Here is a 57,671-nt window from a genome sequence, read left to right on the forward strand (position 1 = left end):
CGCAGGTAGGCGGGGCTGATGTTCAGCTTGCGGTCGGCGAGGAACACCTCCATCACCTGGTACGAGTCCACGCCGAGCGCCTGGCAGACGGCGCCCAGCTCGTTCGCGAAGCCGATCTTGAGGCCGTGGAAGGCGTTGTCCGCGTACTTGATCGCCTCCGCCGTCGGGATCTGCACCCGGAACACCTCGCCGGGCAGGCCGTCGTACAGCTCCGCCACGGTGTCGCCGCTTGCCGGGTCGAGTTCGCCGATGACGGTCTTGGGCGGGTCGTAGAAGTCCCGCACGCTCGTGCCCTCGCGCAGGAACTCCGGGTTGACCGCGACCCCGAAGTCCACCCCGGCGGTGCCGCCGACGTACTTCTCCAGGATCGGCACCAGCAGGTTCAGGCAGGTGCCCGGGAGCATCGTGCTGCGGAACACGACGGTGTGCCGCCCGCCGCGCCCGCGCCGCTCGGCGAGCGCGGCGCCGACCTGCTCGGTGACCCGCTCCAGATACGTGGTGCACAGGCTGCCGTTGGGCTCCGACGGCGTGCCCACGCAGACCAGCGACACCTCGCTTTCCATGATCGCCTCGCGGACGTCGCCGGTGGCGCGCAGCGCTCCGGCCCGTACGACCTCGGCGGTGAGGTCACCGATCCGCTCCTCGACCACCGGGGCCCTGCCGGCGTTGACCAGGTCGACCTTCGCCTGGTTCACGTCCACCCCGATCACCTCGTGACCCCGGCCGGCCAGGCACGCGGCCGACACACAGCCCACATAGCCGAGCCCCAGGACGCTGAGTCTCATGACCCGTTCCCCTCCCCCGGCAGGCCGCGGCGGCCTGCGGTCCGTACGACCGGACGACGAGCCCCGCGCATCAGTAGGCCCCCTGCCCCTGCAGCACCGCGCGCAGTGTCTTCCACAAGATCACCGTGTCCAGTGCGAGCGACCAGTCCTCCACGTACCGCAGGTCCAGCCGGACCGCCTCCTCCCAGGGCAGGTCGCTGCGCCCGCTGATCTGCCACAGGCCGGTGAGGCCGGGCTTGACCAACAGCCGCCGCCGGAGGTCCGGGCCGTACGCGGCGGACTCCTCCGGCAGCCCCGGCCGGGGACCGACGAGCGACATCGACCCGGTGAGCACGTTGAAGAGCTGCGGGAGTTCGTCGATCGAGTAGCGGCGCAGCACCGCACCCGTCCGGGTCACCCGCGGATCCCGGCGGAGCTTGAACAGCAGCCCGGCGCCCTCGTTGCGGTCGGCCAGCCCGGCCCGCGCGCCGTCGGCGCCGGCGACCATGGAGCGGAACTTGACGAGGGTGAACTCGCGGCCGTCCTTGCCGACCCTGCGCTGGCGGTAGAACACCCCGCCCCGGCTGTCCAGCAGCACGAGCAGCCCGACGAGCACCATGAGCGGCGCGAACAGCGCCAGCAGGACCAGCGCGCCCAGCCGGTCGCCGACCTCCTTGACCGCCCGGCGGCCGCCGGTGAAGGCCGGCATGCTGACCCGCAGCAGCGGGATCCCGAGCACCGCGTCGACGTGCAGCCGCGGGCCTGCCACCTCCATGAGCACCGGGGCCACGACCATCTCGGCGTCGCTGCCTTCGAGGTTCCAGGCCAGCCGCTGCAGCCGGTCCGGTGTCCAGTACGCGTCCGGGGTGACGGCGACGACGCGGTAGCCGCCGCGGCGCACGTGCCCGGCGACGTCGTCCAGCCGGCCGACGACGGGCACGCCGTCCACGTGGTCACCGTCGAACCGGGGACCGTCCGGCGTGCACACCGCGTCCACCCGCCAGCCGAGGTGCGGGAACCTGCGGACACGGGAGATCAGGTCGCGCACGGTGGCCGGGCTCCCGGCGGCCAGCACCGGCCGCAGGCAGTGGCCTTCCCTGCGCTGTCGGTGCAGCCACAGCCGCAGCAGATACCGCTCCGTCAGGGTGGTGAGCGCGATCGCCGGGATCGCGACGAAGATCCAGAGCTTGATGTTGCGCGAGGTGAGCGCGATCCCGCCGAGTGCCAGGACGACGACGGCGGTGGACAGCGAACGCCCGAGCCGGCGGAACTCCTCGGCGCCCTGCCCGAGCACCCCCGGAGCCCACGCCCGCCCCACCGCCAGCGCGGCCAGCACCAACAGCTCGGTGCCGAAGGCGAGTACCACCCACTTGTCGTGCCAGTCGGCCGCGTCCCGGACCCCGAACAAGCCGCCGATGGCCGCCACCACGAGGGCGGTCGCCACGGTGTCGCCGGTGATCACGGTACGGCGGTAGCGCTGTTCCCAGCCGGCCGCGGCCCGGCCTGCCGGGCCGCGGGGCACCCTGTCCGCCGGACGCCCGCGCGCCGGGGGAAACGGGCTCACCGAATCGACCCGCTGACCGGATCCGCGCAGATCGGCAGCAGGTTCCACGTGTTCGTTCAACACTGATTACCCCCCCGGGGAGGCTTCTCAGCCGCCCGCGATGGTTCTCCCCTCGGGAGGCCTTCGCTCCCCACGAAGGACACATCCCGGTATTTCAGTGTTACTTGAACAATTCACCCGGGCGGCGGACGCACACGTCCCACCGGACTCCCGGGGTTGGGTGTTGACGGAACCCGTCGCAGCCCCGGCGCTCCCCACGCCGAAGGCCCCTCCCGGGCCCTGAGCATCGATCACCTCCACGTCTGGTATCCCCAAACAGGTGAAGCATGGTCAATCTAGACTATGGGGGCCGGTATGGAGAGAGGTTGTATGAAATATGTGCTCAGACTTTGAGTACGCGTGCGGGCCCCGCTCCCGGCCCAGGCCGGCGGTTCCGGGCCTGAGGGCCCGTTCCGCCAGGTAGCGGCCTGTCAACCGGTGAGCGGGACCCTGCGCGCCGTCCGTCCGCTCAGTGACCGCGAACGCGCGTGCGAGCGCGGCGGAAGACGAGGAGGAGCAACGCCAGCCCCACGCCTCCGAAGACGGTCGCGGTCGGCACCGGGCGCTTCTTGCCCGTACGGGCCGCACGCCCGGCCGCGTGGCCGGCACGCCCCGCGGCGTGGCGCACCCCCTCCGGGGTCTTGTCGTCGACGACCCGCTTGACGTCCGCGGCCGTCTTCCGGGTCCGTTGCTTCAGATCCGCCTTGGCGGCCAACTCCCCCGCGGCTTCGCCCAGTCGGCCGCGGACCGTCTCCGCCTGCTCGCGCAGCTTGTCCTGTGTGCTTGCCATGGTGAAACGTCCTCTCCCTGATCTGTTCGACGCCGGCGGGCACGGCTATTCGTAGTAGCGATGGCGCTCCTCGACGACCGCTTCCGTGGGGGGTGCGACACCGCGACGGCGGCGCTGCACGCTGGAGATGACGACGAGGCCGACGAAGCCCGCGAGCATCATGATCCAGCCCATCACCTGGACATCCAGGCCGTTGACATGCCAGTCGGTGGCGAAGGCGAGGATGCCGCCCGCGGCCATCAGGAGAATGCTCCCGCCAAGTCCCATGAGGCTGACCTCCGTTCATGGCGATGAGTGCGTTGCTGCCGCGTCCGGGTACCCCCGCGGGAGCGGACCATGCACCTTCGCCGCACCGCCCGCACCGCGGGTCACGGCGGGGACACCGGGGCGGGTGCCCGCGCCGCCCGGCCACCGGCCCCCGCAGGGGCTGCGGTGGCCGGGTGGCGGGCCGGCGCCGGTGCGTCAGGCCGCGGCCGGCGCGGTACCGGCACGCTCGGCGTCGTACAACTGGCGTACCAGCGTGGTGCGGGCCCGGTTGACGCGGGAGCGCACGGTGCCCACGGGGCAGTCGCTGATCAGCGCGGCCTCGGCGTACGGCAGGCCGACCAGTTGCGTGAGCACGAACGCCTGCCGCCGCTCGGCCGGCAGCAGGGCCAGCAACTCGGCCAGGGCGACCGCCTCGTCGTGCCCCGGAAGACCGCTCGGCTGGGCCCGCTCCGCGGCGGAGAGCCAGTCGTCGGTGTCCGCGGGACGCGGGCGGGCGGAGGCCCGGCGCAGGCTGTCGACCACCGCGCGGCGGGCGATGGTCAGGAGCCAGGTACGGGCCGAGGACCGGCCTTCGAAGCGGTGCAGGCTGCCCAGGGCCCGCAGGAACGTCTCCTGGGTGACGTCCTCGGCGGACTGCGGATCGACTCCCAGGTAGATCACGTAACGGCGGACGTCGCGGTGCAGGGCACGGACGACTTGGTCGAGCGCGTCGCTGTCCCCGCCGCGAGCCGCGAGCGCCCACGTCGTGATCGATTCGTCGGACAGGACGGGCATGGCATGTGTGGTCATGCGTATTCCTTCTCGGATTCCGTGGTCCGGACCGGCGCACGGGGCGGCGGGGTCCGGTGAAGGGGGCGGCCGCGGGCACACGCGTGCCCGCAGCCGGCACCCGGGGCACGGGAGCACCACGGCTCCTGCGGCAGCCCCGGGTGACCGGCTGTCGTCAGATGACAGCGGCCCCGCGGGGCGGTCCCCGAGAAGTGATGGAGTGGACGAGCAGACGTGCCGGCGCGCCCTCCGCACGCGCCGGGGGGAAGCGGAACTCCGGGACGACCGGCGGCACAGGCGCGGCCAGCGGGGCCCGCAGCGGTGCCACCGCCCATCCGGCCAGCACGCGCAGCGCGCGCAGCACGCGAACGACACGGAAAGCCGCCCGTTCGCCGTGGGCCAGCCAGAGCCCGCAGAGCAGGGCGACCAGCAGGTGCGCGCCGAGCATCCCCAGGGAGGACATCTCGCCCCCGCCGTGCCCCATGTGATCCATCGCCCGGACGTGTTCGGCGGACTCGCCGGCGCCGGCCGACCCCCGTGCGGGTGCGGCGCCCATGGCGTGGCCGGCGCCGTGCTCCATGCCGTGGTGGGTCGCGGGCAGGTGATGCGCCGTGGCGCGCTCCATGGCCGCCGCGGCGCCGTCGGCCCCCGCCCCGGCGCGTACACCGCCCTCCGGCGGCGCGCACAGGACGTACCGCACCCATCTCCCGGCGAGGCTCACGCCGCCGCCCGGCGGCTGCGCCGCGGCCTGGGCGAGCGAGAACGCCGCGTGCAGCACCGCCTGGGCCACCACCGCCGCGGACGTGACCGCGGCCAGGCCGCGCTCCCGGCCCGCCAGGCACCAGGCGGCCGGCCCCGTCGTGACCGCGGCGGTGACAAGTACCCACCAGGGCACCGGAGTTCCCGACATCGTGACGTGGCCGACGGCGGCGAGCACGACACACAGGGCCGCGAACGTTGCGGCCCTGATGGTGCGCATGTACCACCCTGCAGTCATGGCGGGCTTATTCTCGCGCAATCGGGCGCGTTCTGACCGGGTCGGGCATCCCCGGACGCCACATCCGCGTGATGCGGACCACGCGAACCTGCGGGGATCCGGCGGCGCTCCCGCGATCCGGCCCGGCCACGGCGGTGCACGTGTGGACGGCCGGTCGGCTCAGCGACGGCCGCCGGGCAGGACGACGATGGCCTCGGTCTCGACGCGCCCGCTGTCCTCGAAGTGCAGGGTGAACGGCACCGTGTCGCCCGGCTCCCAGCCGTCCGGCGCGGTCAGCAGCACCGTCACGCCGTGCACGTCCATCTCCAGGCTGCCGCGCGCGGGGACGACGGCCGAGCCGACGACCTCCTTGAACGCCGCCCCTCCCCCGGCCGTCGCCCGGTGCCGGGCGAGCGTGGCCCCGCGGTCGCCCGCGGCCGGACTCGTGACCGCGATCAGCCGGTCGTCGACGTCGCCGGCGTTGGAGACCACGAACATGGCGGAGGTGTGGCGCAGTTCGCCGTACGGCAGATACACGCTGCCGGCGACGACGTCGATACGGGCCGGGACCCCGGCGTTGCCCGAGGCGACCCAGGCGGACAGGCCCGCCAGCGCGACGGCGCTCGCCACCACGGGGGCGGCGACGGCCCGCAGCGCCTCGCCGAGCCGCCGCCCGTCCGGTGCGCTCACGCCGTTCCTCCCGCAACGCGCGGTCCGCCCGCGGGCGTGCGGCGCCGCCGCGCCGTGCCCGGCAGCCGGGTGGTGCGCAGCCGCAGGCTGTTGCCCACCACCAGCAGCGAACTGGCCGACATCGCCGCGGCGGCCGGCATCGGCGAGAGCAGGCCGACGGCGGCGAGCGGCACGGTGACCGCGTTGTATCCGAAGGCCCAGAGCAGGTTGGCGCGGATCGTGGCCCGCGTGCGCCGCGCCAGGTGCACCGCGTCCGCCAGCGCGTCGACGTCGCGGCGTACCAGCGTCACGTCGGCCGCCCCGGCCGCCACATCGGTGCCGCTGCCGACGGCGATGCCCAGATCGGCGCCCGCCAGGGCCGCCGCGTCGTTCACCCCGTCGCCGACCACGGCGACCCGGCGGCCCTCCGCCTGCAACCTCCGGACGAGTGCCGCCTTGTCCTCGGGCGTGCAGCGGGCGTGTACCTCCGCGATCCGCAGTTCGGCGGCGACGGCGCGGGCGGGTGCCTCGCGGTCGCCGGTCGCCAGCACCGGACGTACCCCGAGGCGGCGCAGCCGGTCGACGGCGCGGTAGCCGCCGGGGCGCAGCACGTCGCCCACCTCGATCACCGCCTCGGTCCGGCCGTCCACCGCCACCTCCACGGCGGTCCGCCCGGCGGCCTCCGCCGCGGCGAGCGCGCGTGCCAGGGGCTCGGGCAGCGTCTCCCCGGGGGTACGGACCTCCACCGCCCGGCCGTCGGCGCAGCCGCTGACGCCCCGGCCCGCGGTGGCGCGGAAGTCGCGCACCTCCGGAAGTCCCCGCCCGGGCACCGTGCGCCGCGCGTACTCCGCGACGGCCCGGCCCACCGGGTGCTCCGAGCCCTGCTCCACCCCGCCCGCCAGCCGCAGCACGGCCGGCTCGCCGAGACCCTCAGGCAGCGCGGTGACGCGGACCACGTGCATCCGGCCGGCGGTCAGCGTGCCGGTCTTGTCGAGCACGACGGTGTCGACGTGGCGGAGGGTCTCCAGGGCCCGGGCGCCGCGGACCAGGACGCCGGCCTCGGCGCCGCGTCCGGTGGCGGCCATCAGGGCGGTGGGGGTGGCGAGGCCGAGCGCGCACGGGCAGGCCACGACCAGGATGGCGATGCCGGCGGTGACGGCGGCCTGCGGGTCGGCGCCCGCGCCGGTCCAGAATCCGAGCACGACGGCGGCGAGCGCGAGGACCGTCGGGACGAACACCCCGGCCGCGGTGTCGGCGAGCCGCTGGGCGCGCGCCTTGCCCGCCTGCGCCTCGGCGACCATGCGCGCGATACGGGCCAGGCGCGTGCCGGCCCCGACGGCCGTGGCCCGTACGACCAGCAGCCCGCCGGAGTTGACCGCGCCGCCCGGCACCTCCGCGTCCGGTCCCACCTCCACGGGCTCGCTCTCGCCGGTGACCGGCGAGAGGTCGACGGCGGAGCCGCCCTCCACCACGACGCCGTCGGTGGCGACGCGCTCGCCGGGGCGGACGAGGAAGTGCTGCCCGACCCGCAGGTCCTCGACGGCGATACGGCGTTCCGCGCCGTCCTCCCGTACGGCCACGTCCTTGACCCGCAGCCGGGCGAGACCCCGCAGCGCCGTACCGGTCGCGCGCCGGCCGCGCGCCTCCAGGAACCGGCCGGCCAGGACGAACAGCGGCACCCCGACCGCCGCCTCCAGGTAGACGTGGGCGGGGCCGTGCCCGGCGTCGGGCATCAGGGAGAAGGCCATCCGCATGCCGGGCTCGCCCGCGCCGCCGAAGAAGAGGGCGTAGGCCGACCAGGAGAAAGAGGCCGCCACGCCCAGCGAGACCAGTGTGTCCATGGTGGCCGCCGCATGCCGCAGCCCGCGCAGCGCGCGGCTGTGGAACGGCCACGACGACCAGACCGCCACGGGGGCCGCGAGGGCGAAGCACAGCCACTGCCAGTTGCGGAACTGCAGGGCCGGGACCATCGACAGCACCAGCACGGGCACCGCGAGCAGCGCCGTGACCACCAGCCGGTCACGCTCGCGTCGTACGGCATCGTCCGCGTCGCCGCCGGCCCGCGCGGGGCGCTCCTGCTCGGGCAGCGCCGCGGTGTATCCGGCCTGCCGCACCGCGTCGATCAGTTCGCCGGCGGGCATGCCGGGCGGATGCCGCACCCGCGCCCTGCCGGTGGCCAGGTTGACGGTCGCGCTCACGCCGTCGAGGCGGCCGAGCCGCTTCTCGACGCGCCGCACGCAGGCCGCACAGGTCATCCCCGCCACGGCCAGGTCGGTGGTCACCCCGGCGGTGCTCTCCGCGGGTGCGGTCATCCCCCGTGCGTCCCGTGCGAGTCGCCGGCGGGGGCGTCGCTGACGCCGGACTCAGGATCGGATCCGTGCATGTCGGGAGCGACGGGTCCCACGGCGGATCCCACGCCGTACGCGACGGCGAACACCACCGCGAGCACCAGCAGGAACCCGAAGAACCGCGGCGGCGGCAGCGCGCCCCGCACCGCCGCGACCGCACGACCGACCTGCTCGTTCACAGCCCTCCGGACCCTTCACCCTCGGAAATCCACCGGGACGGCACCGGGCCGTCCACTCAAGGAGTCGGCGCGGGCGGTCCGGAAGTTCCCGGCGCGGGGCGGGGGATGCAGACGGCGTGCGGCCCGCCTCCCCCGGGTCAGTCGGGCAGCGGCTCGGCGTAGTGCCGGAAGGCGCCGCGCTCGGTGTGGATGGCGTACAGCCGCTCGGCCAGCACCGCCGGGCTGGAGTGCTCGGCATCGGGGCTGATCGCACCGGGGATGACCAACTGGGCGGCGTGGATGTTCTCCGGGGCGAGGACCTCGTGGAGCATCGCCGCGTAGGCGCTCTCGGCGGCGAACGCCATCGAGGTGCCCGCCCGGTCCGGGTGCGGACGGACCGCGGTGCCGCCGTTGACGAACAGCAGTGTGCCGCGTCCCAGGTCCCGCATGCCGGGCAGGACGGCGTTGACGCTGGTGACCGGGCCCTTGGCGGAGAAGTCCAGCGGGGCGTCCAGGTCGGCGGCGGTGGTGTCCAGGACCGGCTTCATGAAGTCGGCGCGGGGCAGGGGGCTGTACTGCAGGACTTCGATCGCACCGAGCGTGACGGCCGCGGCGTCCAGGGCCGCGGTCAGGGCCCGGTGGTCGCGCACGTCGGCGGCGAAGCCGCGGGCGCGGACGCCGTCCCGGTCCAGTTCGGCGACCAGGCCGGCGAGGCGGTCCTGACTGCGCGAGACGAGGGCGATGTCGAAGCCTTCGCGGCCGAAGCGGCGGGCGGTCGCCAGCCCCAGACCGGAGCCGGCACCGACGAGGGCGAAAGTGGTCACGGTGAGCCTTTCACTGGAGGAGACGGGAGGAGGGCGGGGGCGGGGGCGTACGGCGGGGCGTCAGGGCCTGAGGAGGGTCTTGATGGCGCGGCGCTCGTCCATCGCCTCGTAGCCCTCGCCGACCTGGTCCAGGGGCAGGGTGAGGTCGAAGACCCTGCCCGGGTCGATCCGCCCGTCGAGGACCCGGTGCATCAGGTCGGGGAGGTAGCGGCGTACGGGGGCGGGGCCGCCGCGCAGCCCGACGTGGGTGAAGAACAGCTCCTGCCCGTCGAGGGCGACCTCGTGCGGGACCCCGACGAACCCGACGTTGCCGCCGGGGCGGGTGGAGTGCAGGGCCTGGCTCATGGACTGCGCGGTGCCCACGCACTCCAGCACACTGTCGGCGCCGATCCCGCCGGTCAGCTCCTTGATCCGCGCGGCGCCCTCGTCGCCGCGCTCGGTGACGATGTCGGTGGCACCGAACTCGCGGGCGAGCTTCTGCCGCGGTTCGTGCCGCGACATGGCGATGATCCGCTCCGCCCCGAACTCCTTGGCCGCGATCACCGCGCACAGGCCCACGGCGCCGTCGCCGACGACCACGGCGGTCGAGCCGGGCTTCACCTCGGCGGCGTCGGCGGCCCACCAGCCGGTGCCCATCACGTCGGAGACGGCCAGCAGACCGGGCCAGAGCTCCTCCCCCGGCACGTCGTCGGTGGCGACGAGGGTGCCCTGGGCGTTGGGGATGCGGACGTACTCGGCCTGGCAGGTGGACATGAACTCGCGGTTCAGGCAACTCGACTGGAACCCGTTGCGGCAGTTGGCGCAGGTGTTGTCCGAGGTGGCGAACGAGCCGACGACGAACTGGCCGGGCCGGACCGCGGTCACCCCGGATCCGACCTCCTCGACGAAGCCGACGTACTCGTGACCCATCGGGTGGGCCCGGTCGGTGGGCTCCGCACCCCGGTAGGGCCACAGGTCCGAGCCGCACACGCAGGTCACGGCCGTACGGATGACGGCGTCGGTCGGCTTGACGATCTTCGCGTCGGGCACGGTCTCGTAGCGGACGTCGCCGGGGCCGTGGATCACTGCTCCGCGCATGAGAGGGGGCTCCTTGTCTTTCGGACAGACCGGTGCTGCGGTGCCGGGCACCGAGCGTCATGTCATCCAGGTAACCCCGATACGGCGAGGGCAGCGAGTCACTGACGAAGGGTGTACCGGCGGTGCATCCCTCCGCCGCCGCCCACGCCGTACCGTCGGGGACATGGACAACCGTGAGGAGGTCCGCGAGTTCCTGACGTCGCGGCGAGCGAAGATCACCCCCGAGCGGGCCGGCCTGCCCCCCGGCGGCAGAAGGCGCGTGCCCGGGCTGCGCCGCAGCGAGGTCGCGGCCCTGGCCGACATGAGCGTCGAGTACTACGCCAAGCTCGAACGCGGCAACCTCGCCGGCGCCTCCCCGCCCGTTCTGGAGGCGCTCGCCCGCGCTCTGATGCTCGACGACGCCGAACGCGCCCACCTGCTGAACCTCGCCCAGGCGGCCGACGGCTCCGACGCCCTCACCCGGCCCCGCAGGCGGCGTACGAAGGACCGGTGGAAGCCGCACCGCAGCCTCCAGTGGACGCTGGACGCCGTCACCGCGGGACCCGCGTTCGTCCGCAACGGCCGCATGGACGTCCTCGCCGCCAACCACCTCGCGCGCGCCTTCTACTCCGACCTCTACGCCACCCCCGGCAACCAGGCCAACCTCGCCCGCTTCCAGTTCCTCGACCCCGCCTCCCGGCGCTTCTACCCCGACTGGGCTCTCTTCGCCGACATGGCGGTGGCCATCCTGCGCACCGAGGCGGGCCGCAACCCCCACGACAAGGACCTGCACGACCTGGTCGGCGAGCTTTCCACCCGCAGCGAGGAGTTCCGCACCCGCTGGGGCGCCCACAACGTCCGCCGGCACGGCACCGGCACGAAACGCTTCCACCACCACGCCGTCGGCGACCTCACCCTCGCCTACGAGGGCCTGGAGATGGCCGCCGAACCCGGCCTCACCCTCACCGTCTACACCGCGGAACCCGGCTCCCCCTCCGAAGAGGCCCTCCGCCTCCTCGCCTCCTGGAGCGCCACCCCGGACACCGAAGCCGCCGCCCCGCGACGCTCCGCCACCGGGTGAGCGCCCCTGAGCAGGGCGTCACCGGCGGCCGATCGGTCCGGCGCGGCAGGCCGTTCGAGTGGTCGTCGGGCGCGTACGCGGAGGCCGGCCGTGCGGAGTGGTACTCGTCTCCGTACCACGACATCCGGGTGGCGGCACAGGCGTCGGCGGCCGATCGGTCCGTACGGCCCGCGGTGCCGCCCTCCGGCCCGACGTGGCGGTCCTGGACGTCGGGCTCCGGGACGGTTGCCCGGGGAGGCGGCAATGGCGATGCGGCGCGTGGTGGTCGGTGTGGACGGGTCGGACCCGAGCATGGCCGCCGTTCGGTGGGCGGCGGAGGACGCGGCCGCGCGTCCGGTCCCGCTGCGCCTCGTCCACGCGGAGGCGGCGCTGCCGGGTGACCGGCAGGCCGGCGCCCGCGGCTCGCTCCGGGAGGAGTGGGTCGGGGACCGGATCGACACCGCATGGCGGGAGGCGGCCCGGCGCCACCCGGACCTGGAGATCAGCGGTGGCGAGACGACGGAGACGGCGGTCAAGGCACTCCTGGAGGCGGCGCAGGAGGGGGACCTGCTCGTCCTGGGGTCGCGGGGCATCGGTGCGGCCGCGGGCTTCTTCACCGGAAGCGTGGCGCTGCCGGTGGTCGCGCACGCCTCCGTACCCACCGTTCTGGTGCGGGAGGACTGGTACCCCGACACGGATCGCGATCTCCCCGTCGTGGTGGGCGTGGATCCGGCCCACCGGTGCGACCCGGTGCTGGAGTTCGCCTTCGAAACCGCCCACCGGTCCGGCAGCCCGCTGCGCGTCCTGCACATGTGGCGGCGCTCGTCCGTCTACGCCTACCCGTCGGCGCTGCCGGACCCGAAGATCGGCGCCGACCTGGCGACGGAAGCGCGGCAGAAGCTCGACGCCGCCCTGGGCACGTGGCAGGCGCGCTATCCCGGCGTGCCGACGGAACGCGAGCTGCTGGACGGCGAGGTGGCGCCCCGTCTGCTGGAGCAGGGCGCCGGCGCCCGGCTGCTCGTCGGGGGCCGCCGTCTGCACCGGCACCGGCGGTTCCCGACGCTGATCGGCCCGGTGACGCACGCCCTGATGCACCACGCCATCGCGCCCGTGGCCGTCGTCCCGCACGAGTGACGGGGCGAGCGGGGGCGCGGCGCAGGTCGTCGCTCTCGTTCAGGCGGTGGCCAGCAGGTCCCGCACTCCCTGGGCCGTCAGGGAGACCTCCTCCGGCGCGCCCGCGTCGATGACCAGAGACGGGCCGTCCGAGGGCCAGCCGCGCGCGAGGTCGCCGAGCGCGACCGCGTTGTAGTGCTGGATCTCCGGGAAGACCTGCTCAAGGCGGTCGGCGGAGGTGAAGACGGGCACGAGGCGGGTGCCGTCGCCCTGCTCCACCACCGGCAGGCTCAGCGCCTGCGGCTGCTCGGGCCCGATGGGCTCCTCGGCCGGAGCGGGGTCGGGCAGCAGCACCCGGCTCTCGGCGAGCGTGTGCAGTGCCTCCTGGTCCGGACCGTTCTCGGCGACGGTGTGCAGCGCCTGCTGGGCGGCGGAGCGCTGGCCGTCCGGGTGGTACGTCATGGGTGTCCCTTCCGTGTGCGGCAGGACCGGTCGTGGCGCGGGTTCCCCGGCACAACGGGCTGAAACCGGAGTGCATCGCCGACCGTTTTGCCCCGTTTGATGCGGCATGCACGTGCCCTCGCCCTGCGGGGGCCGCCCCGGGGACGGTGCGGCGCCTACCCCTCGCGCTTCTTCTTGTCCCCGGTGCCCCAGCGCACCTTGCTCATGGCCCTCCGCAGCGGAACCCGCAGGTCCGGCGGCAGCGGCCGGCCGGCCGCGGAGGCGAGGAGGGCTTCGGCCACGTGCCGTAGCGGGATGTTGGCGTGCTGGGACGCGTCCAGCAGCACCTCCCAGGCCTCGTCCTCGTCCGCCCCGAGCACGGCGATCAGTACGCCGCGTGCCTGGTCGACTACCGGCCGGCTTTCGATGGCCTGCTTGAGCTGCGCGTTCTCCTCGCTCAGCTCGATCAGCCGCCGGGCCACGTGTGCGAGCAGGTCGGAAGAGACCTCCGCCTCGCCGACGGCCGTCTCGATCTCCACGACGAGGTCGTCCGGGTGCGCGGGCACGGCGGAGGAGCGGCTCTGTGGGCGGGGAGGTCGCATGGAATCCCTCCTTCCCGGGTCCGGCACGTTCATGGCCGTCGTGCAGCCGAGGGCGGTTCGTCGTCCATGATCTCCCAGACCGTCGGGGACCGCTCCTCGGAGCCGGGGCGGTGGGGGTGGACGCCGACGACGGCCAGCGGAGGCAGGCCGTCGCATGCGGACAGTTCCTCCCACTGGTCCCGGGTGACCTCCAGGTACCGCAACTCCGCCAGGTCGGCCACGGTGGCGAGGTCGGCGACGGCTGCCGCCGCGATGTCGAGTGCCCACAGGCGGGGCAGCCCTCGGAGCGGAGCCAGCTCGACGGGGCGCGCGCAGGTGACCGACAGCGCGCGCAGTTCCCGGTTGCGGGCCGGCGCCGTCAGGTCGGCCGATGCCACGTCGAGTTCCAGGTACTCCACCGGACGGTCGCCGACCGGTGTCAGGTCGGGCGAGCCCGTGCTCGTCAGCCGCAGGGAACGTACCTCGGGCAGTACGGCGAGGAAGGCGGAGTCCGTCACGTCGCTCACCCGGACCTCCTGCACGCGCGGCCCGGCCCGCTCGGCCCGTGCGGGCGTGGGCCGGGAGTCGCCGTACGTGGCGTGCCCGCCCGGCGGGTCCGGAAGGCCCGCTTCGATCCACAGGTTCTTGCCGCTGCGGCGGTGGTCACCGCGTTCCAGCGCTTCCACCAGCCGGCACAGGAACGTGGTGACGGAGTCGGCGACGTGGACCGGCCCCTCCGTGTAGTCGACGCCCACCTCGATGACCTGGCCGGGGCGGCCGCCCGGTCCCGGCTCCATGTCCACGGCCAGCCAGTTGCCGCCCGTGTCGCTGGCGAACCGTATCCACCCGGCACGCAGCGGGGACCTCCGGACCGCGTTCGGCGGACAGGCGTCGAAGACGACCTCGCGCCAGGGTTCGACGTCCAGGTCCCGGGCGATGTCCAGCCACTCGTCGTCCTGCTCGCCCAGTTCGGCGACGGCGAGCCAGGGGTGCCGGTCGAACAGGGCGTTGACGAGGTCACCGTCGCCGTCGGCGATGCCGTACAGGGCGCGCAGGTCCGGGGGCAGCGGGAAGCCCAGCTTCTCCTCCGCCGCCGCGATGTCCGCCTCGCCCGCCGGCCCGGGGAGCTCCTGCTCGTACCCGAGGATGTCGGCCGTCAGCCGCCGGTAGCGGTGGAAGAGCCGCACCGCCTCGTCCGGATCGCCGGCGGGATCGGTAGCCTCGGGCGGCCCCTCCTGCTCGTCGCCCCGATCGGGTGGCAGGAAGTCCTCGTCGATCACGTACAGGATCGGCTGCCGGGGTGGGGAGTGCGTCGCCATGCGGCCGGAACCTAGCACCCGGCACCGACACCGCGGAGCGGGCCGTCGCGGCGGGCGGCTGCCTTCCGGACGAGGCTGCCGGCCCCGGCCCGCGTCAGGGGCGGTCCGGTCGGACGCTCCCGTCGTCGGCGGCCCGGCCGGGGGCGCTGCCGCCCTCCGGTTCCGCCGCGCCACCGCCGGCGTGGTCTCCCGCGTCCGGCCCGGCGTCTTCACCGCCGTACGTGCCGCCCTGCCGGGCGAGGTCGTGCACCGACGTCTCCAGGATCCTGACCCGGTCGGCGAGGGCCGGCCCGGTGAGGTCCGTCCCCTCCCGCAGCGACGACTCGACCTCCGCCAACTGCCGCCCGATGTCGCTCAGCCGTTCCCGGAACCCCGCGTCGCCCCTCTGGTCGGTGAGCAGCAGGCGCTGCAACTGCTCCGCCTGCACGGCGAGTTGCCGGTTCTTGCGGTGCAGCTCCAGGAAGACGTTGACCTTGGTGCGCAGTATCCAGGGTTCGACCGGCTTGGACAGGAAGTCGGCGGCGCCCACCGCGTAGCCGCGGTAGGCGTAGTCGGGGTCGATGCCGTGGCCGGTGAGCAGGATGATCGGGACGTCCTTGGTCTGGTCGAGCCGCTTGATGTTCGCGGCGGTCTCGAAGCCGTCCATTCCCGGCATCATGATGTCCAGCAGGACGACGGCGAACTGCTGCCGCAGCATGGCCTTCAGCGCCTCCTCACCGGAGTGGGCGAAGACCACGCGCTGGCCGAGCGGGCCGAGGACCGCCGCCAGCGCGACCAGGTTCTCCTCCATGTCGTCGACGATGAGGATGCCGGCCGGGTCCGGGGCGTGGGGCGTCGACGTGGTCGGGGCCGTCATGCGGCGCGCCCGGGTGCCGTCGGGCCGTCGCCGCGCGCGTCGCCGTCGTGGCCGGCCGCGCCCGCGGGGCCGTCGTCCGCGGCCGGTCGGCCGCCCGCCGGCCGGTCCTGGGAGTCGAGTTGTTCGTAGATCGCCGCGAGCAGCCGGTCGACGTTGACCGGCTTCGGAACGTAGCCGTCCGCACCGGCCTCGATGGCCTTCTCCCGGTCACCCGGCATGGCCTTGGCGGTGAGGGCGATGATCGGCATACCGGCCAGGCGCGGGGTCGCACGGATGGTACGGATCACCTCGTAGCCGTCGATCTCCGGCATCATGATGTCCATCAGCACCAGCGAGATCTCCGGCCAGCGGTCCAGGAGCTCCAGGCCCTCGCGGCCGTTCTCGGCGTACTTCACGGAGATCCCGACCCGGCCCAGCATGTGCGTCAGGGCGAAGACGTTGCGGATGTCGTCGTCCACGATGAGCACCTGCCGCCCGGTCAGCACCCGGCCGGGCCGGCCGCTGAGCCACTGCCTCAGCCGGGTCGTCTCCGGCCAGGTGTCCGGCCGTTCCCGCTCCGCCGGACCCTCGGCGCCGGCCGCTTCGTGGCGGGGTGCCGGCGCCGCGGTGCGGGACGCGTCGCCCTCCGCGCCCCGGGAGGGAGCGCGGATCGCGGGCGTCGGCCGCGTCTCGGCGGGACGGCCCCGCGCCTCGGCGCGGCCGCCCGGCGTCTCGGCACCGCCGCCCCGCGTCCCGCTCCGGTCCGCCGCGGCCCGCATCTTCGACGGGCCGCGCAGCTCCGCGGGCTCGATCTGCGGCGTAGCACTCCCCGAGGCGACCGCCAGCGCCTTGCGGGGCAGCCGCGCCGGTACGTACAGCGTGAACCGCGAGCCCACCCCCTCCTCGCTCTCCGCGTCGATGCGCCCGCCGAGGAGACCGGCGATCTCCCGGCTGATGGACAGGCCCAGCCCGGTGCCGCCGTACTTGCGGTTGGTGGTGCCGTCGGACTGCTGGAACGCCTCGAAGATCACGTCGAGCTTCTCGGCCGGGATGCCGATGCCCGTGTCGGCCACGGAGAACGCGAGCACCGCCTCCGCGTCGCGCAGCGTGTCCTCCGCGAACTCCTCCGACGGGACCCGCTCCACCCGCAGTTCCACCCTCCCCTTGCTGGTGAACTTCACCGCGTTGGACAGCAGGTTGCGCAGCACCTGCTGGATGCGCTGCTGGTCGGTGTGCAGCTCGGACGGCACGTCGTCGCCGACGGTGACCTCGAATCCCAGCCCTCGGTCGATCGTCAGCGGCCGGAACGTGGCGCGGACGTAGTCGAGCAGCTTGGTCAACGGGATCCGTTGCGGGCGCACGTCGGTCCTGCCCGCCTCCACCTTGGACAGGTCCAGGATGTCGTTGATGAGCTGCAGCAGGTCGGAGCCCGCCTGGTGGATGGTGCTCGCGAACTCCACCTCCTGGTCCGACAGCCGCCCGTCGGCGTTGTCGGCGAGCAACTGGGCGAGGATCAGCAGGGAGTTCAGCGGCGTGCGCAGCTCGTGCGACATGTTCGCCAGGAAGTCCGACTTGTACTGGGACGACGTGGCCAGCAGCGACGCCTTCTCCTCCAGCTCCGCGTTGGACCGCTGGAGCTCCTCGGAGCGGGTGCGCAGCTCCGACGTCAGCCGCTGCGACTGGGAGAGCAGGGCCTCGGTGCGGGCGTTGGCGAGGATGGTGTTGAACGAGACACCGATGGTGTGCGCGAACTGGTCGACGAAGGTCAGTTGGATCTCGTTGAACTTGCTGAACGAAGCCAGCTCGATCACGCCCAGCATCCGGTCCTCGAAGAGGATCGGCAGGATGAGGATGCTGGAGGCCGGGGCCGAGCCCAGGCCGGACTCGACGGTCACGTAGTCCTGCGGGGCGTCCTCGATCAGGATCCGTTGCTTCTGCTGCACGGCCTGGGCGATCAGCCCGCGGATCGGGGACTCCGACTGGAGGTCGTCCCGGCCGCGACCGCCGACCCCGTAGTCCGCGATGAGTTCCAGGCCCTCGCCGTCCGCCGCGGCCGAGTCGACCCGGAAGAAGAGCTCGGAGTGCGCGTTCACCAGCGGTGCCAGTTCGCGCAGGATCAGGTCGGCGACCTCCACCATGTCGCGGTGGCCCTGCATCAGGCCGGCGATGCGGGTCAGGTTGGACTCCAGCCAGTCCTTGGTACGGGTGGTCTCCCGCAGGTTGGAGACCATGCGGTTGACGTTGTCCTTCAGGTCGGCCACCTCGCCCTGCGCCTCCACGCTGATGGACCGCGACATGTCGCCCTTGGCGACCGAGCTCGCCACTTCCCCGATGGCGCGCACCTGCGTGGTGAGGTTCAGGGCTAGTTCGTTGACGCCCCTCGTCAGCCGCTTCCAGTTGCCGGACACGCCCTCGACGCGCGCCTGGCCGCCGAGGATGCCCTCGCTGCCGACCTCGCGCGCCACCCGGGTCACCTCGGAGGAGAACGACGACAGCGTGTCCACCATGGTGTTGAGGGTGGTCTTCAGCTCGAGGATCTCGCCGCGCGCGTCGACGTCGATCTTCTTCGACAGATCACCGTTGGCGACCGCCGTGGCCACCTGGGCGATGTTCCGGACCTGCGAAGTCAGATTCGACGCCATGAAGTTGACGTTGTCCGTCAGGTCCTTCCACACCCCGGAGACACCGTGCACCTGGGCCCGCCCGCCCAGCTTGCCCTCGGTGCCGACCTCGCGCGCCACCCTGGTCACCTCGTCGGCGAAGTCACGCAACTGCTGCACCATGCTGTTCACGGTGGTCTTGAGTTCGAGGATCTCGCCGCGCGCGTCGACGTCGATCTTCTTCGACAGATCACCGTTCGCCACCGCGGTGGTCACCAGGGCGATGTTCCGGACCTGCGAAGTCAGATTCGACGCCATGAAGTTGACGTTGTCCGTCAGGTCCTTCCACACCCCCGACACGTCTCTGACCTGCGCCTGACCACCGAGGTTTCCGTCGGTGCCGACCTCGCGCGCCACCCGGGTCACCTCGGAGGAGAACGCCGACAACTGATCCACCATCGTGTTGAGGGTGGTCTTGAGTTCGAGGATCTCGCCGCGCGCGTCGACGTCGATCTTCTTCGACAGATCACCGTTGGCGACCGCCGTGGCCACCTGGGCGATGTTCCGGACCTGCGAAGTCAGATTCGACGCCATGAAGTTGACGTTGTCCGTCAGGTCCTTCCACACCCCCGACACGTCCTTCACATGCGCCTGACCACCGAGCATGCCCTCGGTGCCCACCTCGCGCGCCACCCGGGTGACCTCGTCGGCGAACGCCGACAACTGATCCACCATCGTGTTCACCGTGCTCATGAGCTGGTGGATCTCACCGCGCGCCTCCGCCGTGATCTTCTGGCTGAGGTCGCCGCGGACCACCGCCGTGGTCACCTGGGCGATGTTGCGGACCTGCGAGGTGAGGTTCGATGCCATCAGGTTGACGTTGTTCGTCAGGTCCTTCCACACCCCCGACACGTCCCTGACCTGCGCCTGGCCACCGAGGATGCCGTCGGTGCCGACCTCGCGCGCCACACGGGTGACCTCGTCGGCGAACGCCGACAACTGATCCACCATCGTGTTCACCGTGAGCTTCAGCTCCAGCAACTCCCCGGCGGTCTCGACCGTCACCTTGCGGGTCAGGTCTCCGCTGGCCACCGCGGTGGTCACGGCGGCGATGTCGCGCACCTGCAGTGTCAGCCGGGAGGCCATGGTGTTGACCGCTTCGGTCACGGCGTACCAGGAGCCGGAGAGCCCCCGCACGCTGGCCCGGCCGCCGAGCCGGCCCTCGGTGCCGACCTCGTGGGCCACCCGCATCACCTCGCCGGTGAAGGCGGACAGGTGATCCACCACTCGGTTGAGCCCCACTCCCAGACTGCGCAGCTCGCCGTGGAGCTGGCGGGTGCCGACCCGGAGTTCCACGTGCTGGTTCAGGTCCCCCTCCGCCACCGCCTCCAGCACCCGGGTGGCGTTCGTCATCGGCACGGCGAGCGCGTCGAGCAGGTCGTTCGCGTCGTGCACGATCTGCGCCCAGTCGCCCGGTCCGGTGCTGGCGGAGATCCGCTCGTCCAGCACGCCTTCCCGTGCCACCACCCCCCGCACCCGGCGCACCTCCGACGAGAAGTGTGCGTTGCGTGCGGCCACCCGGTTGAACGCCTCGGCCACCTCGCCCAGCACGCCCTCGCCGTCGTCCGGCAACCGCACCGAGAAGTCGCCCTCGCTCAGCGACCTGAGCGCGGTCACCAGCGGGCGCAGCTCGGCCGTGCGTACCGACTGCTTCTCACGGTCCTCCATCACGCCCATCCCTGCACGTTCCCCGCATGGCCTGCGGCCGGTCGGCCCCTCCGGGTCCACCTCTCACCTCGGAGGGTTTTGTCCATTATATTAGATTTGTCATGGTTGGATTCTTGAGGTGACCAGGGCCCCTCCCCCCAGGGCACCGGCGGTCACCCAGGCAGGAGCCATTCGTGGAGGCCGTCTCTTCGGGCAGCCCCGGCGGGCAGGACGGGTCCGGTACGCGCACGGCGCTCCCGGCCGGCCGGCAGGCGCCGGCCCGGGCGCGCGCGTTCGTGCGAGCCGTGATCACCGAGCGGGCACTGGCGACCTCCTCGCCGGGCCCGGAGACCGAGCAGTTGGCGGACGACGCCGCGCTGCTCGCCGGTGAGCTGGTCACCAACGCGCTGATCCACGCCGGCACCCCGATGGAGCTGGTCTGCCAGGTGGAGACGGACCCGGGTGCGGACAAGGCGCTGACCGGCGCCCGGATCGAGGTGTACGACCGGCAGCCGGCCGCCACCGTGCCGGGCGCGGCGGACGGTGCGGGCAGCGGCCGCGGGCTGGGGCTCCAGATCGTGTCGACCCTCGCCGACTCCTGGGGGATCATCTACCGGCACACCGAGAAGGCGGTGTGGTGCCGTCTGCCCCTCCCCGCCCCGGGCGAGACGCAGGTGCCGGTCGGCCCGCTCAACCCGGTGCTCTACCGGCAACTGGAGGCCACGGAGCTGGCCCATCCGCCCGCACGTACCGAGTACCGCGGCCAGGCCGGCGCGGGGGGCCGCGCCGGGACGCTCCTCGCCGAGGCGAGTGAACTGCTGGCCGGACAGCTCGACGAGAACATGGTCGCCGCCCTGGCCACCCAGCTCATGGTGCCCCGGCTCGCGGACTGGTGCGCCGTCTGGCTGCTCACGGAGGACGGCCAGATGCGCCTGACCAGCGTGTGGCACGAGGACGAGGAACGCATCGGCCCGCTCCGCGGCGATCTCGAGAACGAGGCGCCGCCGCAGAAGCTGTGGACCACGGGCACCCCCTGGCCGTGGCCGGAGAGCGCCGGGACGGATGACGGCGGCTCGGCGCTCGCGTTCTCCCTGGTCTCCGGCGGGACGTACCGGGGCACGCTGCTGATCGGCCTGGCCGGCCCGCCCGAGATCACCGACTCCATGGCCCACGTCGTGGAGGACGTCTCCCGCCAGGTCGCCCAGGCGCTCGTCACCGCCCGCCAGTACACCCGCCAGAAGAGCATCAGCCGGGCCCTCCAGCGCCGGCAGCTCCCGGCCACGCTGGGCAGGCTGCCCGGCATGGAGTCCGCGATCGTCTACGAGCCCCACGCCAGCGGGCAGACCGTCGGGGGCGACTTCTACGACCTCTTCCCCACCGGCGACGGCCGGTGGTGCTTCCTCCTGGGCGACGTGCAGGGCAAGGACGCCGAGGCGATGTCGGTGACCGGCCTGACCCGCCACCTGGTGCGGCTGCTCGCCCGCGAGGGCCACGGCGTGGAGTCCGTGCTGCGCTGGCTGAACGCGATGCTGGCGGAGGACGCCGCGGAAGCGGTGAACGCCGGCGGGGAGGGGGCGCAGCCCCGCTTCCTCAGCATGGTCTACGGGGAGCTGACCCCCGACCCGGGCGCGGGCGGCGCCCAGTGCCGCCTCGCCAGCGCCGGCCACCCCCTGCCGCTGCGGATGAGCGCCGAGGGGGAGGTGGGCTCGGTGGTCCGCTCCCAACTGCTGCTCGGCATCGACGAGGACGCCGAGTTCAGCGCCGACACCTTCCGGCTCGCCCCCGGCGAAACCCTGCTGTGCGTCACGGACGGCGTCACCGAGCGCCGTGACGGTCAGCGCCTCCTCGACGACGAGAACGGCCTCGCCGGCATCCTGCGCGAGTGCGCGGGCATGGGCGCGATGGCCGTGGCCGAACGGATCCGCCAGGCCACCCACGACTTCAGCCCCGAGCCCGTGGAGGACGACCTCGCCGTGGTGGTCCTCCACGCGGAGGCGCGACGGCCGTACAGGTGAGGTTGCCGCCCGGGCTGTGTCGACGAGCCTCTATGTTGGCGGACTTCGATCCACCGGCTGGACCACCTGGGAGTCGAGGTGACCTCCACGAGGAGGCCCGGCAGGCCACGGCCCGGCTGGACCGGGCCTCAGCGGAGCGTGATGACGTTGCCCGTCAGGAGCGCGGCGTCGTCGGAGGTGAGAAACACGATGGTCTTGGCGACGTCGGACGGCGCCGCGACGTGGAAGTGCGTGCCGCTCGCCGCGACGAACCGGCGCACCTCGTCCGTGATCCACCCGGTGTCGGTCACCGGCGGGTGCACGACGTTCGCGGTGATGCCGACATCGGCCAGCTCCGCGGCGGCGGACAGGGTGTAGTCGGCCTGCGCGGCCTTGGCGGCTCCGTACGAGACCTCACCGGGAAAGCCGAGGTCCCCGCCCGAGGTCAGGCCGACGATGCGCCCCCACGTCGCCCCACGGGCGAGGTGCCGCCGGGCCAGCTCACCGATCAGCAGCGCCGGGGCCATCGCGTCGACGGCGAACTGCCGGGACCACGTCTCGGCGGTCACCGCGCGCAGCGGCCGGCCGAACCGGTCGGCCGGCCGGGGCGTGAAGGAGTCCTGGATCCAGCCGGACGCGTTGTTGATCAGGATGTCGACCGCGCCCAGCCGCTGCTCGGCCGCGTCGAAGATGGCCGCGGGAGCCGCCGGGTCCCTCAGGTCCGCCTCCAGCGCCTCGGCCCGCCCTCCTGCCCCGCGGATCTCTCCTCCGCGACCTCCTCCCCGCCGGCGGCCCGGGCACGCCGGTAGTCGTCCGTCGCCTCCTCCTCGGCTTCGCGCAGGTAGGTGCAGAGCACACCCACGCCGCGGGCGGAAAGAGCCCGTGCCACCGCCGCCCCGATTCCGTGATTGGCACCGGTCACGACGGCGACGTGATCCGTACCGGACGTCTTCGGCATGACGAAGTTGTAGCAGACCGAGAACACACCCCGACACCGGTTGACGTGCGACGTTCGCCGTCTCTCCACAGACCGCGCGGGGTGTCCGCGATCCGGCTGAGCCAGTGGGCGCCGGCGGGGCGATCCGGGGGGATGTTCAGCGGTCGGCCGGGTGGACGTCGACCCCGTTCCCCGCGGCGACCAGCCCCGCGTAGCCGTTGACCTGCTGCGGTGCGATGCCGGGCGCCTTCCCGAGGACCTCGCCGGTGCGGGCGTCCCGCACCGCCAGCCCCTCCCCCGTCTTCAGGTACAGGCGGTCCTCGTACGAGGCGGAGACCTCGCCCTCCCACTCCTCGGACGGGAGCTGCCACAGGACCTTTCCGCCGGCGGTGTCCAGACCGATCGCGCCGCCCCGCTCCTCGCCCCCCTTGTCGCTCCCGTCGTCCCCGTCGCTCTCGTCGCTCGCGGCGAGCACCACCGTCGTGCCGCCCTCGCCCTCCCAGCACGACATTCCGCTGACCAGGCCGTCGTCCCGGGTGTGGGTGACCTCGCCGCTGCCCACCTCGACGAGGCGCGGGCCCTTCTCGTCCTCGAAGTCCTCGAACGCCAGCCAGGGGCCGCAGGGCGCGATCGAGGCGTACTTGGAGCTGTCCTCGCTCCACGTGGGCTCGCCGTCGGCCAGCATCGCCCCCAGCACGCGTATCCCGCCGCCGTCACGGAACGACATGCCCGCGAGTTCGTCGCCGGACCCCGCCATGGCCAGGAAGTCCTCCCGCTCCCAGACGAGCTTCGGCTCGTCGAGATCGACGCCCAGGGAGCCCAGGATGCGATCGTCCTTCGCCACCTGGACGACGGCCTTGCCGTCATGGGCGTGGAGCACGGGCGCGGAGAGCTTCGCGGCGCTCTCGTCCGCCAGGACCTCCGGCTCGACGAGCAGTCTCCACAACCGCTCGCCCGTCTCCGCGTTCGCCGCCAGGATCTCCACCGCGAGGTCCTGCCGCTGTCCCCTGACGGGTACGGCGGCCACCACCGCCTGGGTGCCGCCTATCCGGGCGAGCAGCGGCCGGGGGAGCCGGCGCTGGGCGCCCTGCTGCTCCAGCTCCGCGGCCTCGTCCTCATCCGGTCGCCCCAAGGGGTCCTGCCACGCCTCGTGCAGCGGCCGCCGCTCGGGCTTCAGGCGGGTGACGTCCTTCCCCGTGGCCAGGTCCACCATGGTCAGGCCCGTCTCGTCCGCGACCCAGGCGTTCTGCCGGTGCAGGGCGACCGGCGGGTGCCGCACCGGCCCGGTCTCGATGGAGAAGGCGGCGTCGGTCGCGAACGCCGTCGCGGCGGGCGGCTCTTCGGACGCCGCCGGGGCCTCGGAGGGCTGCCGGGACGTGCGGCGTTCGTCGCCGTCCCCGTCACCACCGCATGCCGCCGCGAGGGCCAGCAGCGCGGCGACGGCCAGGGCACGGGAGGACATGTTCGTACGTGTGCTCATGCGGGTGTCCGTCTCTGTCGTCACGCGCTCGTGGCATGCCGCGACGCCGAGAGGGACGGACTGGCCATGCCGAGCGCGGCCAGCCTAGGGAGCGTTCCTGAGCAGAACCTTGATGATTTCTGTCGTCGCCGGTGAAGCTCACGCACCGCGGCGCGGAAGACGCCCAGCGCGCACGGTCTGCTGTCGACCCCGGCGCCGCCTACGGGGGCAGGAGGGCGCCGGGGCCGACGTCGGTGGAGCGGAGTCGGGCTCCGCTATGGGGTGGTCAGGCGGTAGGCGGCGGTCGTTCCGGCGCGGTGCCCCGTGCCGACGGTCTCCGACTCACCGTCGCCTTCGAGATTGTGCGCATCGCTCTCCTGATCTCCGCCTGCTGTCGATATGGGTACGCTAACGGCGGCTTCTGTACGAAACCTTGACGAATTCAGGCGAGCGCTCGGTGGCGGATGCCGTCAGGTTTCGTCCTTCCGACGGTGCGGCGATGTTCCGGTCTTCACGACACCGTGCCGGCCGGACCCAGGCGAACCCGACCGGAGGAGCGTGCTCCGCGCCTCGTCGGGGCTCAACGGCGGGAGGATGATCTGGTCGGCACCGGTGGTGGCCACGAGATGGGGCATCTGCCGACGGCTGGTGACCACGGTCGCGCAGCCCGGAGTACCGGGCAGGAGCGGCATCACCTGGTCGGAGTCGCGGGCGTTGTCCAGCACCACGAGGAACCGCCGTCCGGCCAGGAGGCTGCGGAACAGCGCCGTGCGGGCGTCGGTGCTCTCCGGCATCTGCTCGTCGGTGATCCCGAGCGCCCGCAGGAAGCCGCGCAGCGCGTCGGCCGGCCCGGTCGGAGAGTCCGCGGCGGCGAAGCCACGCAGGTTGACGTGCAACTGGCCGTCCGGGAACGCGTCGGCCACCCGGTGTGCCCAGTGCACCGCCAGGGCGGTCTTTCCCGCGCCGGCGGCGCCGGCGAGGACGCAGACCACCGCCTGGTGCGGCCGTCGGGCGGCCGCCCGCGTCACCCGCCCCATCCGGTCCAGGCGGTCCAGACGCTCCAGTTCGGCCTCGCTGCCGACGAACCCCGCGGTGTCGGGCGGGAGTTGCGCCGGGCGCACCGGTCGCCCGGCGTCGGGTGAGCCCTCCCACGAGGAGGTGCGGATCGTGAGACGGGGCTCTCCGGCCTGCTCCCGCCGGTCTCCCGGGTCCGGGCCCAGGTCCAGGGCGGGGTCCCGGCGCAGCACCTGCTCGTGCAGCCGGCGCAGCCCGGGGCCGGGCTCCTCGCCGATCCTCCGGACGAGCACGTCCCGTGTCCTGGCGCACGTCGTCGCCGGCGACGGCCAGCACGTACCCGCCGTTGTCACGGCGGATCTCCGGCGCCGGAGTGCTGCCCTCCTCGGCCCACCGCAGCGTCCGGCGCAGCCGCGAGACGTAGGTGTAGACGACGTCGCGCATGTCCCTGGCCGGCTCGTCGCGCCAGACGCGCGCGATCAGCGTCTCCACCGGCACCAGCCGGCCCGGCGACATCGCCAGCACGGCCATCACGCACCGCTGCTGTGGCGGCCCGAGCGGGTACGGCCGGTCGTCGGAGCCGCGCAGTTCGACGGGCCCCAGCAGCCGCAGGTCGGTCATCCGGTCAGCCTTCCTCTCGCGCACGCGCCCGTGCCTCCCGCCCCGGGGCAGGCGGCCGTTGCGGCTCCGGCTCTCCGGGTACGGGGGGCGGGCCGGCCGGCGTGTGTGCGGCGCCGGCGCGCCAGACGCGGCGGATGCTCCGGGTGGCGCGGATGTCGGCGAGCGGGTCGTCGTCGAGGAGGATCAGGTCCGCGCGCAGTCCCGGCTCGACGGCGCCCCGGTCGGTCAGGCCGAAGGCCCGTGCCGCCAGGCCGGTGGCCGCGCGGAGCGCCTCGGCGGGGCTCAGCCCGGCGGCCACCAGGAGTTCCAGCTCGTGGTGCAGGCTGACGCCGCCCTCGGGCCGAAACGGCACGCCGGCCGTGTCGTTGGCGTCGGTGCCCGCTACGACGCGGACCCCGGCCCGGTGGAGCAGTGCCGCACTGCGGCGGGCGCCCGCGAACCCCTCCGGCCGTCCGGCAGCCGCCGCGACGCCTTCCATCATGGTCAGGGTGGGGACCACGGTGCGGCCCCCGGCCGCGATCCGGTCCACGATCCGGGGGTCCAGAGGAGGGCCGAGTGGGAGGTGGGTGAGGATGTCCGCACCGGCGTCGAGGGCTTGGACGACGGCGTCCTCGGACACCGCGTGCGCGACGACCAGCTTGCCGCGGGCGTGGGCCGCGTGCGCCAGGGCCGTGACGGTGGCGTCGTCCGGACCGCCGTCGGCCGGATCGGCCATGATCTTGAGGTAGTCGCTGCCTTCGGCCAGCCGCGCCGCGACGAACGACTCCGCCTGGTCCGGGTGGGTGACGACGGCGTCGGCCGGCATCGTCGGGAGGCGCGCGTGCAGGCTGCCGGGCCCGATCGCCGGGGTGCCCGCGCTGCGCACGTCGGCCCCGTGCCGCGCGCCGCGCAGCGCGGCCAGCCGCTCCGGCGGGTAGGCCGCCATGTCCAGGGCGGTGGTGACGCCGTAGGAGCAGAGCTTCTCCGGCGTCACCCGGCCGTCGAGGTGGACGTGCGCGTCGATCAGGCCCGGCAGCAGTACCCCGCCGTCGGCCCTGACGACCTCGCCCCCGGCCGGCTCGGTTCCGGCGTGACCGGTGCCGATCACGCCGTCGGCGATAACGACCGTGCGTGGCTCCGACAACGTGTGGCCGTCGAAGACCCGTACGCCGGTGATGATGGTGCGATCGGTCATGCCTTTCTCGCCTGCTTTCGCCTCGGCACGTGCGTGTTCGTAGAGGTGGGTGGTGGTGGGAGTGGTCCGGAGCGGTGCCGGGTGCGAAACGACCACCACAGGGCGATCAGCGCCGCCAGTCCGGTGGCGAACGCGGCGTAGCCGACGCCGCCGCGGCCGGCCAGCCCGTAGCCGAGCGAGCCGACGAATCCGCCGGTGGCGATGCCGAGGTAGATGGTGCTCTGGTGCAGGCCGAGCACGACGGCGGCCGTGCCGGGCGCGGCGTCGACGAGCCGCATCTGCTGCGGAACGTTGACCATCCAGTGCAGCATCGCCCAGGCACCGACGCTGAGCAGCGCCGGCGGCATGGCGACCGCGGCCGGCGGCACCACCAGGACGGCCACGGTCAGTCCCGGCGCGACCACCGCGATCGTGCGGTCCGGGCCGAAGCGGTCCGCGAGCCGTCCGGCGAGAAGGTTGCCGGCCACGGCGCCGGCGCCGAAGACCAGCAGGGCCGGGAACTGGCGGTCCGGGTCGCCGTCCGTGGCCTCCAGCAGCACCTCGTCGATGAAGTTGTAGACCGTCCAACTCGCCGTCAGGCACAGCCAGGTCGCCAGCAGCGTGGCGAGCACGTGCCGGTCACGAAGCGGTGCGACCCGCGTGCCCAGCGAGGTCGCGGGCGCACCGCCGAGCGCCGGCAACAGCCGGAGCGCGGCCATGGGCAGGGTCGCGACCAGTGAGACGAGGCCGAGTACGAGCCGCCAGCCGGCCGCGCCGCCCCACCACGCGCCGAGCGGCAGGCCGAGCGCGATCGCCGTCGTCAGACCGCCCACGACCACCGCTACGGCCCTGCCCTGCCGGTCCGCGGGGGCGAGCCGGCGCGCGACCGCCAGCGCGTTGGCGGTGTACACGCCCGCGCCCACGCCGGCCAGCACCCGCGCCGCGACCGCCCAGGGGAAGGTCGCGGCGATCGCGGTCAGAGCGTTCCCGGCGGCGAAGACGGCCAGCGCGAGGAACAGCAGTTGCCGTGGCGGCCGGTGCCCGGCCAGGGCGGTGAGCACCGGGCCGCCCAGTGCGTAGGCGAGCGCGTAGACCACGACCAACTGCGCGGCGGCGGCCCGGCTGACGTCCAGGTCCGCGCCGATGCGCCCGAGCAGGGGCGCGACGACGAACGTCGAGACGCCGACAACGAAGTTGCCGGCGGCGAGCGTGAACAGCTTCGCGTTCACCGGTCCTTCCCTCCACGCGGAATTCGGTTGAAGACTTCAACTACGTCCTCAGCCTACCGCACTGGTTGAAGACTTCAACTGTTATCCTGGCGTCATGAGTGGCACGCGGTGGCTGGACGACGCTCAGCAGCGCCAGTGGCGCTCCTACGTGGAGGGATCGGCGCTCCTGGTGGACGTGCGGGATCGCCGGCTGCGCAGCCGCCACCACATCTCGCTGGCCGACTTCGAGATCCTGATGCGGCTTTCCGAAGCGCCCGAGGGCCGCATGCGCATGGCCGAACTCGCCGAGCTGTCGTACTACTCGCGCAGCCGGCTCTCGCACACGGTCTCCCGGCTGGAGGCCCGCCGCCTCGTCCACCGAGGCGACGACGCGGACGACGGGCGGGGCGTGGTGGCGTCGCTGACCGAGACCGGGCAGGCGCTGCTGGTCAAGGCCGCCGAGGACAACGTGGAGACCGTGCGCGAGCACTTCGTGGACCTGCTCAGCGCGGCCGAGCTGGAGACGATCGGCCGGGCGTTCCGGAAGGTGGCGGCCAGGATCCACGAGTCCACCGGGGACTGAGACGAAGCTCAGCCCGCCCTTCTCTCCGCGGGCTGCGCGGCGTCGAGCGCCGCGGCGAGGTCGGCCGCCGAGCCGCCGTTCAGCTTCTTCTCGATCGACAGGCCGTCCCCGCCCCCGTGCTCGGCCCCGGCCGCGGCCCCGCCCCGTTCGGCATGCTCCCGGCGCGGCGAGGCCGCCCCGCCGGCCGGCGGGAACGGTCAGGCGGCGGAGTTCAGACGTTCGCGCTGCTCCGCGGTCAGCTTCAGCGAGGTTCCGGCGATCGCCTCGTCCACCTGCTCGACCGTGCTGACGCCGACGACGGCGGTGGCGGCCGGGTTCCCTCCGGTCAGCCACGCCAGCACCACCCGGTTGCGGTCGGTGCCGGTCTCGGCGGCCACGGCGTCGAGCACCGCGAGGCGGCGATCGGTGCCGGGATGGTCGTACTCCGCCGGCAGCGGCCTGTCCGCGCGGGTGTAACGACCGCTCAGCAGCGGCGTGTACGCCCAGAGGGCCGTGTCCGCGTGGTGCTCCAGGTAGTGGAGCACGTCGTCGGTGACCGCGCCGAACCGGTGCACCACGGTGGGCCGGGTGCCCGGGCGGGGTTGCAGGTACGTGTGGTGCTGCTGCACCGCGGTGAAGCCGGCCACGCCCCCGGCCCGCGCGATCTGCCGGGCCCGTTCGAGCTGCCAGGCGGGGTGGTTGGAGCACCCGAGCCGGCCGACCGTGCCCGCGGCCACGAGCTCGGCGAAGGCGGAGACCGTCTCTTCCAGCGGCGTGTCCGGGTCGGGCTTGTGCGCCCAGAACAGCTCCACGTGGTCCGTGCCGAGCCGCCGGAGGCTGCCCTCGATCCCCTTCTTGACGACCGCGGCCGAGAGCCCTTCCGCGGCGGCTCCCGGGACGGCCGCCGTCGGCTCGCAGCCCACCTTGGTGCTGATCTTCACCCGGTCGCGGACGCCCGGGCGGCTCGCCAGCCACCGCCCGAGCAGCGCCTCGCTCTGCCCGCCGAAGCCGGAGGGGTCCTCCCAGAAGGCGTAGCAGTCGGCGGTGTCGATCCAGACGCCGCCGGCCTCCACGTAGCGGTCCAGGATCTCGAACGAACGGCGCTCGTCCACAACCGTGCCGAACAGCATCGCCCCAAGGGCCAGGTTCTCCGTCATGGCAGAAACCGTAGGCGGATTCGGCTCGGCACTATGCTCCAATTCCATGGCGGATTCCCAGACCAATTCCGCGTGGGCGACGCTGCTGGACGTGGGCCGGCCCGCGGGCGGCGGCCGTCGCCTGCACGACCGCCTTGCGCACGCACTGCGTACCGCGATCAGAGACGGCCGGGTGACGGAGGGCGCCGCGGTGCCGCCCAGCCGGGTGCTCGCCGAGGAACTCGGCTGCTCCCGCTGGGTGGTGACGGAGGCGTACGGGCAGCTCACCGCGGAGGGCTACCTCTCCGCCCGGGTGGGTTCCGCCACCCGCGTCTCCTGGGCACCCGACCCCCCGCCGCGGGGCTCCCGCGGCCGCCCGTCCCGTACCGCATCCGCCCGGCCTCCGGTGCGCTACGACCTCGCGCCCGGCCTGCCCGACCTGCGGGCGTTCCCGCGCCGCCGCTGGGCGGAGGCCGTCCGGTCGGTCACCGGCTCGGCCGTCCACTACGACCTCGGCCTGCCCGACCCCGCGGGGCACGCGGCGCCGCGCGAGACCGTCGCGCAGTACCTGCGGCGCTCGCGCGGCGCGGACGCGAGCAGCGAGTCCGTGTCCGTCTGCTCGGGCGTCACCGACGGCCTGGTGCGTACGTGCCGGGCGCTGCGGGCCGAGGGCATCGGCGACCTGGCCGTGGAGGACCCGGGCTGGGGGCGGCTGCGGGACGCCGCGACGAGCGCGGGCCTGCGCGTGCATCCGGTGCCCGTGGACCGTGACGGCCTGTGCGTCGACGACCTCGCGCGCACCCCTGCACGGGCGGTGGTCGTCGGTCCGGCGCACCAGTTCCCCACGGGTGCGGTGCTGTCCCCCGCCCGCCGGGCGGGGCTGGTGCACTGGGCCCGCGAGGTGAGCGGCTTCGTCGTCGAGGACGACTACGATTCCGAGTTCCGCTACGACCGTCATCCCGTCGCCGTCATGCAGGGGATGGACCCCGCGCGGGTCTTCCTCCTCGGCTCGGTCAGCAAGACGCTCTCGCCGGCGCTCGGCCTGGGCTGGCTGGTCGCTCCCCCCGCCATGGCTCCGGCGCTCCGGGCGGCCAACCCCGTCGCCGCGGCACCGCCGGTGCTCGACCAGCTCGCTCTGGCCACCTTCATCGACCGGGGCTGGTACGACGCCCATCTGCGGGCGGCGCGCCGGCGGTTCCGTACCCGCCGGGACCTGCTCGTCGCCACGCTCGGCGCCCGGCTGCCGCACGGGCGGGTCGCGGGCACCGAGGCGGGACTGCACCTCCTGCTGTACCTCCCGGACGGCACCGACACCCGCGCGGCGGTCCGGTCCGCTGCCGCCGCCGGGCTGCGCCTGGCGGACCTCGACGACTACCGCACCGCGCCGTCGGCGCGGCGGGCGCTCGTCCTCGGATACGGCAACATGGGCGACACCGACATCCTCCCGGCCGTCGACCTGCTGCGACGGGTGCTGCGCACGCCGCCGCGCCCGCACGAGGGGGCACACCCGGCCGCGCCTTGAGGCACGGCACGCTCCGCGCCGCCCCGGCCCGGCAGGCGGCCTACGCGGTCTGCAGACGGCTGCGGGGGTCGGTGGCGGCCGGGTGGCGGAGGTCTTCGAAGATGCGCAGCGCCCGGGCCCACGACTCCCGGGCGGCCGCCGTGTCTCCGATGGTCGCCTGTGCGTCGCCCAGCGCGGTGTGCGCCTTGGCAGCGTTCAGCGGGTCCGCCGCGTCGGGGGACTCCAGCAGCTCCAGCGCGCGCCGGAAGCAGGCGATGGCCTCGTGCGGATCGCCGAGGCGGTGGTGCGCGCGGCCCAAGGTGTCCCAGGTGATGCCCATGAAGTACAGGTCGCCCACGCTCTCCTGCACCGCCAGCGCCTGCCGGGTGCGGGCCAGCGACAACTCGGGCTTGCCGAGCAGGCCGTAGATCCAGCCGATGACGTTCAGCTCGCGGCCCTGACCGCGACGGTCACCGGCCGCGCAGTAGAGGGCGAGCGACTTGCGCGCATGCCTCAGGCCCGGTCCCAGGTCGCCACGTGTCTCGTGGAGGTTGGCCAGGTAGTGGTGGACCTGCGCCTGACCGGAGAGGTCGCCGTTGGCGCAGAAGAGTTCGTAGGCGTGGCTCAGGTGCTCGCGGGCCTGCTCCATGCTGCCCAGGCGGAAGGCGGAGCGAGCCTCGTCGCACAGGGCGGCGGCCAGTTCGGCGTCGCCGACGGGGTCGCCGGCCGTGCGGCGGGCCGCGGCGAGGACCGTCTCCTGGAGCCGGCTGAGTTCGATCCAGCGTCCGTCGCGATCGAGGTAGTTGCCCAGCCGGCGGCCCAGGCGGACGACGTGGTGGTCGAGCCCGGTGCCGGCGGCCAGGCGTACGGCCTCGGTGAGGGTGCGCCGCTCGGCGGCGAACCAGGCGATGGCGGGCGCCGTCTCGACGAGGGCTTCGGGAGTGACGTCGGGCGGCGGCGGGTCCAGGTCGGGGAGCCGGTCGCGATGCGCCCAGAGGGTCCGGCACGCGAGGTGGGCCGAGTGGAGGTAGTAGTCGAGCGTGCGGCGCACGGCGGCCCGGCGTTGCTCTTCTTCCTCCTCTTCGCCCGCCAGCTCTGCGGCGTAGTCGCGCAGCAGGTCGTGCAGGGCGAACCTGCCGGGCGCACGCTCGTCGAGCACGCTGGCCTGGGTCAGCTCGCGCAGCAGGGCGCGGGTCTGCGGCAGCCCGGTGCCGGCCAGGGCGGCGGCCGCGCCGGTGCTCAGCTCCGGTCCGGGGTGCAGACCGAGCAGACGGAACAGCCGGGCGGCTGGCGGGCTGAGCACGCGGTACGACCAGGAGAACACGGTCCGTACGTCCGCGATCAGCTCGTCGCCGCCCGAGTCGGGAGTCCCGTCCGCCAGCTCGGCCAGCGTGCTGCCCGGACGGGCGGCCAGGTGTGCGGCGGCCAGCGCCAGGGCCAGCGGCAGCCGCACGCAACCGTTCACGACGTCGGCCACCGCCCCCTGCCGGCCCTCCAACTGCTCGTCCGCCAGGCGCCGGACGAGGAGTTGCTGCGCCTCTTCCGTGCTGAACGGCTCCAGCACGATCTGGTCCGCGCCGGTGGCGGCCACCAGATCGGGAAGCTGACGCCGGCTGGTGATCAGGGTGGCGCAGCCCGGGGCGCCGGGCAGCAGCGGCAACACCTGGTCGGCGTCGCGGGCGTTGTCGAGGACCACCAGCATCCGCCGCCCCGTGAGCAGGCTGCGGAAGAGTCCGGTGCGCGCGTCGGTGCCTTCGGGTATCTGGCTGTCCGGGATCCGCAGCGCCTGGAGGAAGCCGCGCAGCGCCTCGGCCGGCTCGGTGGGGCTGTCCGCCGCCGCGAAGCCGCGGAGGTTCACGTACAACTGCCCGTCGGGAAAGCGGTCCGCCACCCGGTGCCCCCAGTGCAGCGCCAGCGTGGTCTTCCCCACCCCGGCGGTGCCGACCACGGCGCAGATCGCCGTGCCGGAAGGCTCCTCACCCGCGCCGGGCAGCAGCCGCTCCAGACGGCGGAGATACGTCTCCCGGCCGGTGAAGCCGGCGACGTCCGGCGGCAGTTGCGCCGGCCGGATGGCCGGCAGGGCGGCGAGGGGCGGAGCCGGGGACTCCGCCGCCGCGGTCGAGGGGATGCCGGATGCGTGCTCGCCGGCGGGGGGATCCTGCGGATCCGGACTCAGGTCGAGGCCGGGGCTGCGGCGCAGGATCCGCTCGTGCAGCCGGCGCAGCTCGGGGCCCGGCTCCTCGCCGATCTCCTCGACGAGCGACCGGCGAGTCCTGGCGTACACCTGGAGGGCGTCAGCCTGCCGCCCGGATCGGTAGAGCGCCAGCATCAACTGCCCCGCCAGCGGCTCCACCAGCGGGTGCTCCACGACCTCCGCCGAGAGCCCCGCGACCGACTCCGCGTGCCGGCCGAGCTCCAGCTCGATGTCGTACCGCTCGGTCAGCAGCGTGACGCGCTCGCGCTCCAGCGCGGTCCGCACCTGCTCCGCCCACTGGCCGCGCAGCCCGGCCAGCGGCGTGCCGCGCCACAGCGCGGTGGCCTCGCCGATCAGTCGCAGCGCCCGCTCCGGGTCGTCGGCCCTCCGGGTCCTTCCCTCGCCGGCAAGTGCCCGAGCGCGGAGCAGATCAACGCTCCCGGGGGCGATGTCCAGCACGTACCCGCCGTCGCCGCGACGCAGCACCGGAGCCTCCGGGCCGTCCCCCGAGGCCTGCCGCAACAGCCGGCGCAGCCGGGAGACATAGGTGTACAGCACGTCGCGCGCGGCGTCTGCCGACTCGTCCCGCCAGGCGTGCCTGATGAGCATCTCCACCATGACCGGCCGGCCCGGGGACATCGCCAGCACGGCCAGCACACACCGTTGCTGCGGCGGCCCCAGCGCGTACTGCCGACCGTCCGCCCCGCGCAGTTCCACCGGGCCAAGCAGTCGCAGTTCGGTCACTCCGTCGATCCTCCCGTTACTCTGCGGCCGCTCGTTGGGCTACGGCACAGAGGGTTACCCAGTGTGACGCGTCCCGGGCCGGTGGCCGCGGACGATCAGGAGACCGTGACCAAAGAGGTACAAACGTCGCCCGGTTGTGAACCCCGCGGCCTCCGCGCCGCCGCGGGCGGGGCGGGTTGCGGACCCTTGTCAAGAATATGTAGATCGGTCTAGCGTGAAGGCATGGCGGTCAAGGGGGCACAGACGCGGGCGCGGCTGGTCGACGCGGCGCGTACGCTGATCGAGGCGCGGGGCTATCACGGTACGGGCCTGAACGACGTGATCGCGGCGGGCAGTGCCCCGCGCGGCTCGCTGTACCACCACTTCCCCGGCGGCAAGGAGCAGTTGACCGCCGAGGCCCTCGCCGTCTCCGGCCGGGAGGTCACCGGCGTGATCGCCGAGCTCGCGGACAGCGCCCCCGACACCCGATCACTGATGGAGTCGGTGCTCTCCGCGCTGGCCGACCGGATGGAGGAGGCGGCGTACGCCAAGGGCTGCCCGGTCGCGACCGTCGCCCTGGAGGTCAGCGCCGCCAACGACGTACTGCGGCAGGTGTGCGCGGACGTCTACGACGGGTGGCAGCGCGTGCTCGCCGACCGGCTGATCGCGGACGGGCGCCCTGCGGCCGACGCCGAGGACCTGGCCTGCGCGCTGCTCGCCCTGACGGAAGGGGCGTTGGTCCTGTCCCGCGCCCGGCGCAGCCGGGAGCCGATGGAGCAGGTCCGGCGCACCGCGAGGGTGCTGCTGAGCGGCTGACGGCGCATCACCGGAGCCGGACCCGCGCACCATCCCACCGCACGGAGCGGATCACGCACCGCCGTGCGCCAAGAATATGCAGATCGGTCTATTAGGAGAACGCGATGGTCACCGAACCCGACACCCTCGTCGTCGGCGCGACCGGCCTCATCGGCCGCTGGCTGACCGCCGAACTGCTCACCCGGGGGCGGTCGGTCGCCGCCACCGTCCGGGGCACACCGGCCCGCGATGGCGAACTGCGCGACTGGCTGCGCGAGCACGAGGTCGACGACCGGGCCCTGACGGTCCTCGATGCCGACGTCACCCGCCCCGATCTCGCCCTCGCCCCCGACGCCGCCCGGCGGCTGACCTCCGTACGGGACGTCTACAACACCGCCGCCCTCTTCCGCTTCGCCCTCGGCCGCGACGAAGCCCGCCGCGCGAACGTCGACGGCGCCCTCCACGTGCTCCACCACGCCGCCCGCCTCCCCCGGCTGCGCCGCCTCGTCCACGTCTCCGGATACCGCGTCAGCGGTGCGGAACCGCTCCCCCACCCGGCCCCCGAGGGCCGACTCGCGCGCCTCTACCGCCACTACGGCGCGTACGAGGCGTCCAAGCACGAGGCCGACGCCGCCCTGCGCGCGGAGGCCGCGGCCTCCGCGGTCCCCCTGACGCTCGTCAACCCCGCCACCGTGATCGGGCATGCGCGCACGGGGGAGGCGGGACAGCACCTCGGCCTGGCCGACATGGTGGAGAAGCTCTGGACGGGCCGGCTGCCGGCCCTGGCCGGCACCCGGGACACCTTCGTGCCCGTCGTCACGGTCGACCACCTCGCCCGGTTCATGGCCGCCGTACCCGCACACGACCGCGAACCGCTCCACGCCCACTGGGTCCTCGACCCGGCCACGCCCGAACTCCCGGAGCTGATCGCGCTGCTGGCCCGGCACCTCGGCGTCCGCGCCCCGCGCGCCGCCCTGCCCGTGGGGCTGGTACGCCGGCTGCCCCGGGCACTGACCCGCACCGAGCCCGAGACGCTGACCTTCCTGTCCGACGACCGGTACGACACCGCGTCCGCCGACGCGCTCGCCGAAGCCGCCGGGCTGAGCCACCCGCCCGTCGCCGACGCCCTGTGCCGCTGGGCGGACCGGCTCGTCGCGGAGCGGTTCGGCGCCGCCCGGCCTCCGCTGCCCGGCGGAATGACCTCCGCGGCCGGCACCCGCACCTACGTCGCCGGCGACCGCCGGCACGCCGGCTACGTCCTGCTCCACGGCCTGCCACTGAACGCCGAGACCTGGCAGGGCGTCCTGCCAGAACTGGACGGCACCGCCCTGCTGGCGGACCTGCCGGGGCTCGGCCGCTCCGCTCCCCCGCCGACTCCGGCCGCGCCCACCCCCGGTGCGGGCACCTGCGACGCCGTCGCCTGGCTCGCCGATCTGCTGGCCCCGCTGGAGAGCCGGCCCGTACTCGTCGCCCACTCGGCCGCCGCCGCACCCGCCCTGCGCTACGCGCACGCCCACCCCCACCGGATCGGCGCGCTGGTCCTCGTCTCCCCCTACTTCCTCCAGCCCCGCCCCGGGCCGCACCTGCGCACCTCGGCCCTGACGGGCCCGCTGCTGCGCTCCCTGTCCACCCGGCGGCTCGGCAGCGCGCTCCTCGGCGCCGCGCCGCGCGACCCGGACACCCCGGGGCGGCGCGCGCTGGACGACGCCGTCGCCCACCTGCGCCGCCCCGGCGCCGCGCGGCGCGCCGCCCGGTGGCTCGCCCGGGCGCAACGCCCCGCCGAGCGCGCCGAACTGCGGGCACTCACGGTCGGCTGCCCGGTGCCGGTGCGGCTGGTGGTGGGCGAGCACGACCCGCCCACGGAGTCCACCCCGGACGTCCCCGTGACGGTCGTCCCCGGCGCGGGCCACCACCCGCAGCTCAGTCATCCCGCGCAGGTGGCCGCGGCCATCCGGGCGGGAGTCCCGGCGGGCTGAGGCGGCGGCGGGTAGGACGGCAGGTAGGAATGCCGCCGGGTCGCGAGTGGGGCTTCCTAGCCGTACGCGCGGACCGATGAGTTTCTCCGTTGGCTCAGGTCACCAGTGACGTCGGCGGCCGGCCGGCGTGCCCGAGTGAGGATGTGAGATGTCGGACAGCGAACCCGATGCCGTGCTGGGGCCGTTCTCGTCCCCGGGCGCGCGAGCGACACCGTGGGCGTCGGCCCTGGCGGTCCTCGGTGAGGCCGAGGTGTGCTGGCTTACCACGGTGCGGCCCGACGGGCGGCCCCACGTGACGCCGTTGTTGGCGGCCTGGAGTCTGGGCGGCGTGTGCTTCACCACGGGCGCCGGGGAGCGCAAGGCGCGTAACCTCGAACGGAATCCCCACTGTGTGCTGACGACCGGTACGAACACCCTGACCGGCACGGACGTCGTCATCGAGGGGGTCGCCTCCGTGGTGGACGAGCCCTCCGAGCGGGTACGGGCCGTCGGGGACTTCGAGCGGAAGTACGGCGCGCATCTCACCGAACCCGAGGGCGCCTGGTATCGGATGGGCGAGGCGGTCATCGCCGGGGACGTGAGGCTGTACCGCGTCGCACCGGCGGTCGGATTCGCGTTCGGCAAGCTGCCGGTGTCCAGCCAGACCCGCTACACGTGGCCGAGCCGGTGACGAGAATGCCCCCACTCCAGCAGAAGGTCCAAGGCGTCCTCGACGAACTCGTCGGCACCGGAGCGGAAACCGGCTTGCAGGTCGCCGTCTACCACCGCGGCGCGCTCGTCGTGGACGCCGTGGCCGGGGTCGCGGACAGCCGGACCGGGCGCGCGGTGACCCCGCGGACGCCGTTCTTCAGTTTCTCCGCCGGCAAGGTGATGACGTCGCTGATCGCTCACCTGCTGGTCGGCGCCGGTGAGGTCGCGTACGACACGCGCGTGGCCGACCTGTGGCCGCGGTTCGGCACGCGCGGCAAGGAGACGGCGACTCTTCGCCACGTACTCACCCACACGGCCGGCGTGCCGGCGATGCCCCGCGGCGTCGGCCCCGGCGACCTGACCGACTGGTCACGGGTCTGCGCCGCGCTCGCCGACGCCGAACCACGGTGGCGCCCCGGGACCAGGACGGGATACCACTCGTTCACGTACGGCTTCCTCGTCGGCGAGGTCGCACGCCGGGCCACGGGCAAGCCGATGCGGCAACTCCTGCACGAGCGGGTCACCGTGCCCCTGGGCCTCGACGGCGACCTGTTCTTCGGCGTGCCCCCAAGCGACCTGGCAAGGCTGGCCCACCTCGAGGACGCCACACCGCCCCCTGCCCTCCCGCCCGACGGCGAGACCGTGCTCGCGCCCTGGGAGATGCGGCCGAGCGCGGCGATGGGCAACAGCCACGAGATCCTCCAGGCGGATATCCCGTCGGTCGGCACCTTCACCGCACGGGAGATCGCCGCCGTGCACGCCGCGGCCCTCGACGGCCGGCTCATCGCCGCGGACCGGCTCGGGGAGCTGACCGCGGTGGCCTTCGAAGGCACCGACCAGGTCTTCGGCACCCCCGCGCGCCTGGCGCTGGGCTATCCGCTCGGCCGCATCAGCACGCGGCCGGAGGAGACACCCACCACCTTCGGCTGGGTCGGCGGTGGCGGCAGCTACGTCTACGCCGACACGGCGACAGGCACCTCCTTCGCCCTGACGAAGACCCGCCTGACGCCCCACTTCGCCACGGCACAACGCCTCGCAGACCTGACCACAGCCGAACTCGACCCAGCAGCTTGAGTACGGGCGTTCCCGGCAGCCGTCGCCGGCCGGCCGGACGGGGCGCCCGGCCCGCCGGGGGGTGGGTGCGCGGGGACCGGGGGTCGCGTCCCCGGTCCCCTTGCTCACGCCGGGGGTCAGTCGGGCAGCCGGCGGAGGGCCTCCGCCAGGCGGTCGGCCATCATGTGTTGGTTCCACAGATGTCCCGGGTCGTTGGGCATCGCCGCGTCGTACACCTCCAGGCGGGCCTCCGTGGGCACCCGCCACAGCCGCTCGCACGCGGCCGCCGCCTCCGTCACCTTCAGCCCCAGCGCCGCGCGGGTTTCGGGTCGCAGACCGGTGTCGGTGCGGACGCCGGCGGTGTCGATTCCGGGCAGCCCGGTGAGCCACAAGGCCGCCTCCGCGCGGTCGAGGTCGGCCGCCTTGGCGAGGTGGGATGCCGCGTCGGGGTCGAACGGGGCCGGTTCGCGGCGTTCCAACTGATCGGCCAGCAGGCGCAGTCGCTTGACGGTGGCCCAGCCCCGGGGCACCGGGCGGATGTCGACGAAACCCGGCGGCCGGGGGGCCTCGCCCCGTTGCAGGAACGCCTTGATGCGGTAGTTCCTGCCTGCTTTCGACCGGGACCATTCGCCGAAGTGCATGGCGATGTCCAGCGGCAGCAGCTTGCCCTCCGCGGCGGACCGGGCCGTCGGCGGTTCCTCGTCGCCGTTCTTCCCCGGGTCCAGCAGGCCGCGGTGCAGCGCCGGATCGGTCAGGGGCGAGGAGGCCCAGAACCGCAGCAGGGTGATCACCGCCGCGCGGTGCTCGGCGGGGGTGACGGCGCTCGCCGCGCGGATGCCGAGGCCGCCGATGCGGCCGATGAGCTCGGGCCAGTCGTAGTGGCTCCCGTGGACCGCCCAGTGGGCCATGGCCGTCTCGCCGTCGATCGACCCGGAGAAGAACGCCGAGGCCAGTTCGATCTGCCGGACCATCCCGCCGCTTCCCTCGTGGTAGTAGCTGACCAGGCCGTCCAGGGCGCCGTCCAGGTCCGGTTCCGGAGCCTCCAGCAGGCGGGGGGTCTGCCGGCCGAGCACTTTCAGGAGCCGGTCCCGGTGCTGTGTCCGGCGATCGGTCTCCTGGAAGAACCCCGTGAGGCCGTCCAGGAGCAGGGGGTGGGTCACCTCGGGCAGCAGGGAGCCGAGGGCGTTCCGCAGCGCCGACTCGGAGGTGGCCGTCGCCGCCAGCAGTGCCCGTACGGTGTCCTCGGACATCTCCCGCAGCGCCCGCGACCCCGGGAGGTCACGGGGCGTCAGGAAGTGCCAGAACGCCTTCGGCGGCATGCGGCGCGTGCCCGCGGCCATCGGGGAGACGTGGTGGACGATCCAGCTCTGGTCCATCATGTAGACCCGCCAGTGCGCCTCGCCGGATTCCGGATCGCGCGCGGTGACGTCGTAGCCGCCGTCCAGCAGCAGCCGCCCGTCCGTGCCGGGGACGTCGAGGAGTCCCCACGGGACGGGGGGACTGGAGGACCAGCGGCCGTGCGGCAGGGTACCGGTCGTCGGGAGCGCGTCGCCGTGGACGCCGTCGATGCGGTGGTAGCGCACCCGTCCCGTCACGCGGTCGTAGGCGACCCTGAAGCCCAGGTGGGTGCCGTCGGTGCCGAGGGGCGAGGTGGCGGTGCCGGCGGTGACCGGGGCGAGCGACGAGTGCTCGATCACCCAGCCCTCGTCCGCGCCCAGCAGGGACGGGTCGAGGAACGCGGGCAGGCCGGGCGCGCCGAGTTGCCCGGTGGCCGGGTCGACGGGGCGCGCCACCCGGGTTTCCTTGTCCACGCCGGTGTAGTACCAGTACGTGCGGCCGTCGTGGAACATGTGGCCCTCGGGGCCGACCCGGCGCTCGCCCAGCGTCAGGAGCCGGTGGCCCGTGAACCGCCGGGCGCGGGGGCCGAGGAACGTGTAGCCGGCGCGGGTCTTCTCACCGGAGCGCCACTTCCAGGAGGTTTCCTGTTCCGTGTGGATCTCGCCGGGCGCCCCTGACCAGTACACGCTCTGGTCCTGGTTGACGGCGTGGAAGACCTGGAACTCTCCCTCGGAGAAGACCGCCCGCACGTCGTAGTCGAACCGGCTCGCCCCCTTGGGCACCACGAGCCGGTGCTCCGCGATCCGGCCGCCGGGGCCGATCGCGATGGCCTTGCTGCGGTCGTGCACGGTCAGGATGGGCCAACTGGCGCGGCACCAGTTGTCCTTGCCCTTCAGTTCGCCGGCGGCCTTGTCCAGGGCGTCCCAGCCGAGTTCGTCGAGGATGCCCGCGCGGAGCGTCCTGGTCAGCGGGGCCACCAGGTCGACGGCGGCGAGCCGGTCGAGGAGGCCGGGCAGTTCCGCCACCGCCGGCCGGGACAGCGTGTCGTAGAGCCAGTCGAACGCGTCGAGGGCGCTCTGCAGGGTGCCGGAAGTGGCGCAGGTCAACCGTTCGTCGATGATCCGGCGCAGGAAGGGCCGCAGCGGCTCGATCGTCCACGCGTTCTTCCAGCGCTCGTCGGACCGCTTGTCCTCGAGGAGCGAGTGGACCAGCGGGTCGTGGAAGCGGTCGTCGGCGGTCAGCGCCGCCAGATCGACGCGGTCGTGCTCCCACCAGTGCCCCAAGAGCAGCTTCGGGTCCGGGTCCGGCAGCGGGATGCCCGCCGCCAGGCAGCCGCCGACGACCGCCGCGTCGATGCGGTACTCCCGCGCGGTGCCGTTGCCGAGCCGCAGCGGGCCCTCCTCCGGGTCGATCCGTGCGGCCAGGCGTGGCAGCAGGGCCAGCAGCTCCGCGGGGGCCCTGGGGGGACGGTGGCCGGGTCCGCGGTAGCGGCGGAGCATCGCGGTCAGCCAGCGGCCGGTGTCCTCGCCGAGATGGTCGAAGGCGCCGGCCTCGTCGAGGAAGGCGACCCACCAGGTGTCCATGTCCGAGTACGGGAGGTCGGCGATGTGCCACACGAGCCGCGCCTTCACCGCGTCCGACGTGGCGACGGCGGCCAGCCAGGTCTTGCGCTGCGAGGTCCAGAAGCCGTCCGAGGCCCGCCAGAGCGCGGGCGCCTCCGCAAGGTCCGCGAGCACGGACCCGAGTTCGGCCGCCGGGTCGAGGCCGGCGGCCTTGGCCAGCTTGGTGAGCTGCTTGACCATCTCGGGCCAGGGCGGCAGGCCGCCGAGCGTACGGCGGACGGCCAGTTCCCGCAGCTCCCGGTAGGCCTCGACGGGGTCACCCGGGCGCTTGCCGAGGTCCGCGACGTAGGTCTTGATGTCCTTGACCGACAGCGCCCCGGCGAGGGCGAACTCCAGGAACACCGCGCGCTGCCTGGCCGGATCGACGGACGGCAGGTACTGGTCGGCCCGGCGGGCCCGGCCGAACATCATCGCGGCCTGCCGGTGGCGGCCGGCGGCGACGAACGCCCGGCCGACCTGTTCCCAGAAGGCCGGCAGGTGGGAGTCCGGCAGCGTCCCGGAGAGCTGCCCGTACAGGTCGAGCGCGGGTCCGGGCTTGGGTCCGGCCAGCCGCTCGGCGCGCGCCATCTCGGGCGCCACCGCGAGGGCCGCGTCGGCGCGCGCGGGGTCGTGAAGTACGGCCCACGCGGGGTAGCCGGGCTCCCGGCGGTGCCCGGCGGACACCGGTGGGCCGGGATCGGGGGCGGAGAACCCGGCGGCGGCGAGCACCTGGTCCTCGCCGGGTGCTTCGGCCTGTCCGCTCAGCCGGACCACGGGCCGGGTGCCGAGCAGCGGGTGGGTGTAGCGGCGGGCGGTGACAGGCTCGCCGTCCGGGGTGCCGGCGGGCGCCAGGCCCGTATCGAGCGCGACACGGTCAGCGGTCATGGATCGTCCTCCCCGCGTAGATCAGCTCTGCCATCCGCACGCCCTCGGACCAGGCCACCGGGCCGATCTTCCCCAGCGCGACGGGCCGTTCCGACGCGTCCACCCACAACAGCCGTCCGGTCTCGGTGGACAGGCCGGGGTCGTCGGCCCCCAGCCAGTAGCGGGCCTGCAGCCCGACGCCGCCGTCGGCGATCCGCACCATCGCGAAACCGCCGCGCATGACGAAGCCGTACCGGGCGGCGCGGCCGGTGGCGTAACGCAGCTCCTCGAACTCGCCCCCGGCGTAGTCGTCGAGGCCGGTGGCCGCGGGGTCGGCGGCGTCCGGCCGGTGGTGGACCTCGCGGGCGAGCTGCGGAACACCCTGCGCGGCCCCGCGGTCGTCGAGCAGTTCCCGCCACGTGTCCACGTCGGGCAGCAGGACCGGGTGCGGCAGGGAAACGGGGGCCACGGGCGGGGCGTACGCGGTGCCGTCCTCGCCCACCAGGGCGGTACGGCCCTCGTCGGTGACCTCCGTCAGCAGGCCCGTCCGCCCGTCGACGACCACCACGAGGTGCTCCAGGGCGGACCGCCAGCCCGGGTCGGGCCACACGCGCCCCAGCAGGGCGGCGGGCACCGGCACGCCGGCCAGCAGCCAGGACTCCACGGTCGACCGGCACTCCTCCTCATGCCGCACCAGCCGCTCGGCCAGCGCGGTGAACTTCTCGCCCGTCGAGCTGCTGCGCACGGCTCCGGGGACCGACTGCAGGACGCGGCCGTCGGACTTGCGGCATCTGAGAGTGGTTCCGTCCAGGGCCAGTTCGTGGCCATGGGTGGCGGGAACCCACACGAGTGGAGTCGACATGCCCAGCATCGTGTCAGTCCCCTGTGACAGCCGGCCGGGGCACGTGGCATCACACCGGCTTCGACGGCCCGGTGGGTTGCGCCCGGGCCACACCGCGGGTCATGGATCTTCCGGTGTCAGGTCTTGTTCGACCCAGACGGTCTTGCCTTCCTCGTCGTAGCGGGTGCCCCACCTGCTCGCCAGGGCGGCGGCGATGAGCAGTCCCCTGCCGTCCTCGTCCTGGGCGCGCGGGTGCCGCAGGTGCGGCGCGGCGCTGGAGTCGTCGGAGACCTCCACCGTGAGGCGATCGTCCCGGATCATGCGGATCCGCGGGTTTCCCCGGGCGTGGTTGAGGACGTTCGTCACCAGTTCGCTGACGACCGCCTCGGTGGCGAACACCTGGTCGTCCAGGCCCCAGGCTGCCAGCTCCTCGCGCACGCGCTCCCGGCAGTTCGCGACCGCGGCGCGGTCGCGGGGCACGGTCCAGGACACGTGGCTGGCATCGGGGAGGCGGCTGAGGACCGCGGTGAGGAGGGCACCTCCTCTGCGACGGCGGGCGGGGTCGCCCATCAGGGCGTACACGATGTTGTCGCAGGCCGCTTGGGCGTCGCCGGGCGAACGGCCCGCGGCACGCCGCAACCGGGCGAACGGGTCGTCACCGCCCACCGTGCGGATCATGGACGCGGAGTAGCAGGTCAACAACGTCTGCGGTGCCAGGGTGAGATGTACGGCCTCGTAGACGGAGTGCCGGCCCAGCGGGGGCCCGACGGGAACGTCCAGGGGGCGGGTGGTGCCGTCGGGGGTGGTCGCCAGCGGTGCGGGCCAGTCGGCGGAGGCGATCGTGCACCGCCCGGAGACGGTGTCGTAGACGGCGTAGAGGCAGCGGGTGGCCGCGCCGCCGGTGTCCGTGTCCGGCTCGGCACCGGCGTCCTGTGGGTCTTCCCGGTGCAGTTCGCGTGTGATGTCGTCGAGGTGCGCCAGGAGTTCGTCCGGGTCGAGGTTCATCCGGGCGAGCGTGGCGAAGGCGGTCCGGAAGCGGCCCATGTCCACCGACGCGCGCAGCCCGTGCTGCGGAGTCTCCATCATGGTGAGGCCCACGCGGGCGCTGGACAGGGAGATCACGTCGAACCAGCGGGTCTTGCGGCTGCCAGGCTTCCAGAAGTGCGCGGTGCTGACGGCGGGCAACCGGGGGATGTCGTGCGGCAGCAGTTGCCGTTGCAGTGTCGTCGCCGCGGTGCGCTCCCGGACGTACCGGCGGGCGTTCTCCAGGTGGACCGCGGCGCGGTCGGTGATCTGTTCGGCAAGGGGGAGGTCGTGCCTGTCGAAGGGGTTGGGGTGCCGCCGGCCGCGGTAGAGGCAGACCAGTCCGAGGACACGGCCGTACTGGGTGAGGGGCGTGATGAGCAGCGAGTGCACGCTTGCCCGGCGCAGCCCTTCCGCCCGTGCGGCGTCGTGCATGTGCCAGTCGGACGGGCTCTCGTGCGGGTCGACCAGGCGAGACTGCAGGTCCCTGAGGACCTGGGTGTACGGGGTGGGGAACTCGAAGTGGCTCTGCTCGCCCACCTCGTACAGGCTGGTGAACTCCGGCACCGTCGAGGCGACGGCCGCCCTGCGCAGGGGTGTGGTGCTGAGCAGCGGCGGCAGCGGTGCCTCGTCGCCGTGCAGAACCGATTCGACCAGGTCCACGGTCGCCACGTCGGCGAAGTCCTCCACGGCGGCCGAGGCGAGTTCCTGTGCCGTGCGCGTCAGCCCCAGCGTCGTTCCCACCGCCTCGTACGTCGCGCCGAGCAACTTCTCCGCCTGGCGTGAACGGTCGATGTCGGTGACGTCGTGGATGATCGTGGCCGCGCCGATCACCGTGGCGCCGTCGAGCAGGGGCAGAGCCAGCACCGAGAAGACGCGCGGGCCCTTGCGGATGTCGCGCTGGACGACGGTGCAGCCGCCGGAGACCCGGTCGGCGTTGGTGGCCTCGACGAGCAGGGGGCTCAGCGCCAGGGTCGGGTCGAGTTCGTCCGCTCGGTGGTCGACGACGTCGTCGGCTTCGGCGCCGCGGACGGCGAGCGCGGCGGGGTTGCTGCGCAGCACCCTCAACTCGCTGTCGTACAGCTCGAGTCCCGCGATGGCGTTGTCGAACATCGAGGCCAGATAGGCGGTTTCCGCGCGGGACTCGCCGGGGCTCGCCGCCGTTCCGGTCACCGAGATCCACGTTTCCTCGTCGCTCTGCCAGGCGTCGAACTGGATGACCGGCGCGTCGTTCCTCCGGCTCACGTCGAGCAGCAGCCTGATCGCGTCGGCGGCCGACCGGCCGACGGCGGTGCCGACGGGATGCCCCTTGGCGCCCTGGACCTGTCCGCGCCGGTCGAAGCTGAACGAACTGCCCTTCGCCACGTCGATGCCTCCGATGTGCGTGATGCGTCCGCCGCCGACGCCGCCCCGCGCCCCGGACCGGCAAGATGGCCTTACGCAGCGGACCGCTACTTTCTGTCATGGAGGTCGTGTTCCGATGCCGCACACCATTGTCCGACGCCCGGTGCGGGTGTGCATGCGGTGAGTCCTCGCCGCCACGCCCCGCGCCCGACTCGGTGGTCCGAGTCGCAGATCACCCGGGGCGCATCCATGATGGAACGGAGCACTCGCCCGGAGCCGGCGCCCTGCGGCTGCCAGCGGCAAGGAGGCCTGCGTGCACGAAAAGCTGCTCCACAGGATCGGCGGCCGACTCACCCACCTCCACCACACCCGCTCCCCCGCCACCGCCCGGTCCGAACCCGGCACGCTCGGGCTCGACCCGGTGAAGGTGGGCAGGTTCGGCGCGGGGACGCTGGGCGCGGAGGACGAGGCCGTACTCGCCGGGGAGGTGGCCGACCACCTGCCGCACGGCTGGGACCTCCCCCACAAGCCGGAAGAAGCGCTCCACGAGGTCATCACGCACCTCGGCGGTGAGGACGCACTGATGCAGTGGCTCGACCGCTACCCGGGCCGCCCGCGACTGACGGCGCGGATCTATGTCCTCCTCGGCCTCCTGGACCAGTACAGCGACGCGCCGGCCGTGCTCAAAGCCCTGCGCACGTCCCGTGGTCAGGAACCGTACCCGGAGGGGCTCCGGGACTTTCTCGTGCCCCAGACGGACGAGGAGACCCTCTCCGACCTCGGCTACCGGGTCGAACAGTTCCTCGCGGAGGGACAGGTCGAGAACGCCGTGGCGCTCGCGCTCGCCACCGCCGACTGGCTGCGCGCGTCACTCACCGGACCCGAGGCCGTGCAGACCGGCGTCGGCGACCTCGCCGCCCTGGTGACGTCGGCCCGGGACGACATCGAGGAGGCGGCCGCGGCGGCGACCGGGACCTGGAATCCGACGCCGTCGTGACAGCCGGGCACAGCCGGTACGCCGACGTGCTCACACGCAGGTCTCGTTGAATGCCGAATCCGTGGGCGGTGATAGTCGCGGGGTGCGACAATACCCGTCGAACCGGATATTCTGCCATGCACCGGATACTGACGCGCATTCCGCAACAGCTCAGGAACTCTGCCTCGGCGCTCCTGCTGCTCGTCGCGGTACTCGTCGCGGACTGGCTCCACCCGCCGAACATCGCCTTCGGCTCGGCGCTCGTGGTCGTGCCCGTGCTCGCCGCCGTCAACGCGAGCTGGCGCGCCATCCTGGTCTGCGGGGCGCTCGCACTGGCCGGCGGAATCGCCATAGGCGTCTGGGACTACGACGTCTCCGCCGAGGCCAAGACCTCGTGGTGCCTCGCCATCATCGGCGCCACCGTCCTCGGGCTGGCGGAACAGTGCGTACGGGTGCGCCGGGAACGCCAGCTCGACCAGGTGCGCCAGGTCGCCCACGCCGCCCAGACCGCGGTACTCCACCCTCCGCCCCCCGTCATCGGCCAAGTGCTCATCGCCGCCTCCTACGACGCGGCGGCCAACGAGGCGGAGATCGGCGGTGACCTGTACGAGGTCATCAACACCCCCTGGGGCGTACGGGCCATCATCGGCGACGTCCGGGGAAAGGGCCTGCGCGCGGTGCGGGAGAGCGCCACCGTCCTCGGCATCTTCCGTGAAGCGGCGTACGACGAACCGGACCTGGCCCGGGTGGCGGCCAGGATCGATCACATGCTGACACGGGACATCGGCGCCGAGGACTTCGTCACCGTTCTTCTGCTGTGCCTGCGCCCGGACGGCAGGTGCACCGTCCTCAACTACGGCCACCCACCCCCGCTGCACCGCACCGGCAAGGGAGACGTCACCGAGGTCGAGTGCCCCGCCCGGCTCCCCCTGGGCATCGGGATCGCCGCCGCCGCGGACAAGACGCAGACCGACCTCCGGCTCGCCCCGGACGACGAACTGCTCCTGGTCACCGACGGCGTCCTGGAAGCACGCGACGCCACCGGCGCCTTCTACCCGTTCCGCAAGCGGTACGCCTCCCTGCCGCACACCACCCCGGCGAACGCCCTGGCCGCCCTCCGCCGGGACCTGATGGCGTACTGCGGCAACCGCCTCCACGACGACACCGCCATGCTCCTGCTGCGCTACGCCGCACTTGCCTAGCCGTCCCGGCGGACACCTTCCGTACGATTGCGCCCATTCGGCGGGTTCGCACGCTCGTTCCGCTCGCAGGAGGTAACGCCATCGCCGACGAACCGAGTCTCGCGGAGTTGCTGCGCGGTCACCGTCAGGCGGCCCGGCTGACGCTCGAACAACTCGCGGAGTCCTCCGGGGTCAGCGTCCGGACGCTCTCCGACGTGGAGCGTGGCCGCAGCAAAGGCCCCCAGCACCGGACCGTTCTCGCGCTGGCGGACGCCCTCTCGCTGGCGGCCCCGGACCGCCAGCGGCTCGTCGACCTGGCGCGTGACGGTCGTCTGCGGGACCACTGGGCCCGTCCCAGCGGGCTGTGCGCACTGCCGCCCGCGGTCGCGGACTTCACCGGCCGGGCGGCGGAACTGACCTGGATCGACGACTTCGCCCGGGCCGCCGGTTCACCGGGCAGCGCGGCTGCCGGGCTCGTCACCGGCTCCGCGGGGTCGGGCAAGACCACCTTGGTGATCCGCGCCGCGCACGCCCTGCGCCCGGCGTTCGGCGACGGGGTGCTCTTCCTCGATCTGCTGGGCATGTCCGCGCGTCCGCGGCCGGCAGCCGACGCCCTGGGGCTGTTGCTGGGCGGGCTGGGTGTCACCGACCGCCAGGCACCGGCCGGCGTCCGGGAACGCGCCTCCCTCTACCGGTCTTTGCTGCAGGAGCGGCGAATCCTGGTCGTGCTGGACAACGCCGCGTCCGAGGAGCAGATCCGCCCGCTGCTCGCCGCGGGCGGTGCGAGCCGGGTCCTGGTGACCAGCCGGCGGCTGCTGGCGGGCCTGGAGGGCGTACGCCGCCTGGTCCTCGGCCCGCTGCACATGCCCGAGGCCGCGGAACTGCTCACCGGCATCGTCGGCGAACGGTCCGCCACCGACGGGCGGGAGGCGCTGGTCCGGCTCGCGCACCTGTGCGGCGGGCTGCCGCTGGCGCTGCGGATCATCGGCAACCGGCTGGCGAGCCGCCCGGACTGGAGCGCCACCGAACTCGCCGCGCGGCTGTCGGACGAGGAACGCCGGCTGGCGCAGTTCACCGCCGGCGACCTGAAGATCGCGAACGCCTTCGGGATGTCCTACGAGCAACTCGGTACCGCCGCCCGCCGGGTGTTCCGCCGCCTGGCAGCGGTACCGGGCCAGGACTTCGACGCGGCCCTCGCGGCGGTGGCCGGTGCCGTCGAACTCGCGGCGGCCTGGGACGCCCTGGACGAACTCGTCGACCTGGGCCTGCTCCAGGACGTCGCCCTGGGCCGCTACCGCTTCCACGACCTCGTACGCCTCTTCGCCCGCGACCGGTTGCGGGCGGAGGAGACGGAGGCCGAGCGCGCCGCGCTCACCGCCCGGGTGCGATCCTGGCTGCTGCGGATGGCCACGACGGCCGGGCGGTGGTTCGAGCCCGCCTTCGGGCCCCCGGACCGGCCCGACGCCGACCTCGCCGTGCTGTCCGGCGCCCAGGACGCGGAGCGGTGGCTGCGGGCCAACCTGGAGAACTGGCTCGGCGCGCTGCGCCAGGCCGACGCCTGCGGCGAGCACGCCGCCGTGCTGGACTGCGCCGAGGCCATGCACTGGTTCTCCGACCGCTGGGTCCACGCCCCGCACTGGCGGGAGGTCTTCACGCTCGGCGCGTGTGCCGCGGCCGCCCTGGGCGATCCCGTACAGCAGGCGACCCAGGTGAACTATCTGGCCTGGGTGCACGGCATCCCGCTGAACGACCCCGAGGGCGCACTGCGCCACGCCACCCGGGCGCTGTCCATCGCCACCCGCAGCGACGCCACGGCGCAGATCGCCTGGGCCCACAACTACACGGCGATCGCGCTGCGCAGGCTGGACCGGTTCGACGAGGCCGTCGACGCGGCGACGCGGGCGGCCGATCTTTTCGAGTCCCTCGGTGACGCCGATGCGCACATGGCGTGCGTCAGCAGCATCGGGCACTGCCTCCGCGAGGCCGGGCGCCCCGCCGAAGCGGTGGAGCGCTACCGCGAGGCCCTCGCGCTCGCCGACGACGAGGACTCCGGAGTCACGCCGGGCATCGCCGCGTACCTGCGACCGCACTACCTGGCCGACCTCGGCGCGTGCCTGGGCCGGCTCGGGATCCGGGACGAGGCGATCGCCGCACTCACCGAGGCCACGGCCCTGATGGAGGCGTACGACGCCAACTATCTGCACGGACGCGCGCTCGAAGCCCTCGCCGCTCTGCTGGCCCAGGAGGGCCGCACCCGTGACAGCCGCCGCACGTACGGCCGGGCGGCCGACGCGTACGAGTCGGTGGGCGACGTCGAAGCGCTCCGCCGATGCCGCCGGCTCGCCACCGGCGTGGGCTGATCGGGTCGTACGCGCACTTCTGCATGCTGTTCTGCATGGTCCGGTCCCCGCCGCGGGGGTTGACTCGGCGGCACCGGACGGGCACCGGGCCCGTCCCTCCCGGCAGGAGTGACATGGCGATCATCAGGAACATCGTGCTGGTGCACGGCGGCTTCGTGGACGGCTCGGGCTGGCAGGGCGTCCACGAGCACCTCACCGCCGACGGCTACCGGGTGCACGTCGTGCAGAACCCGACCCTGTCGCTGGCCGGCGACGTCGCCGCCACCCACCGGATCCTCGACGCCCTCGACGGACCGGCCGTGCTGGTCGGCCACTCCTACGGCGGCGTCGTCATCACCGAGGCCGGCAACCACGCGAACGTCGCCGCGCTCGCCTACATCGCCGCGTTCGCACCGGACGCCGGCGAATCGGTCGACACCCTGATCGCCGACCCGCCGCCCGGCGCGCCGGTTCCGCCGATCCTCCCCCCGCAGGACGGATTCCTGTTCCTCGACCGGTCCAGGTTCGCGGAGTCGTTCGCCGCCGACCTGCCCGCCGCCCAGGCCGCGTTCATGGCCGACTCCCAGGTGCCCTGGGGCGTCGAGGCCCTCGCGGGCGCCGTCTCCGCACCCGCCTGGCGGGGCAAGCCGGCCTGGTATCTGGTGTCCACCGAGGACCGCATGATCCCGCCTCCCGCGCAGCGGGCCATGGCCGAACGCACCGGCGCCACCGTCTCCGAGACCCCCGGAAGCCACTCGGTCTACGTCTCCCGCCCCGCGGTCGTGGCCGACGTCATCATCCAGGCCGCCGAAGGCCGCAACGGCAACGCCTGACGGCCGCCCGCACCGACTCCCCGCCTTCCACCTTCCTTTCGCCCGGCCGGGCTACCCCGTCCCGGCCGGCCACCACCCCGACGAGGGAGACCCGCATGCCCGACCGCCCCATGTTCACCCGCCGCAGAGTCCCCGCCACCGGCTCGGCCGCCGCCGCGTCGGCCGCGCTCCTCACCCCCGGCACCGCCGCCCAACGGCACCACCGGAACCGACCTGTACCTGAGCCCGGACGGCCAGGCGGCCTTCGCCGCCGACGTGTCCGCCGACACGTTCCGGCTGCTGCAGGCCACGCAGCGGCCCTTCGACGCGGACTCCTTCATTACCCGACGCGGGCCGCCGCGTGGCGGACCATCCCGTCGTGGGGGCTGGTCGCCGGCCGGGACAGGGCGATACCGCCCGCGGCCGAACGCTGGATGTACCGGCGCGCGAAATTCCGCAAGGTCGTCGAGGTGCCGACCGCCTCCCACGTCGTGATGATCAGTCACCCGAAGGCCACCGCGAGGCTGATCGAGGAGGCCGCCAGAGCCACCGGGTGACCCCGCCCCGGGCCCACCGCCCCCGGCCGGGCCGGGGGCGGGGCGGGACCCGTGGTTACGGGGCGGCGGGACCGCCGGCGGCGGTGCTCTTGTCGGCCAGCCACTTCTTGATGAACTGGCCCTGGTGCTCACCGCCGAGCAGGTTCCAGTCGTGGTCGTACATCATCGGCTTCCAGTAGTTGCTGTACGCCCACGCCACCCAACTGATCTCCGGACGCGCGTCCAGGTACTGCCGCAGCGGCGTGCCCCAGCCGGAGGTGGTGCCCTTGGTGACCGGGTCCGACCACGGGCCCTCCGGGTTCCAGCCGAACTCGGTGAGGATCACCGGGATCTTCTTCGCCGCGTTGCCGAACTTCGCGTCCAGGTTGGCGGCGGTCGCGGCGCCCTGGTTGGGGTAGAGGTGGTAGACGTAGGCGATGTTCCCGCCGCTGACGGGGTCGGCGGCGGCCTGGTTGACCCGGGTGCTCCACTGCGGGCCGCCCATGAGGACCAGGTTCTTCGGGGCGAGGGAGCGGACCCTGTTCACGACGGGCTGGATGTAGCTCTTCCAGGTCGCCCAGTCGTCCGGGTTGATGGGCTCGTTGTAGACCTCGAAGATCACGTTCGGCACGTCCTTGTACTTCGGTGCGACGTACGACCAGAAGTCCATGACGCGCTGCTGGGGCATGCCGCCGGTGCCGCCGTAGTCCTGCACCTTGTGCAGGTCGACGATGATGTAGACGCCGAGGGCCACGGCCTGCTTGACGTACGGGTCGATGTGCTGCCGGAAGTTCTCCTCCAGGCTGAGCGAGTCGTTGGGCGCCCACTCGGTGACGGGCAGCCGGATCACCTTGGAGTGCCAGCCGAGCGCCGGGTCGGTCGCCCGGTCGATCAGCTCCGCGATGGGCTTGTTGTTGCACTCGGTGCACTCGCTGTTGTGCCGCGGGCCGATCATCGACACGCCGCGCAGCGTGACGGGCGCGCCGGCCTCGGTCTTGATGCGGTTGCCCTCGGTCTTCAGCCAGGGCACGGCGGCCCTCGGCGCGTCCGGGCGGGACGCCCCGTCCTGCGCCGGGCCGGCGGTGGCGAGCCCGGGGGTGATCAGGACGGCGAGCGCGGCCACCGCGGCCAGCAGGGCCAGTAGGAGCTTTCGTGCGCTTCTGTGCATGCGGCTCTCCTCGGTACGAAGATTCGGTGGGGGGTGGTGCCGATGCGTTGCTGCGGGCCTCCTTCCCGGTGGGTGCGGCGGTTCAGCGGATCCGTACGGTCCTGGTGACCGGCAGGTCCGCCGAGCTGAAGCCGACGTGGACCCGGTAGTCGCCGGGTTCGGTGACCCAGGCTCCGTCGAAGTGCTGGAAGGCGCGGGCCGGGATCGTCAGGACGGCCGCGGCCGTCTCGCCGGGTTCTGCGGTCACGGCCGCGTGCCCGGCGAGCCAGCGCACCGGCCGCTCGACCGCGCTGTCCGTCCTGGAGAGGTACGCCTGGACGACCTGCTTGCCGGCCCGGCGCCCCGTGTTGCGTACGCCGACGGCGAGTTCGAGGTCGTCGCCGGCGCGCGTCGCGGCTGGTGCCCCGACGGTCGGCCGCGCCCAGGTGGTGTAGCCGAGGCCGTGGCCGAACGGGTACGCCGGCGCGGCGCCGGACGCGAGCCAGCCCCGGTAGCCGACGTGCACGCCCTCGTCGTACGGCAGCCGGCCCGCCGTCGGGGCGGTGGACAGCACGGGTACGTCGGCCTCGGCCGCCGGCCAGGTGGTGGGCAGCCGGCCGCCGGGCTCCACGGCGCCGAGCAGGACGTCGGCCAGCGCGTGGCCGTACTCCTGGCCGCCGAACCAGGTGAGCAGCACGGCGGCGACGTCGTCGCGCCACGGCAGCAGCACCGGCGCGCCCGCGTTGACGACGGCCACGGTACGGGGGTTGGCCGCGGCGACCGCCCGTACCAGGTCGTCCTGCCGCCCGGGGAGCGCGAGCGAGGTGCGGTCGAAGCCCTCGCTCTCGACCTCGGGGGCGGTGCCGACGACGACCACGGCGGCGTCGGCGCCGCGGGCCGCCTCGGCCGCGGCGGCGATGTCCGCGTCCGGCGCGCCGGTGTCGAGGTCGAGCCCGGCGACGAGGGTGACTCCGGCGTCGGGGTGCGCGCGCGCCGGCAGGTCGAGGCGGACGGCGAGGTCCACGGGCACGCCGGCGGCCAGCTCCACCGGCACGCTCGCGTGCGGCGGTGCGACCAGTCCGCCGCCGAACTCCTCGCCGGTGTGGACGAGTTCCTCGCGGAGGAGTTCGGTGCCGTCGACCGTCAGCCGCAGGTTCCCGGCGCCCGCCACCCCGATGCGCACCGGGCCGGACTGCGCCGGCAGATGGCGCGTGGTCAGCTCGACGGTGGCGGTACGGGCCAGCCGGGCGGAGCCGAGCCGGGCGAGGTTGGCGTCGCGCCGGTGCTCGTCGAGGACCACGGTGCCGTCGGCGGCCCGGCAGACCAGGCGTACGCCGGGGCGGCCGGTGACCGGGTCGGTGAGGTCGCTGCCCGCGAAGGGTTCGATGCCGAGCTGGGCGACGGCGCCGAGATGCCAGGTGACGCGGGTGCCGGGCAGGGCGGCGCGCAGCCCGTCGAGCGGGGAGACGGCCCGGTCCGGCTCGACGGTGGCGCTGCCGCCGCCCTGGATGCGGGGGACGAAGGCGTTGTGGCCGATGACGGCCAGCGAGCGCGGCCCGCCCGCGGCCCAGGGCAGTTCACCGGTGTTGCGGACGAGCACGGTCCCGGCCGACGCCACTTCCCGGGCGAGCGCGGGACCGTCCTCGGCCGCCGGCGGCTCGGGGACGGCCGGCGCGAAGCCGTCGAGCGCGCCGACCCGCGCGGCCAGCCGCAGGATCCGCAGCACCTTCTCGTCGACGGCGGCCTCCGGCACCCGTCCCGCCCGCACGGCCTCGGTCAGCTTCGCGCCCCAGGGTCCTTCCGGCCCGGGCATCACCAGGTCCTGGCGGGCCAGCGCGGCCGGTTCCGTGCTGCGCACGGCCCACCAGTCGGAGACCACGACGCCGTCGAAGCCCCACTCGCCGCACAGCGGCTCGGCGAGCAGCGGGTGCTCGGTCATCGTCGTGCCGTTGACGGAGTTGTAGGCGGACATCACCATCCAGGGCCGCTCGCGGACCACGGTGTCCTCGAAGGCGGCGAGGTACAGCTCGCGCAGGGCGCGTTCGCCGACGCGGTTGTCGACGGTGAGCCGGTCGGTCTCGGCGTCGTTGGCGACGTAGTGCTTGGGCGTCGCGCCGACGCCGCCGTCCTGCACCCCGCGGACGAACGCGGCGGCCATGCGCGAGGTGAGCAGCGGGTCCTCGGCGTACGCCTCGAAGTGCCGGCCGCCGAGCGGGCTGCGGTGCAGGTTGATCGTGGGCCCGAGCACGACGTCGACCCCCATGCGGCGGGCCTCGTGGGCGAGGATCGCGCCGTAGCGGCGGGCGAGTCCGGGGTCCCAGGAGGCGGCGAGCGCGGTCGCGGAGGGCAGGTTGAGAGCGGTGAAGCGGCCGTCCCAGCTCTCCCCGCGGACGCCGCTGGGGCCGTCGGACAGCACGATGCGGCGCAGCCCGACGGCGGGCTCGGCGTGCAGGGACCAGTTGTCGGCGCCGGTGAGCAGGCGCGTCTTCTGTTCGAGGGTGAGCTTTTCGACGAGTGCCGTGAGCGCGGCGTCGGCCGGTTCCGGTGCGGTCATGCGGGGGCTCCTTGGACTCCGGCGAGCGTCAGCTCACCGGTGAGGTGGCAGGCGGCGAGGTGACCGCCCCCGGAGGGGTGACCGCCCGCGGCGGGGGACGGATGGGGCGGCTTCCCCGCGACGTCGCACACCCCCGGGCGGGCGAAGCGGCAGCGGGTGTGGAAGGAGCAGCCGGCCGGCGGGCGGGCCGGGTCCGGCAGGTCGTCGGAGAGCCGGACGCGGCGGCCGGTGCCGCGCAGCCGCGGGTCGGGCCGCGGTACGGCGGACAGCAGCGCCTCGGTGTAGGGGTGGCGGGGGCGGGCGTACAGCTCGTCCGTCTCCGCCACTTCGACGATCTTGCCGAGGTACATCACGGCGACCCGGTCGCAGACGCTCTCCACGACGGACAGGTCGTGGGAGATGAACAGGTACGTCAGCGCCAGCTCGTCCTGGAGGTCGCGCAGCAGGTTCAGGATCTGGGCGCGTACGGACACGTCCAGGGCGGAGACCGGCTCGTCGGCGACGACCAGCTTCGGGTCGACGATCAGCGCGCGGGCGATGCTGACGCGCTGCCGCTCGCCGCCGGAGAAGGCGTGCGGGTAGCGGTGCAGGTACGTCGGCGACAGCCCGACGCGGGTGAGCATCGCCGCCACCCGGTCCTGAAGTTCCGAGCCGGTGGCGATGCCGTACGAGCGCAGCGGGTCGCCGACGATCTGCAGCAGCGTCATCCGGGGGTTCAGCGAGGAGAACGGGTCCTGGAAGACGACGCGGACCTGCCGCTGGTACCCGCGCAGCCGGGCGCCGGACAGCCCGGTCACGTCCACCGGGTCGGCCGCGGCGTCCGGCCGGTACGCGATGCGGCCGGCGGTGGGCTGCAGGATGCGGGCGATGCTGCGGCCGAGCGTGGTCTTGCCGCATCCCGACTCCCCCACCAGGCCGAGGGTTTCGCCGGCCCGTACGGAGAGGTCGACGCCGTCGACGGCGCGGACCTTGCCGACGGTACGGCCGAGGAGGCCGTGCCTGACGGGGAAGTGCGTGCGCAGGCCGCCGACGTCGAGGACGGGGGCGGCCGGTGCCGGCGCGCCGGTGCCGGTGGGCGTGGCGGTGGGCGTGGCGGGGGTCATGACCGGGCTCCTTCGGCCGTGGCCGCCGCGGGGGCGGCCGGCGTGTCGCCGTACAGCACGCAGCGCACCCGCCGCCGCGCGGACAGGGTGGTCTCGGGCGGCTCCGCCGTGTCGCAGACGCCGGCGACGGCGTTGTCGCAGCGGGGGTGGAACGGGCAGCCCGCGGGGCGCTCCGAGGCGTGCGGGACGTGGCCGCGGATGGTGGCGAGCCGCTGCCGGGCGCCGGCGCCCATGCGGGGAAGCGAGCCGAGCAGGGCGCGGGTGTACGGGTGCTTGGGGTCGTGGAAGACGGCGTCGACGGGGCCCTGCTCGACGACCGTGCCGAGATACATCACCACGACCTCGTCGGCGATCTCGGCGACGACGCCGAGGTCGTGGGTGATGAAGAGCACCGACGTGCCGGTGTCCGCCTGGATGCCGGCCAGCAGGTCCAGGATCCGGGCCTGGGTGGTCACGTCCAGCGCGGTGGTCGGCTCGTCGGCGATCAGCAGGGCGGGGTCGCAGGCGAGCGCGATGGCGATCATCGCGCGCTGGCACATGCCGCCGGACATCTGGAACGAGTAGGCGTCGACCCGCTTGCCGGCTCCCGGGATGCCCACCCGCTCCAGCAGCGCCACGGCCCGCGCGCGGGCAGCCTCCCGGGTCAGCGGCAGGTGCAGCCGGATGGCCTCCACGAGCTGGTCGCCGATGGTGTAGAGGGGAGACAGGGCGGCCATCGGCTCCTGGAAGACCATGCCGATCCGGCCCCCGCGCACGGCGCGGATCCGGCTGCCGCGCGGGTCGAGGGCGGCGAGGTCCATGGGCTCGTCGCCGGCCTCGGCGGCGAAGCGGATCGAGCCGGCGACGATCCGGCCCGGCTCCTCGACGAGGCCGAGCACGGAGCGTGCGGTCACGCTCTTGCCGCAGCCCGACTCGCCGACGACGCAGACGGTCTTGCCGCGCGGGACGGTGAAGCTCACGCCGTCCACGGCGCGGACGGTGCCCTCGGGTGTGTCGAAGTGGGTCTTCAGGCCGCTGATGTCGAGCAGCGGGCGGTCCGGTGCGGGGGCGGTTCCAGGGGCCGTTCCAGGGGCCGTTTGAGGGGCCATCGTGTCGTTCCGTCACTTCCTGTAGGGGT

Annotated in this window: 44 protein-coding genes and 1 pseudogene (2 of these 45 running past the window's edge); 13 read left to right on the forward strand and 32 right to left on the reverse strand. The window is 73.8% G+C overall.

Translation table 11 applies throughout. The features are described 5' to 3' along the window. The 11 genes from O7599_RS04040 to O7599_RS04090 form a co-directional block, all read right to left on the reverse strand. On the reverse strand, positions 1 to 785 hold the 5' portion of the coding sequence (locus O7599_RS04040; protein WP_281620691.1) for a nucleotide sugar dehydrogenase. It extends 541 nt beyond the left edge of the window; 785 of the gene's 1,326 nt are visible here — the first part of the coding sequence; it begins with the start codon at positions 783 to 785; its stop codon lies off the left edge, out of view. A 70-nt stretch (positions 786 to 855) separates the two neighbouring features. Then, entirely contained in the window at positions 856 to 2,286 is a 1,431-nt protein-coding gene (locus tag O7599_RS04045) for a sugar transferase (protein WP_281620692.1), read from the reverse strand. A gap of 550 nt (positions 2,287 to 2,836) precedes the next feature. After that, positions 2,837 to 3,157, reverse strand: coding sequence for a hypothetical protein (locus tag O7599_RS04050; protein WP_281620693.1), 321 nt, complete (start codon positions 3,155 to 3,157; stop codon positions 2,837 to 2,839). A 45-nt stretch (positions 3,158 to 3,202) separates the two neighbouring features. Beyond that, on the reverse strand, positions 3,203 to 3,424 hold the full coding sequence (locus O7599_RS04055; RefSeq protein ID WP_281620694.1) for a DUF6458 family protein: 222 nt from the start codon (positions 3,422 to 3,424) through the stop codon (positions 3,203 to 3,205). Between the two features lie 195 nt (positions 3,425 to 3,619). Next, positions 3,620 to 4,213, reverse strand: coding sequence for a sigma-70 family RNA polymerase sigma factor (locus O7599_RS04060; RefSeq protein ID WP_281620695.1), 594 nt, complete (start codon positions 4,211 to 4,213; stop codon positions 3,620 to 3,622). Between the two features lie 154 nt (positions 4,214 to 4,367). Then, a complete protein-coding gene (locus O7599_RS04065) occupies positions 4,368 to 5,171 on the reverse strand; it encodes a hypothetical protein (protein WP_281620696.1) in 804 nt (267 codons plus the stop codon). 177 nt (positions 5,172 to 5,348) lie between these two features. Then, a complete protein-coding gene (locus O7599_RS04070) occupies positions 5,349 to 5,858 on the reverse strand; it encodes a copper chaperone PCu(A)C (RefSeq protein ID WP_281620697.1) in 510 nt (169 codons plus the stop codon). Next, positions 5,855 to 8,149 (reverse strand): heavy metal translocating P-type ATPase, encoded by a 2,295-nt coding sequence (locus tag O7599_RS04075; protein ID WP_281620698.1) that lies wholly within the window; start codon positions 8,147 to 8,149, stop codon positions 5,855 to 5,857. The genes O7599_RS04070 and O7599_RS04075 overlap by 4 nt, the downstream gene beginning before the upstream one ends. Beyond that, positions 8,146 to 8,364 (reverse strand): hypothetical protein, encoded by a 219-nt coding sequence (locus O7599_RS04080; RefSeq protein WP_281620699.1) that lies wholly within the window; start codon positions 8,362 to 8,364, stop codon positions 8,146 to 8,148. Before O7599_RS04080 ends, O7599_RS04075 begins: the two co-directional genes overlap by 4 nt. Before the next feature lie 137 nt (positions 8,365 to 8,501). Further along, on the reverse strand, positions 8,502 to 9,167 hold the full coding sequence (locus O7599_RS04085) for an SDR family NAD(P)-dependent oxidoreductase (RefSeq protein ID WP_281620700.1): 666 nt from the start codon (positions 9,165 to 9,167) through the stop codon (positions 8,502 to 8,504). Between the two features lie 60 nt (positions 9,168 to 9,227). Next, positions 9,228 to 10,244 (reverse strand): zinc-dependent alcohol dehydrogenase family protein, encoded by a 1,017-nt coding sequence (locus tag O7599_RS04090; protein WP_281620701.1) that lies wholly within the window; start codon positions 10,242 to 10,244, stop codon positions 9,228 to 9,230. Positions 10,245 to 10,407: 163 nt separating this feature from the next. On the opposite strand from O7599_RS04090, the gene O7599_RS04095 reads away from it, so the two are divergent. Beyond that, positions 10,408 to 11,304 carry a helix-turn-helix transcriptional regulator gene (locus O7599_RS04095; protein ID WP_281620702.1) on the forward strand — a complete coding sequence of 299 codons (897 nt, stop codon included), beginning with the start codon at positions 10,408 to 10,410 and terminating at the stop codon, positions 11,302 to 11,304. 243 nt (positions 11,305 to 11,547) lie between these two features. After that, positions 11,548 to 12,417 (forward strand): universal stress protein, encoded by an 870-nt coding sequence (locus O7599_RS04100; RefSeq protein ID WP_281620703.1) that lies wholly within the window; start codon positions 11,548 to 11,550, stop codon positions 12,415 to 12,417. A 39-nt stretch (positions 12,418 to 12,456) separates the two neighbouring features. Here O7599_RS04100 and O7599_RS04105 read toward each other — a convergent pair whose 3' ends face one another. The 5 genes and pseudogenes from O7599_RS04105 to O7599_RS04125 all read right to left on the reverse strand — a co-directional run bounded on the left by O7599_RS04105 (position 12,457) and on the right by O7599_RS04125 (position 19,900). Next, complete coding sequence (locus tag O7599_RS04105; protein WP_281620704.1) at positions 12,457 to 12,858, reverse strand: SseB family protein; 402 nt, start codon at positions 12,856 to 12,858, stop codon at positions 12,457 to 12,459. Positions 12,859 to 13,013: 155 nt separating this feature from the next. Beyond that, on the reverse strand, positions 13,014 to 13,439 hold the full coding sequence (locus O7599_RS04110) for an ANTAR domain-containing protein (RefSeq protein ID WP_281620705.1): 426 nt from the start codon (positions 13,437 to 13,439) through the stop codon (positions 13,014 to 13,016). A 29-nt stretch (positions 13,440 to 13,468) separates the two neighbouring features. Continuing rightward, positions 13,469 to 14,737, reverse strand: coding sequence for an SMI1/KNR4 family protein (locus O7599_RS04115; protein WP_281620706.1), 1,269 nt, complete (start codon positions 14,735 to 14,737; stop codon positions 13,469 to 13,471). Between the two features lie 232 nt (positions 14,738 to 14,969). Further along, a pseudogene (locus O7599_RS04120) lies at positions 14,970 to 15,593 on the reverse strand (response regulator); the annotation flags it as partial. Then, positions 15,590 to 19,900, reverse strand: a complete 4,311-nt coding sequence (locus O7599_RS04125) for a HAMP domain-containing protein (protein ID WP_281620708.1) — start codon at positions 19,898 to 19,900, stop codon at positions 15,590 to 15,592. The pseudogene O7599_RS04120 and the gene O7599_RS04125, both read right to left, overlap by 4 nt. Positions 19,901 to 20,073: 173 nt before the next feature. Between O7599_RS04125 and O7599_RS04130 the strand changes: the two genes are divergently transcribed. Then, the gene (locus tag O7599_RS04130; protein ID WP_281620709.1) at positions 20,074 to 21,894 is read left to right on the forward strand and encodes a SpoIIE family protein phosphatase; all 1,821 of its coding nucleotides are present in this window, start codon (positions 20,074 to 20,076) and stop codon (positions 21,892 to 21,894) included. A 128-nt stretch (positions 21,895 to 22,022) separates the two neighbouring features. On the opposite strand, the gene O7599_RS04135 is transcribed toward O7599_RS04130, so the two are convergent. From O7599_RS04135 to O7599_RS04160, 6 genes are all read right to left on the reverse strand, one after another. Beyond that, positions 22,023 to 22,634, reverse strand: a complete 612-nt coding sequence (locus tag O7599_RS04135; protein WP_281623276.1) for an SDR family oxidoreductase — start codon at positions 22,632 to 22,634, stop codon at positions 22,023 to 22,025. Continuing rightward, positions 22,589 to 22,831, reverse strand: a complete 243-nt coding sequence (locus O7599_RS04140) for a hypothetical protein (protein ID WP_281623676.1) — start codon at positions 22,829 to 22,831, stop codon at positions 22,589 to 22,591. The genes O7599_RS04135 and O7599_RS04140 overlap by 46 nt, the downstream gene beginning before the upstream one ends. Before the next feature lie 136 nt (positions 22,832 to 22,967). Next, positions 22,968 to 24,290: a PQQ-binding-like beta-propeller repeat protein gene (locus tag O7599_RS04145; RefSeq protein WP_281620710.1), complete on the reverse strand. Its 1,323-nt coding sequence runs from the start codon at positions 24,288 to 24,290 to the stop codon at positions 22,968 to 22,970. Between the two features lie 449 nt (positions 24,291 to 24,739). Further along, entirely contained in the window at positions 24,740 to 25,576 is an 837-nt protein-coding gene (locus O7599_RS04150; protein ID WP_281620711.1) for a hypothetical protein, read from the reverse strand. Positions 25,577 to 25,908: 332 nt separating this feature from the next. Continuing rightward, positions 25,909 to 27,078, reverse strand: coding sequence for an amidohydrolase family protein (locus O7599_RS04155; protein WP_281620712.1), 1,170 nt, complete (start codon positions 27,076 to 27,078; stop codon positions 25,909 to 25,911). Beyond that, positions 27,075 to 28,286 (reverse strand): MFS transporter, encoded by a 1,212-nt coding sequence (locus O7599_RS04160; protein ID WP_281620713.1) that lies wholly within the window; start codon positions 28,284 to 28,286, stop codon positions 27,075 to 27,077. The genes O7599_RS04155 and O7599_RS04160 overlap by 4 nt, the downstream gene beginning before the upstream one ends. Positions 28,287 to 28,380: 94 nt before the next feature. On the opposite strand from O7599_RS04160, the gene O7599_RS04165 reads away from it, so the two are divergent. Further along, positions 28,381 to 28,848 carry a MarR family transcriptional regulator gene (locus tag O7599_RS04165; protein WP_281620714.1) on the forward strand — a complete coding sequence of 156 codons (468 nt, stop codon included), beginning with the start codon at positions 28,381 to 28,383 and terminating at the stop codon, positions 28,846 to 28,848. Between the two features lie 197 nt (positions 28,849 to 29,045). Here O7599_RS04165 and O7599_RS04170 read toward each other — a convergent pair whose 3' ends face one another. Beyond that, complete coding sequence (locus O7599_RS04170; protein WP_281620715.1) at positions 29,046 to 29,984, reverse strand: aldo/keto reductase; 939 nt, start codon at positions 29,982 to 29,984, stop codon at positions 29,046 to 29,048. Positions 29,985 to 30,030: 46 nt separating this feature from the next. Here O7599_RS04170 and O7599_RS04175 point away from each other — a divergent pair, with 46 nt between their 5' ends. Beyond that, positions 30,031 to 31,485 (forward strand): PLP-dependent aminotransferase family protein, encoded by a 1,455-nt coding sequence (locus tag O7599_RS04175; RefSeq protein WP_281620716.1) that lies wholly within the window; start codon positions 30,031 to 30,033, stop codon positions 31,483 to 31,485. Positions 31,486 to 31,525: 40 nt separating this feature from the next. Here the strand turns inward: O7599_RS04175 and O7599_RS04180 are convergent, their stop codons facing one another. Continuing rightward, positions 31,526 to 34,402, reverse strand: coding sequence for a BTAD domain-containing putative transcriptional regulator (locus O7599_RS04180; protein ID WP_281620717.1), 2,877 nt, complete (start codon positions 34,400 to 34,402; stop codon positions 31,526 to 31,528). 222 nt (positions 34,403 to 34,624) lie between these two features. Here O7599_RS04180 and O7599_RS04185 point away from each other — a divergent pair, with 222 nt between their 5' ends. From O7599_RS04185 to O7599_RS04200, 4 genes are all read left to right on the forward strand, one after another. Beyond that, positions 34,625 to 35,197, forward strand: a complete 573-nt coding sequence (locus tag O7599_RS04185) for a TetR/AcrR family transcriptional regulator (protein ID WP_281620718.1) — start codon at positions 34,625 to 34,627, stop codon at positions 35,195 to 35,197. Positions 35,198 to 35,301: 104 nt separating this feature from the next. Then, positions 35,302 to 37,152 (forward strand): alpha/beta fold hydrolase, encoded by a 1,851-nt coding sequence (locus O7599_RS04190; protein ID WP_281620719.1) that lies wholly within the window; start codon positions 35,302 to 35,304, stop codon positions 37,150 to 37,152. A 148-nt stretch (positions 37,153 to 37,300) separates the two neighbouring features. Then, entirely contained in the window at positions 37,301 to 37,822 is a 522-nt protein-coding gene (locus tag O7599_RS04195) for a pyridoxamine 5'-phosphate oxidase family protein (protein ID WP_281620720.1), read from the forward strand. Continuing rightward, positions 37,819 to 38,916, forward strand: a complete 1,098-nt coding sequence (locus O7599_RS04200) for a serine hydrolase domain-containing protein (RefSeq protein WP_281620721.1) — start codon at positions 37,819 to 37,821, stop codon at positions 38,914 to 38,916. The genes O7599_RS04195 and O7599_RS04200 overlap by 4 nt, the downstream gene beginning before the upstream one ends. 116 nt (positions 38,917 to 39,032) lie before the next feature. Here the strand turns inward: O7599_RS04200 and O7599_RS04205 are convergent, their stop codons facing one another. The 3 genes from O7599_RS04205 to O7599_RS04215 form a co-directional block, all read right to left on the reverse strand. Continuing rightward, positions 39,033 to 42,719, reverse strand: a complete 3,687-nt coding sequence (locus O7599_RS04205) for a hypothetical protein (RefSeq protein ID WP_281620722.1) — start codon at positions 42,717 to 42,719, stop codon at positions 39,033 to 39,035. Next, entirely contained in the window at positions 42,709 to 43,560 is an 852-nt protein-coding gene (locus O7599_RS04210; RefSeq protein WP_281620723.1) for a DUF4132 domain-containing protein, read from the reverse strand. Before O7599_RS04210 ends, O7599_RS04205 begins: the two co-directional genes overlap by 11 nt. A gap of 99 nt (positions 43,561 to 43,659) precedes the next feature. Beyond that, positions 43,660 to 45,927, reverse strand: coding sequence for a SpoIIE family protein phosphatase (locus O7599_RS04215; RefSeq protein ID WP_281620724.1), 2,268 nt, complete (start codon positions 45,925 to 45,927; stop codon positions 43,660 to 43,662). A gap of 292 nt (positions 45,928 to 46,219) precedes the next feature. On the opposite strand from O7599_RS04215, the gene O7599_RS04220 reads away from it, so the two are divergent. The 4 genes from O7599_RS04220 to O7599_RS04235 all read left to right on the forward strand — a co-directional run bounded on the left by O7599_RS04220 (position 46,220) and on the right by O7599_RS04235 (position 51,235). Beyond that, positions 46,220 to 46,903 (forward strand): hypothetical protein, encoded by a 684-nt coding sequence (locus O7599_RS04220; protein ID WP_281620725.1) that lies wholly within the window; start codon positions 46,220 to 46,222, stop codon positions 46,901 to 46,903. Positions 46,904 to 47,019: 116 nt separating this feature from the next. Then, positions 47,020 to 48,084, forward strand: coding sequence for a PP2C family protein-serine/threonine phosphatase (locus O7599_RS04225; RefSeq protein ID WP_281620726.1), 1,065 nt, complete (start codon positions 47,020 to 47,022; stop codon positions 48,082 to 48,084). 107 nt (positions 48,085 to 48,191) lie between these two features. After that, a complete protein-coding gene (locus O7599_RS04230; RefSeq protein WP_281620727.1) occupies positions 48,192 to 50,423 on the forward strand; it encodes a tetratricopeptide repeat protein in 2,232 nt (743 codons plus the stop codon). A 113-nt stretch (positions 50,424 to 50,536) separates the two neighbouring features. After that, positions 50,537 to 51,235, forward strand: a complete 699-nt coding sequence (locus O7599_RS04235; protein WP_281620728.1) for an alpha/beta hydrolase — start codon at positions 50,537 to 50,539, stop codon at positions 51,233 to 51,235. A 591-nt stretch (positions 51,236 to 51,826) separates the two neighbouring features. On the opposite strand, the gene O7599_RS04240 is transcribed toward O7599_RS04235, so the two are convergent. The 5 genes from O7599_RS04240 to O7599_RS04260 all read right to left on the reverse strand — a co-directional run. Beyond that, positions 51,827 to 52,918, reverse strand: a complete 1,092-nt coding sequence (locus O7599_RS04240) for a glycoside hydrolase family 5 protein (protein ID WP_281620729.1) — start codon at positions 52,916 to 52,918, stop codon at positions 51,827 to 51,829. Between the two features lie 82 nt (positions 52,919 to 53,000). Then, complete coding sequence (locus tag O7599_RS04245) at positions 53,001 to 55,451, reverse strand: glycoside hydrolase family 3 C-terminal domain-containing protein (RefSeq protein ID WP_281620730.1); 2,451 nt, start codon at positions 55,449 to 55,451, stop codon at positions 53,001 to 53,003. Next, positions 55,448 to 56,554 (reverse strand): ABC transporter ATP-binding protein, encoded by a 1,107-nt coding sequence (locus tag O7599_RS04250; protein ID WP_281620731.1) that lies wholly within the window; start codon positions 56,552 to 56,554, stop codon positions 55,448 to 55,450. The genes O7599_RS04245 and O7599_RS04250 overlap by 4 nt, the downstream gene beginning before the upstream one ends. Continuing rightward, positions 56,551 to 57,642 carry an ABC transporter ATP-binding protein gene (locus O7599_RS04255; protein ID WP_281620732.1) on the reverse strand — a complete coding sequence of 364 codons (1,092 nt, stop codon included), beginning with the start codon at positions 57,640 to 57,642 and terminating at the stop codon, positions 56,551 to 56,553. The genes O7599_RS04250 and O7599_RS04255 overlap by 4 nt, the downstream gene beginning before the upstream one ends. A 12-nt stretch (positions 57,643 to 57,654) precedes the next feature. Next, positions 57,655 to 57,671 carry the end of an ABC transporter permease gene (locus tag O7599_RS04260; RefSeq protein ID WP_281620733.1) on the reverse strand. It continues 1,087 nt past the right edge of the window, so the window shows 17 of its 1,104 coding nt (coding positions 1,088–1,104); its start codon lies off the right edge, out of view; the stop codon is at positions 57,655 to 57,657.

Origin of the sequence: Streptomyces sp. WMMC500, from assembly GCF_027497195.1 — a bacterium.
In the GTDB taxonomy this organism is placed as follows: domain Bacteria; phylum Actinomycetota; class Actinomycetes; order Streptomycetales; family Streptomycetaceae; genus Streptomyces.

Coding starts and splice junctions, on each gene's coding strand:
- O7599_RS04050 (WP_281620693.1), bottom strand. CDS start 3,157: ATGGCAAGCACACAGGACAAGCTGCGCGAGCAGGCGGAGACGGTCCGC.
- O7599_RS04055 (WP_281620694.1), bottom strand. CDS start 3,424: ATGGGACTTGGCGGGAGCATTCTCCTGATGGCCGCGGGCGGCATCCTC.
- O7599_RS04060 (WP_281620695.1), bottom strand. CDS start 4,213: ATGACCACACATGCCATGCCCGTCCTGTCCGACGAATCGATCACGACG.
- O7599_RS04065 (WP_281620696.1), bottom strand. CDS start 5,171: ATGCGCACCATCAGGGCCGCAACGTTCGCGGCCCTGTGTGTCGTGCTC.
- O7599_RS04075 (WP_281620698.1), bottom strand. CDS start 8,149: ATGACCGCACCCGCGGAGAGCACCGCCGGGGTGACCACCGACCTGGCC.
- O7599_RS04090 (WP_281620701.1), bottom strand. CDS start 10,244: ATGCGCGGAGCAGTGATCCACGGCCCCGGCGACGTCCGCTACGAGACC.
- O7599_RS04095 (WP_281620702.1), top strand. CDS start 10,408: ATGGACAACCGTGAGGAGGTCCGCGAGTTCCTGACGTCGCGGCGAGCG.
- O7599_RS04100 (WP_281620703.1), top strand. CDS start 11,548: ATGGCGATGCGGCGCGTGGTGGTCGGTGTGGACGGGTCGGACCCGAGC.
- O7599_RS04105 (WP_281620704.1), bottom strand. CDS start 12,858: ATGACGTACCACCCGGACGGCCAGCGCTCCGCCGCCCAGCAGGCGCTG.
- O7599_RS04110 (WP_281620705.1), bottom strand. CDS start 13,439: ATGCGACCTCCCCGCCCACAGAGCCGCTCCTCCGCCGTGCCCGCGCAC.
- O7599_RS04115 (WP_281620706.1), bottom strand. CDS start 14,737: ATGGCGACGCACTCCCCACCCCGGCAGCCGATCCTGTACGTGATCGAC.
- O7599_RS04125 (WP_281620708.1), bottom strand. CDS start 19,900: ATGGAGGACCGTGAGAAGCAGTCGGTACGCACGGCCGAGCTGCGCCCG.
- O7599_RS04140 (WP_281623676.1), bottom strand. CDS start 22,831: ATGCCGAAGACGTCCGGTACGGATCACGTCGCCGTCGTGACCGGTGCC.
- O7599_RS04145 (WP_281620710.1), bottom strand. CDS start 24,290: ATGAGCACACGTACGAACATGTCCTCCCGTGCCCTGGCCGTCGCCGCG.
- O7599_RS04155 (WP_281620712.1), bottom strand. CDS start 27,078: ATGACCGATCGCACCATCATCACCGGCGTACGGGTCTTCGACGGCCAC.
- O7599_RS04165 (WP_281620714.1), top strand. CDS start 28,381: ATGAGTGGCACGCGGTGGCTGGACGACGCTCAGCAGCGCCAGTGGCGC.
- O7599_RS04170 (WP_281620715.1), bottom strand. CDS start 29,984: ATGACGGAGAACCTGGCCCTTGGGGCGATGCTGTTCGGCACGGTTGTG.
- O7599_RS04175 (WP_281620716.1), top strand. CDS start 30,031: ATGGCGGATTCCCAGACCAATTCCGCGTGGGCGACGCTGCTGGACGTG.
- O7599_RS04185 (WP_281620718.1), top strand. CDS start 34,625: ATGGCGGTCAAGGGGGCACAGACGCGGGCGCGGCTGGTCGACGCGGCG.
- O7599_RS04190 (WP_281620719.1), top strand. CDS start 35,302: ATGGTCACCGAACCCGACACCCTCGTCGTCGGCGCGACCGGCCTCATC.
- O7599_RS04195 (WP_281620720.1), top strand. CDS start 37,301: ATGTCGGACAGCGAACCCGATGCCGTGCTGGGGCCGTTCTCGTCCCCG.
- O7599_RS04205 (WP_281620722.1), bottom strand. CDS start 42,719: ATGACCGCTGACCGTGTCGCGCTCGATACGGGCCTGGCGCCCGCCGGC.
- O7599_RS04210 (WP_281620723.1), bottom strand. CDS start 43,560: ATGTCGACTCCACTCGTGTGGGTTCCCGCCACCCATGGCCACGAACTG.
- O7599_RS04225 (WP_281620726.1), top strand. CDS start 47,020: ATGCACCGGATACTGACGCGCATTCCGCAACAGCTCAGGAACTCTGCC.
- O7599_RS04235 (WP_281620728.1), top strand. CDS start 50,537: ATGGCGATCATCAGGAACATCGTGCTGGTGCACGGCGGCTTCGTGGAC.
- O7599_RS04240 (WP_281620729.1), bottom strand. CDS start 52,918: ATGCACAGAAGCGCACGAAAGCTCCTACTGGCCCTGCTGGCCGCGGTG.
- O7599_RS04245 (WP_281620730.1), bottom strand. CDS start 55,451: ATGACCGCACCGGAACCGGCCGACGCCGCGCTCACGGCACTCGTCGAA.
- O7599_RS04250 (WP_281620731.1), bottom strand. CDS start 56,554: ATGACCCCCGCCACGCCCACCGCCACGCCCACCGGCACCGGCGCGCCG.
- O7599_RS04255 (WP_281620732.1), bottom strand. CDS start 57,642: ATGGCCCCTCAAACGGCCCCTGGAACGGCCCCTGGAACCGCCCCCGCA.